The following is a 54345-nucleotide window of genomic DNA, read 5'->3' on the forward strand; positions in this document are numbered from 1 at the left end:
TCGCCGGATGCTCGATGCCAACCGCTCTGGCACCGCCACGGCCTCTCCCCGGGTCGCCGCCACGGAGCTCGCCGTCCCCGTGGCCGTATCCGTCTCTCCCCTGCCTCGCGCGGGGTTCGCCGCCCGTTGCACGCGTGCGGTGCTGTCGCCGTACGCGCGGCTGTCCCTGCTGCTCGCGCTGCTCGCGGGCGCCGCGGTGTGCGTGGTGCTGTTCGAGCCGCAGCGGCTGCTGACACACGGCCGGCCGCCGCAGCTCGGCGGGGCCGCGGCGGCCGTGGTGTTCGCGGTGGCGTACGGGCTGTGCACGGTGGCGTTCGTGCCGCGGCCGCTGCTGAACCTGGCGGCGGGGGCCCTGTTCGGCTCCCAGCTCGGCCTGGGGACGGCACTGGCGGGCACGGTGCTCGGGGCCGGGGTGGCCTTCGGTCTCGGCCGGATGCTCGGGCAGGACGCGCTGCGCCCGCTGCTGCGGGGCCGCTGGCTGAAGGCGGCCGACGGGCAGCTCAGCCGGCACGGGTTCCGTTCGATGCTGGCGGCCCGGCTCTTCCCGGGGGTGCCGTTCTGGGCGGCGAACTACTGTGCCGCCGTCTCCCGGATGGGCTGGCTGCCGTTTCTGCTGGCCACGGCGCTCGGCTCGATCCCGAACACGGCCGCCTACGCGGTCGCAGGCGCCCGCGCCTCGGCGCCGACCTCGCCCGCCTTCCTGATCGCGACGGCCGCCATCGCCGCACCGGCGCTGGCAGGCGTGGTGGTGGCCTGGCGCAAGCGCCACCACCTGCGTGCCCGGTGACCGGCCGTTGCCTGCCCGGTGACCGGCCGCTGAGCGGCCGGTGATCGGTCAGACGCCTTCCAGGATCATCGCGTTGGCGAGTCCGCCCGCCTCGCACATGGTCTGCAGGGCGTAGCGGGCGCCGCGCTCGCGCATCGCGTGGACCAGGGTCGTGGTCAGGCGGGTACCGCTGGCGCCGAGCGGATGGCCGAGGGCGATGGCGCCGCCGTGCACGTTGACCTTGGCGAGGTCGGCGCCGGTCTCCTGCTGCCAGGCCAGGACGACGCTGGAGAAGGCCTCGTTGATCTCGAAGAGGTCGATGTCGTCGAGGGTCAGGTCCGCCCGGCGCAGCACCTTCTCGGTGGCCGGGATCACGCCGGTGAGCATCAGCAGCGGGTCGGAGCCCGTGACGGCGAAGCTGTGCAGGCGGGCCAGGGGGCGCAGGCCGAGGCGGGCCGCGGTCTCGCTGGAGGTGATCAGGACGGCGGAGGCGCCGTCGTTGATGGGGCTGGCGTTGCCCGCGGTGACGTTCCACTCGATCTGCGGGAAGCGCTCGGCGAAGCCGGGGTCGTAGTACGCGGGCTTGAGGCCGGCGAGGATCTCCGGGGTGCTGCCGGGCCGGACGCACTCGTCCCGGGCGACGCCGTCCAGCGGCGCGACCTCGGCGTCGAAGAGGCCCGCCTGCCACGCGGCGGCGGCCTTGTGGTGCGAGGAGACGGCGAACTCGTCCATCCGCGCGCGCGTGAGGGACCACTTGGCGGCGATGAGTTCGGCGCTGACGCCCTGCGGGACCAGGCCCTCCGGGTAGCGCTCGGCGACGCCCGGGCCGAAGGGGTCCTTGCCGGCGGGCACGTTGGACCACATCGGCACCCGGCTCATGGACTCCACGCCGCAGGCGACGACGAGGTCGTAGGCGCCCGAGATCACGCCCTGCGCGGCGAAGTGCACGGCCTGCTGCGAGGAGCCGCACTGGCGGTCCACCGTGGTCGCGGGGACCGTCTCGGGCAGGCCCGCCGCGAGGACGGCGTAGCGGGTGGTGTTCATGGCCTGCTCGCCGACCTGGTCGACGGTGCCACCGATGACGTCGTCGATCAGCTCCGGGTCGACGCCGGAGCGCTCGACCAGGGTGCGCAGGGTGTGGGCGAGGAGCTGCACGGGGTGGACATGGGCGAGGGCGCCGTTGGGCTTGCCCTTGCCGATGGGGGTGCGTACGGCTTCGACGATGACTGCGTCTCGCATGGTGCGGGCCTCCCGCGGTGGTCGGATCGGGTACCGGTCGACTACTGGTGAGTAGGAAATCCAAACTCACCATAACTCCGTGAGTTGGAAAATCAAACCCTCCTCTAGACTGAACCGCATGGCCGCCACGAAAGACCCGCGCCCCTGCTCCATCGCCGACGCCCTCGCGCTGGTCGGCGAGAAGTACTCCCTGCTGGTCCTGCGGGAGGTGTGCCTGGGCAACGGCCGCTTCGACCAGCTGGTGCGCAACATCGGCGCCCCGCGCGACATCCTGGCCGCCCGGCTGCGCAGGCTCGTCGACGCCGGAATCCTCACCAAGCACGCCTACAGTGAGCGCCCGCAGCGCTTCGAGTACCGGCCCACACCGGCGGGGCTGGAGCTGGAACCGGTCCTGATGACCCTCAAGGAGTGGGGCGACCGCCACCTCCGCAAGGGTGCGGACCTCCCCATGGTCATCGAGCACGGCTGCGGCAACGAACTGGTCCCGCAGGTCACCTGCCGGGCCTGCGGCGAGCCCGTCCGCCACGAGGACCTGACGGCCCACCCGCAGGCCCCCGGCTGGACGGTCACCGGCCCGACGGCCGCCTAGGCCCCGCCCGTCTCGCCCCTGCGGCCGCTCACACCTGCGACGGGTACACGTCCAGCCGTCCGCACATCCCGAACTCACCGCGCCTCGAAGGCTGTTCGGCCCGCACCACGGCGTCAGCGAGGCGGGAGACATCGCCGCGTTCGAGACCGTCCAGATGGTCCCCGAGTGCTGGAGCAGCTGAACAGCGCGCTGAACCGGCGCGATGTGTTCGCCGCCCCGTCCAACCGGTGGGCCGACCCGCGCGCGAGCCCGCTGGACGCCGCGCGGTGGGAGGCGATGCGCGCGGACGTGCCGGCGGACCTGTCCCTGACCGAGGACGCGGCCGAGCACCTGGCCCGGCTCACCCGTGGGCTGGACACGGCGTGGCGGCAGATGGCCGACCTGCTAGGAGGCCGGCGACGACGCGAAGGTGGAGATCATCGTCCCCGAGGGCGGCGGCCGTGCCCGTCTGTCCGTGGAGAAGCTCGGTGCGGTGGGCGAGCCGGAGTCCCTGACCTGGCTGATGGCCACCACGGAGGCGATGCTCCCGAGGATCGACCTGCCGACCTGTTGTTCGAGGTGCACTCCTGGACCGGGTTCCCGGACTCCTTCGGGCACGTCTCAGACCGGCGCACCCGCATGGAGGGCCTGCTCGTCTCCCTGGTCGCGGCGCGATGGTCGTGCGACAGCCTCTACACCCTGGACACCCTGCCGAACCTGGAACCTGAAGCGGATCGCCATGCACTGGCCGGACATGCTTCGGCTGGCCGGGGCGCTCATTACCAACCAGGTCAGGGCGTACGACCTGCTGCGGATGTTCGGCCGCGAGGGCCACCCCACTCCGCTGGGGGCGGCGTTCGCCGAGTACGGGCGTATCGACAAGACCATGCACCTGCTTGCCCTGGCCGACCCGATGGACGACACCTACCGGCGGCTGATGAACCGGCAGCTGACCGTGCAGGAATCCCGTAACTTCCTGGGCCGCTACCTGTTCAACATCAAGGCCGGCGACCTCGGCCAGGCCCTGCGTCCGTTCCGAGACCCCGACGCTGCCGAGACGACGAAGAAGGAGACTGACCCCTATACCCTGGCCAGCGACAACCCGATGAAAAGCTGTCGCCGAGCTGAGGTCGGAAAACGCATCGGGATGCTCTCGAACGTGTGACGTCCCGGCCCGTCACCCGTTGGGTGCGTCCAGCCGGCCAGGCTCGGTGGTCGCGGCGGCGGCGTAGCGGCGGGCGAGTGTGGCGCAGGCTTCGTGGAGGGCTGGCGGGCCGATGACGTGCAGGTTCGCGTCGAAACGGCCAAGGCTGGCAGCAAGGGCGGTCCAGGACCAGGATCCCGTGATGACGCGGCATCGCGTGGGACCGAGCGGTTCCACGATGGCGTCGGCGGTGTGGGGCACGACTTCTGAGGCGGGGAGATCCAGGATGGCCTCGCCTTGGCAGGGCCAGGCGGCATCAGTGCCGTCGGAGCCCCGGAACCGGCTGGTGACGAACGTGGAGACGTCCCCGCCCGGCACCTGACGTACGGTGAAGCGCGGACCGGTCGGCGTGCGTGGGGTCATGCGGTCGGTGCGGAAGGTGCGCCAGTCGTCGCGGTCGAGGTCCCAGGCCAGCAGGTACCAGTGGGTGCGCCAGGCCACGAGGTGATGGGGCTCCACCCGGCGTCGCTGCGGTGCGGCCTCCTGGTGTGGGGTGTAGTCCAGGCGCAGTTCTTCGCGGCGCTGGATCGCGGTGCTCACGGTGGTGAGCAGGTCCAGGGCCTGGGCCGGTGGGGCGCCGGGATCGGGTGGGCGGACGGTGGTGACGTGGAGTGCGTCGATGCGCCGCCGCAGGCGCGGAGGGAGGACGTTCCGGATCGTCGCGAGCGCCCGGTCGGCGTCCTCCGCGATCGCGGGGTGGGCGGTGCTCTGCAGCGCGACGGCCAGAGCGATGACCTGCTCGTCGTCGAAGAGCAGCGGTGGCATGTGCGATCCGGGACGCAGACGGTATCCGCCGCCCGGGCCCTTGTTCGTGGCGACCGGGTAGCCCAGCGCGCGAAGGCGGTCGATGTCACGGCGCACGGTGCGCACGGTGACCTCCAGCCGCTCGGCCAGGTCGTCTCCGCTCCACTCCGGTCGTGCCTGGAGCAGGGAGAGCAGGGCCAGGAGCCGCGAGGACGTTTTCTGCATGCCTCCATGATGCGGCAAGTACAGGACACAACCTGTCCTGTACGGGTGCCATGCTCAATCACAGATTCCAGGTCAGGGCATTTCGCCCGTCATCCGCATGTGCCTCATCGGGCGCATTTCCAGGTAGGAGCAGACCATGTCCGTCACCACCACCACGCATCTGAATTTCCGCGGCTCGGCCCGTGAGGCGCTGGACTTCTACCAGTCCGTCTTCGGCGGGCACACCGTCGCGGTGACCTACAAGGACGCCGGCAACGTTCAGAACGAGAGCGAGGCGGACTGGGTGATGTGGGGCCAGGTCGTCGCCGACAACGGCTTCCACGTCATGGCCTACGACGTGCCCTCGGCGATGCCGTATGAGCAGGGCACCAACCCGTTCTTCGTGTCCGTGCGCGGCGAGGACGCCGACGAGATCAGCACCCTGTGGCAGCGGCTGGCCGACGGCTCGAACGTGCTGCGCCCGCTGGAGCCCGCGGCGTGGGCCCCGCTGTACGGCATGCTGACCGACCGCTTCGGCGTGACCTGGGTCCTGGACGTCACAGCCCCCTACAACGGCTGACCCACCCCGGGGGCGGGCACCCCGCAACGGCTGCCCGCCCCCGCTCATCTTCGCCATCAGCACGCCGACGGCAGTCGGCACACACGGGAAGTGGACCCTGTCATGCGCATGCGTCAGCTCGGCCGGACCGGCATCGAAGTCAGCGCCTACTGCCTGGGCACCATGATGTTCGGCCCGAACGGCAACCCGGATCATGACGCATGCACCCGCATCGTGCACCGGGCCCTGGACGGCGGAATCAACTTCATCGACACGGCCGACGTCTACGGATACAGCGAGACCGAGCAGATCCTCGGCCGCGCCCTCAAGAGCCGCCGCGAGGACGTGGTCCTGGCGACCAAGTTCAACGGCCCCATGGGCGAGGGCTCCCATCACAGCGGCAGCTCACGCCGCTGGATCATGAAAGCGGTCGAGGGCTCACTGCGCCGCCTGAACACCGACTACATCGACCTCTACCAGATCCACCACCCCGACCCTCACACCGACATCGAAGAGACGCTGTCCGCCCTCACCGATCTGGTCCGATCCGGCAAGGTCCGCGCGATCGGCTCCTCCAACCTCCCCGCGAGCGAAATCGTGGAGGCCCACTGGGTCAGCGAACGCCGCAGCCTGCACCGGCTGCGCACCGAGCAGCCCACCTACTCCATCCTCAACCGGGCGATCGAGCGCGAGATCCTCCCCGTCGCCCGCCGCTTCGGCATGGGCGTGCTCGTGTGGAGCCCGCTGGCCATGGGCCTGCTGACCGGCCGCTACCGCAAGAACGACGCCCCGAGCAGCAACGCCCGCATGCACTGGGTCCCCGGACACCTGACCGACCCCCGCAAGCTCGACGCCGTCGAGCAGCTGATCCCCCTCGCCGAACAGGCCGGCCTGCCGCTCACCCACCTGGCCATGGCCTTCGCCACCGCCCACCCGGACGTCACCTCGGCCATCATCGGCCCCCGCACCCCCGATCAGCTCGACGACCTGCTGGCAGGCGCCGCAACCGTGCTCGACGACGCCGTCCTGGACCGGATCGACGAAATCGTCCCGCCGGGCACCGACATCGGCCCGCTCGACGTCTGCTACCAGCCCCCCTCCCTCACCGTCACCGGCCTGCGGCGTCGCCCCAGCTCCGAGCGTGCCGCAGCCTGAGACCGTGAACGTCCTGACCCAGCGCGACCTCAACCGGGCCACCCTCGCCCGCCAGTACCTCCTTGAGCGCGAGGGCTGCACCGCCCTCGATGCCATGTCCCACCTGGCCGGACTGCAGGCCCAGGCCCCGCAGGAACCGTTCACCGGCCTGTGGTCGCGCGTCAGGGCGTTCACCCCCGCCGACCTGGACGACCTGGTCACCGGCCGCCAGGTCGTGCGCACCCACCTCATGCGCCGCACCGTCCACCTCGTCGCTGCCACCGACGCGCTCGCCTGGCGCGCCCGCCATGACGCCATGCTGCGCCAACGCGTCCTGTCCACCTACCGCAGCGAACTCGCCGGCATCGACCTGGACGAACTGAGCACAGCGGGCCGGGCCGTGATGGCCGACGACCAGCCACGCGCCATGGGCGAACTCGTCGGCGCTCTCCGCGACCGCTGGCCCACGCCGCCCCGCCGGGTGCTGGGCGAACTCCTCGTCGCCGCGCTCATCCCCATGGCCCAACTACCCCCCAGAGGACTGTGGAAGAGGACCGCAGGCGTCCGCAACCTCCCCCTGTCCACCTGGCTGCACCAGCCCATCCCCCCGCTGCCCGCGGACCCGGACGATCCGATCGGACAGCGACTCGTCCTGCGCTATCTGGCCGCCTACGGCCCCGCCACCACCGCGGACATCCGCGCCTGGAGCGGCCTAGCCGGGCTGCCCACCGCGGTCAAAGTGCTCCGCGGCGACCTCATCACCTTCCGCGACGAACGCGGCCGCCTACTCCTCGACGTACCCGACGCACCCCGCCCACACCCCGACACCCCCGCGCCCACCCGCTTCCTGCCCGCCTTCGACAACGCGATCCTCGGCTACCAAGACCGCAGCCGCATCATCGACGACCCACACCTCGGCCTCTCCGTCGCCGGGCAACGCGCCGTCCTCATCGACGGCCGCGTCGCCGCCACCTGGACCACCGGCGACCGCCGCCTCACCATCAGCCCCCTGCGCAGCCTCACCCGTACCGAAGAGCGAGAACTGGAGGCGGAGGGACAGAAGCTGGCCACCTTCATGGACCAGGGCATCGACACGATCCATATCGCCGAATCCACCTGAACCGCCTCACCCTGCCCGCAGGGGCGCCACGGCTGGACACTGCCTGATTCTCACAATCGACCAGTTGCGAGAGCTCTGCGAACACCCCGGAATCACTCACGAATCCGCAGGTCGCCATTAGCAGAACCCCTCTCGAAACCGGTGACCCGGCCCGAGCTGGAGAAGGCCCTCAAGCTCGCGTACGACATGCAACGCCGCCGAGCTGATGACGCTGTCCGGCCGTCTCCAGAACGCCGGTGTGCAGAAGACGCCGTGCCGGATGACGCCCAGGCCATCGGCCCCCGCCGCCCGGTCCGCGCCCACATCACCGGCCCCCACCTCAGCACGCCCAAGCCCCGTGAGGAGTAGGGGAACCCCAGCAAGATCAATCTCACATGGATCTCCTGTACCTCAACTACTCACACCCGGGGTCGGCCAGATGCTCCGGGGGCAGCGTGAGCACCGCGTCGCCGGCCTCCGGAAGGCCGCCGTTCCGCATCAGGACGGTGATGCGCAGGTGGTCCTCGTTGACCAGCCGGTGGACGGTACCCGGACGCCGTCAGGGTCTGGACGGCGCCGGATCCGCCCGTGACCACGTACCCCTCCGAGCAGGCCAGGTGCAGATGGGGGGTTCCGCCGCGCGAGCCGTCGGCGCCCGGCCGGTCGTGGACACAGAGGTGCGAGACGGCGCCCCCGCCGGGCAGCCCGCCGTACGCGCTCACCACGGGTGTGTCCGCAGGTACCCGGCGATCTCCTCCCGCTCCCAGGCGCCGTCGGCCACGACGACGCGGTAGCGGCGGGTGAGGGTGTCGCCGGGGGCCAGCTCCAGTTCGTCGTGGAAGGCCCAGGACGGGGCGATGCCCGCGAAGGGGTCGTTGCGGACGAACCAGTGGGCGGGGTGGGTGCCCCCGGCGCCCGCGTGGTCGTTCTCCGGGGCGTGCGCGACGACGACGGTCGCATGGCCGTCGGCGCCGTCGTGCTCGCCGGTGAGAGCGAGCCAGGGGCCCTGGGTGCCCATCAGCCGCCGCCCCTCCCCGTCGGGGCCGATGATCCGGCCGCCGCGGAACGCGCGCGGGCCGCGCCAGAACAGGCCCGTGTAGCCGGCCATCTCCCGTCCTGCGGTGGTCGGACTGCCGAAGCGAAGGGGCTCGTCGCGGCGGTTGGTCACCGCGGACGTCCAGGTCAGCGCCCAGGAGCCGGAGGCCGGGTCGACGTCGTGCGCCTCGATGCGGCGGGCCTCCCGGGCCCACAGCTCGCCGCCGTGCGGGTGCCAGGTCAGCCGCTCGGCGATGACCGCACGCTCTCCGTCGGTGCCGACCTCGTCGAAGCCGCTGTGCGCCATCGAGCCGACGCGCTCCGGGAGTTCGAGATATCCCTTTCCGCGGACGTATGTGTTGCCGCCCCACAGGTTCGCCCCGGAGAGATGCGAAGCCGTCAGCGACAGGCCCTTGTGCCAGCGGTGGTCGTCGGGCCGGTAGTCGGTGACGACGTCTCCGGCGAGGGTCCGGACCGGGTGCAGATACGGCTTGGGCGCCTCCCAGGCCGCCTCCGGGCGGTAGACGTAGGCGAACAGCTCGACCCCGGTGGCCGCTTCGGTCACCGTGATCCGCTCGCCGTGGGCGTGTACCAGGCGCAGACCACCGCTCATGCCGGTACCTCCTGGGCCGCGTGGGGCGCCCAGCCGGGCGCGTCGCCGTGCAGGGCCGTGCAGTACGGATCGCCCGGCCCGATCTCGCCCGCCCGGACGGTCGCGCCCGTGAACGCCGACTTGAACAGCGCGGTGATCAGCTCCAGGCCGGCGCGTCCGTCCGCCCCGCTGCTGCGCGGCCGCTCCCCCGCGCGCATGTACGCGATCAGCTCCCGCGGCTGAGCGAGGCGGGAACTCGGCACGTCGGGGCCGAAGTCGCGCCACAGGGCCGCTTGCCCGGCGGGCACGTCCGGAGCCGGGGTGATGCGCCAGTGGTCGTCGGCGTGGCCGTAGAGGTGGGTGAGTTCGACGGTGGCGCGCTCGCAGTCGATCCGGATGCGGCTGACCTCGCCGGGGCTGAGCACGCTGTTGACGACGGTCGCCGACGTGCCGTTCGCGAAGCGGACCAGCGCGGTGGAGACGCCCTCGGTCTCCACGTCGTGCACCAGCCGGCCCGCCATCACCCGCACCTCGCTCCACGGGCCGAGCAGGTCCAGGAGCAGATCCGTCCGATGGATGGCGTGCCCCATCGCGGGGCCGCCGCCCTCGGTGTGCCGGCGGCCCCGCCGGGGCACGGCGTAGTGGGCGCTGTCCCGGTACCAGGTGGTCCGGCAGTGGGCGACCAGCGATCGTCCCATCGCCCGCCCGGCGAACAGCCGCCGCACATGCCGGGATCCGGAGCCGAGGCGGTGCTGGAAGACGATCGCCGCGTACGGCCCGCCGTCCGCGCCCTCCTCCGCCTCGATCGCGTCGAAGTCGGCGAGCGAGGGCCCCGGCGGCTTCTCACGCCACACCCAGGCCCCGGCGCGCAGCGCGGCCACCGTCTGCGCGCGGTGCAGCGTCGGCGGGGTACAGACGGTGACCAGGTCGGTGCAGGCTTGCCGGATGCCGGCCCGGTCGCAGAACGTCCCGACGGCGTCCGCGCCGATGTCCACGGCCGCGACGATCTCCGTCTCGCCCTCCTCGGCGAGGCGCGCGAGTGCGGGCAGACGGGGTCCGCGCCCGATGGCACCGGTACCGATGACGGCGGCCCGGATGCGCCGGCCGGCGAAGGGGGACGTGGAGCGGGGCACGGGCGGGTTCAGCACTCCTCCGGGGACGGCGACGGGCGCGGCGCGGCGGACGCGGCAAGCGCTTTCCCCCTGCGCTGCAACGTAAGCGCTGCGCAGGGGCGGGTCAACACCCCGTGCCGGGGCGGGCGTCCGGCCCCTGTGCCCGGCCGGTCGCCGCAGCCCGATACGCTGCACTCGTCACATGATCACTACGTATCCCATCAGCACTTGGACGCCGTACCTCCATGTCTTGGTTTGAATCGCTCGTCCTCGGACTGGTCCAGGGGCTGACCGAGTTCCTCCCCGTCTCCTCCAGCGCCCATCTGCGGCTGACGGCCGCCTTCTCGGGCTGGGAGGACCCCGGGGCGGCCTTCACCGCGATCACCCAGATCGGCACGGAGACGGCGGTCCTGATCTACTTCCGCAAGGACATCGGACGGATCGTCTCGGCCTGGTTCCGGTCCCTGTCCGACAAGGCGATGCGGCGGGACCACGACGCCCGGACGGGCTGGCTGGTGATCGTCGGCTCGGTCCCGATCGGCGTGCTCGGCGTGACACTCAAGGACCAGATCGAGGGGCCGTTCCGCGATCTGCGGATCACCGCCACGATGCTCATCGTCGTCGGCCTGGTGATCGGCATCGCGGACCGGCTGGCGGCGCGTGACGAGACCGGCGGCAGGCACCGCGCGCCCAAGCAGCGCAAGACGCTCCAGGACCTCGGCGTGAAGGACGGCCTGATCTACGGCCTGTGCCAGGCCTGCGCCCTCGTCCCCGGCGTCTCCCGCTCCGGCGCCACCATCAGCGGCGGCCTGTTCATGGGCTACAGGCGCGAGGCGGCGGCCCGTTACTCCTTCCTGCTCGCCGTCCCGGCGGTCCTGGCATCCGGCGTGTTCGAGGTGAAGGACTCGGCGGGCAACGGTGATGTGGCCTGGGGGCCGACCCTGTTCGCGACCGTGATCGCGTTCGCGTCGGGATACGCGGTGATCGCGTGGTTCATGAAGTGGATCTCCAACAAGAGCTTCATGCCGTTCGTCTGGTACCGCGTCGCCCTCGGCGTCGTCATCATCGCGCTGGTCTCGGCGGACGTCCTGAGCCCGCACGCGGCGGAGCCGGCGGGCTGACCGGGGGCCGGGCGGTGGCCGAGCGGCCGGCCCGGGTTCCCGGCTGCCGGCCGCGCAGCCGTTTCGGACAACTCCCGTGCGCGGTCGGCGTGAACCTGGGGGTGTCCGCTCCACATGACCGAGGGAACCGGGCGAAGCGGCCATGGCCTGCGGATTCGGTGGCCTGCCGGGGGGCGTACAGCCTTATCAGGAACGGCACTTCACCACCGCCCGCGGCCTGTGCACCCGACAGCCCTCCAGGGCATATGCCTTCTGGTCTGGCCCGACCGGGGACGCGCCCGGCGTCGGCGGTGACCAACCCCATACGTTCTGCGTAGCCATGCGGTAGCGCACTGTCAGTGCTTGCGCCTAGGCTGGTCCGCATGTCCCCCGATTCCCTGCCCCCTGGTTCCGTGCGGTCTGCTGCCGAGGTAAACGAGCAGATCCGGGCGCTGTGGCTGCGTACGGGCGGCACCCTGTCGGCCCAGGAGCGCGCGGAGTACGAGCTGCTGGTGGTCGAGTGGGCCGCGGCCATCCGCGGGGAGATCATCGAGGCGGCCTGAGCCCGCGGTCGGGACCCGAGCAGACCCCGAGGAGCCCCCCGCCCCTACGCCCGCAGGTGCGCGAGCACCTCGTCGGCCCCGGGGTACGGCCGCTCCTCGGGCAGCAGCCCGGCCGCCCGGTCGAGGTCGCCGGCCCGCACCGACGCGTGGATCTCCGTCGCCAACGGCGTCACGTCCTCGATGCCGACGATCCACTCGTCGGCATACCGGGCGGCCGCCTCGCCCGCGAGGCCGAGCTGCAGCGAGCGGTGCGGCAGCGCGTTGAGGTGCAGATCCCGCTCGGGGTCCCACTGGACACGGGCCGGGGCCTGCCTCAACTCCCGCTTCCAGGCGGCCTGGTTCGCGTGCAGACCGGACACGTAGTGCGACAGACAGGCGTGCCGCAGGGCCCATTCGAAGCCGTCGCGGCCGATCTCGACGGCGAGGACCGTCTCCTGGCCCTCCTTGGTGCCCCAGCCGCAGCGGTACATCATCCACAGGAAGGACGGCTTGATCCAGGTCATCCGCTCCCGCTTCCAGGAGGCGGGGAAGCGGCCGGTGCGGGCCGCCGGGACGCCGATCTCCGGCCGGTAGGCCTGGTAGACGGTGACGGTGGACTCGGTGTGGCGGGCCCGGATGCGGAACTTCGGCTCGTCCGCGCCCGACGGTTCGACTGATTGATCGTTCACAAGGACAGGTTCGGCTGCCGGCCGGGTCGCGCACCAGCGAATATCCGGCGCGCCTCTTGGCACCTGGCCCCCGGTGTCCAACACTGTGCCGATGACGCAGCGTGTGGAGCTCGCGACCGTGATGGACCGGCTGGCCGTGGACGAGCTGGTCACCGAGTACGCCGGGGCGGTGGACGACGGTGACTGGGCGGCGTACCGGAGGCTGTTCACCGCGGACGGGCGGGCCGACTACCGTTCCGCGGGCGGCATCGAGGGCGAGGCCGGCCGGGTGGCCGGCTGGCTCGCCGAGAGCCTGGAGCTGTTCGCGATGCGACAGCATCTGATCGTCAACCGCCGGGTGCGTTTCGGGATCCTGGAGCACGACACCGGGGACACCGCCCGGGTGCGGGCCGACTACATGAACCCGATGCGGTTCGCGGGCGCCGGTCGCCCGGGCGCCCCGGACCTGGTGTGCGGCGGCCGGTACGACTTCGGGGTGCTGCGCACGCCGGAGGGCTGGCGGCTGCGCGAGGTCGTCGTGCACGAGCTGTGGCGCCGGATGCCGGACCACGGCCCGGCGGCCGCACCCGAGTGAGCCGCCGGGCCGCCCCACGGCCCTCTGTCGGAGATCGCTTCCGGCGCGCACACTGGAAGTCAGCCCTGGGTAGGGAGACTCCGTATGAGGACGATCGACCGCTGGCTGACCTCCCCTTGGCGGCGCTCCTGCGTCGTCGCCGTCGCGGGCGCCCTGCCCGTGTTCGCGTTCCCGGCGCCTTCGCTGTGGTGGTTCGCGTACATCGCGCTGGTGCCGTGGATCCTGCTGGCCCGCTCGGCGCCGACCGGCCGCCGGGCCGCGTACGACGGCTGGTTGGGCGGCTTCGGGTTCATGGTGGCCGTGCACCACTGGCTGCTGCCGAGCCTGCACGTGTTCATCTTCCTGATAGCCGGGCTGCTGAGCCTGCTCTGGGCGCCCTGGGGCTGGCTGGTGCGCCGGTTCCTCGGCGGGGTGCCCTCGGCGGGGCGGGTCCTGGCCGGGCTGCTGGTGCTGCCGTCGGCATGGCTGGCGGTGGAGCTGGTCCGCTCCTGGCAGGGCCTCGGCGGGCCCTGGGGCATGCTCGGCTCCAGCCAGTGGCAGGTGGGCCCGGCGCTGCGGCTGGCGTCGGTGGGCGGGGTCTGGCTGCTCAGCTTCCTGGTGGTGGCCGTCAATGTGGCGGCGGCGGTGCTGATATCCGTGCGCCGGGCCCGGACACCGGCCGTGGCCTCACTGCTCGCCACGGCCGCGGCGACCTCGGCGGCCTGGGCCTGGGCGCCCCGCCCGGACGTCGACGGCCGGGTGCGGATCGCCGTCGTCCAGCCGGGCATCGTGGACGGACACGACAGCCCCGACCGGCGTTTCGACCGCGAGGAACAGCTGACCCGCCGGCTCGCCGGGCAGGACGTCGACCTGGTCGTGTGGGGCGAGTCCAGCGTCGGCTTCGATCTCGGCGACCGGCCCGACCTGGCCCGGCGCATCGCCGCCCTCTCCCGGCAGACCGGCGCCGATGTGCTGGTCAACGTGGACGCCCACCGCTCCGACCGGCCCGGCATCTACAAGAGTTCGGTGCTCATGGGCCCGAACGGCCCGACCGGCGACCGCTACGACAAGATGCGGCTCATCCCGTTCGGCGAGTACGTCCCGGCCCGCTCGCTGCTGGGCTGGGCCACCTCGGTCGGCAAGGCGGCCGGCGAGGACCGGCGGCGCGGCACCGAGCAGGTCGTGATGAACGTGGGGCACGGGCTGCGGGTCGGCCCGCTGGTGTGCTTCGAGACCGCGTTCCCCGACATGAGCCGCCACCTGGCCGCGGACGGCGCCGACATGCTCCTCGGCCAGTCGTCCACCTCGACGTTCCAGGGCAGCTGGGCCCCGGAGCAGCATGCCTCGCTGGCCGCGCTGCGCGCCGCCGAGACCGGCCGCCCGATGGTGCACGCGACCCTGACCGGCGTCTCCGCCGTCTACGGCCCGAGCGGGCAGCGCCTCGGTCCGTGGCTCGGCACCGACGCGAGCACCGCCCGCGTGTACGAGGTACCGCTGGCGCACGGTGTCACCCCGTACGTCCGCTACGGCGACTGGCCGGTGCACGGCGCGCTGCTGGTGCTGGCCGCCGCGTGCGTGACCGAAGGGGCGCGGGCGCTCAGGCTTCGCCGGACACCGCTCGTACCACCCGTTCGCACAGTTCATGGGTCGCCAGTGCGTCACGCGCGCTGAGCACCGTGCCCGTGCGCACGGCGTCGAGGAAGGCGAGGACCGCCTGCTCGATGCCGCGCTGCCGGGCCACCGGCACCCAGTCGCCGCGCCGGCGCACCGTCGGCTGTCCCTTGTGGTCGATCACCTCGGCCATGTTCAGCACCTGACGCTTGGTGTCCTGGCCCGAGACCTCCAGGATCTCCTCGGCCGAGCCGCTGAGCCGGTTCATCACGCCGAGCGCGGTGAAGCCGTCCCCGGCCAGCTGGAGCACCACGTGGTGGAGCAGCCCGGCCTCGCAGCGCGCACGCACGGTCACGTCGTCGACCGGGCCCGGGACCAGGAACCGCAGCGTGTCGACGACGTGGATGAAGTCGTCGAGGATCATCGAGCGCGGTTCCTCGGGCAGCCCGATCCGGTTCTTCTGCATGAGGATCAGCTCGCGCGGATGGTCCAGGCACTGCGTGTAGGAGGGGGCGTGGCGCCGGTTGAAGCCGACGAGGAGACCGACGCCGCGCCGCTCGGCCAGGGCCACGAGCCGTTCGGAGTCGGCGAGCTCGTAGGCGAGGGGCTTGTCGACGTACGTGGGTACGCCCGCCTCCAGCAGCCGGGTGACGATCTCCGGGTGGACGGTGGTGGGCGCGTGCACGAAGGCCGCGTCGAGTCCCGCGGCGAGCAGGGAGTCCAGGGTCGTGTGCCGCCGGTCCGCCGGCAGGTGGAGCGAGTCCGCGACCCGGGCGAGGGTCTCGGGCGTGCGGGTCTGGAGGTGGAGCTCGATCTCCGGCTGCGTGCTCAGCACCGGCAGGTACGCCTTCTGCGCGATGTCCCCGAGTCCGATGCAGCCGACCTTCAACGTGCTCTCCCCTGCCGGTTTCCTGCGGGTTCCTTCCCGGAAGCATAAGGGGGCCGCCAGTCGGCGATGCCGTCGAAGCTCCGCAGGAACAGTGCCGGTCCGGCCTTGGAGAGCGCGGCGACCGCGGTGTCGCGTACGGCGACGGCGGTGCGGCTTCGCGCCATGTTGAGGCGGGCCACCTTGACGGCCTGGCGGGCGATCGCGGTCGTACGGGGAAGCCGGGCGGCCGTGTAGGCGGTGAGGTCGTGGGCGTGGTGGGCGAGGACGACTGCGTCCTCGACGGCCTGGTTGCCGCCCTGGCCCAGGGTCGGCGGCATGGCGTGGGCCGCGTCGCCGAGGAGGGCGACCCGGCCGGCGTGGAAAGCGGGCAGCGGCCGGGCGATGTGGTGGACGTCGTGGCGCAGCACGTCCTCGGGGCGGGCGGCGGCGATGACGGCGGGGACCGGATCGTGCCAGTTCCCGAAGCGGCGCCGCAGTTCGGCCTTCTCGTCGTCGGGGGCGCGCTCCCCGGCCGGGGTCATGGCGGCCGCGTAGGCGTAGACCCGGCCGTCCTTGAGCGGGTGCGTGCCCCAGATGCGGCCCCGGCCCCAGGTCTCGTGCGAGGCGAAATCCGCACCGGGCACCGGGATCAGGACCCGCCAGGTCGTGAACCCGGCGTAGACGGGCCCCGGGTGGGCGGGGAACAGCACGCCGCGGACGCGGGAGTTGACGCCGTCCGCGCCGACCACCAGATCGGCTTCGCGTTCCTCGGCTTCCCCGGCGCCGCAGATCACCCGGGCCGGGCGGGTGCCGTCCCCGGGGTCGGCGAGGCTCGCGGCGGCACCTGTGCGCACAGTGCCGGGCGGGAGCAGGGCGGCGAGGCGGTCGACGAGGGTGGTCCGGGCCAGCAGCACCAGGGGGCCGCCGAAGCGGGCGGCCGCGGCCTCGGCGTTCGAGCGGGACAGCCAGCGCCCGCCGGGGGTGCGCAGGCCCCCGTCGCCCTGCCAGGCGGCCAGGTCGCGGATCTCGTCACCGATGCCGAGGACGTCCAGGGCACGCAGGGCGTTCGGGGCGAGCGAGATGGCCGCGCCCACCGGCTCAAGCGAGGGGGCCCGCTCGAACACGGTGACGTCCCAGCCGCGCTGGTGCAGGGCCGCGGCCGCGGCCAGGCCTCCGATTCCGCCGCCGATGACGATCGCGCGCGCCGACTGTGCCATGACCCCTCCCGGAGACTACACCTGTAGTACCCATGACCTTACTACAGCCGTAGTGAGACGGGTAGGGTCGGCCCATGCCCGTACGCACCCCCAGCACGTCCCGCGCCGATCTCGTGGCCGACACCGCCCTCGCCCTGCTCGCCGGGCGCGGGATGCGCGGGTTGACCCACCGGGCGGTGGACGAGGCGGCCGGACTGCCCCAGGGCTCCACGTCGAACCTGGCACGCACCCGGCAGGCACTGCTGGAACTCGCGGTACGGCGGCACGCCGACCGGGAGGCGCGTCTGCTCGCGCCGGCGGAGGCGACGGATCCGCACGGCGGGCCGGACGCACTGGCCGAGGTGCTGGCCCTGGCGGTCCACCGCTCCCTGACCCAGGGGCGCGACCTGCTCATCGCCCGCTACGAACTGGCCCTGGAGGCGACCCGCCGCCCCGAACTGCGGGCCTACTACGACGCGGCCGGAGCCGTCTTCAAGGACCGGCTGGCCGCGATGCTCACCGCCGTCGGCTCCACGGACCCGGCCCGGCATGTGCTGTCTCTGGTCGCCTGGGCGGACGGGCTGATGTTCTCCTGCGCGGCCGGTTCCTTCAGTGCCGAGGTGCCGAGCCTGGAGGAGGTGCGCAGGGGGCTGCGGGAGCTGCTGGCGGGGATGCTGGGCACCTGAACACCGCCGACGCCCCGCTGTGCGTCACCCTCGACACCCGAGATGCACCCGCGGGGGGCACGGGATCACCCCTGCGGGTGAGACGGCCTCCGGTGCACGGTGCCAAGGCGGCCGCCGACCCAGCAGAGTTGCCCGGGTGCATCGAACGACGACCATCGCAGCGCTTGTGGCCACCGTGGCCGTCTCGGCCCTCGCCGGCTGTGTGACGGTGCACCGCCCGCCGGCTCCCGGTCGCCCGGCGGACAGCCAGACCTCGCGGCCGGCGGCACCCCGGCCGGACGGCAGTGCCTGGCCGCGCGTGGTGCAGGCCCCGGCCCGGGAGGCGCTGGAGCTGGTCGGCCCGTCCCGGCGTCCCGGACACACCGCGCCGGCCACGCCGCGCCGGGCGGTCCCGGCTCCGGCGGCACCACCGGCCCCGCATCGCCCGCCGTCCCCGCCCGCTGCCGCCCGTCACCACCACCAGCCGCGGCCGGTCCGCCCCCGGCGGCCGCGGGCCGACGTTCCGCAGGTGGCGCCGCCGGCCGCGAAGGCCCCGGGCGTGTGCGCGCTCGGCAGGCAGTACGGCGGCTGGCGGAAGGACAGCCCCGAGGCGGTGATCTGCGAGGGGACGTACGGGCATTGACCCGGCCTCCTCGGGGCGATACGCCCGCTACGGGGTGGGCCGCTGCCGCGGCGGTGCCCACCCGTCGCCGTCCGCGGCGCCGTCCTCCCCGAGTCGCAGCTCCAGGCGGCTGATCGCCGCCCGTACCCCGGCGCCGTAGGCGTCGTCGGCGAGGGCTCCGGCCGCGCGGCGGGCCCGGGTCAGATGGATGCGGGCGGCCTCGGAGCGGCCCAGCTTCAGATAGTCGGCGGCGAGGTTGAGATGCAGCGAGGGGTAGAAGCCGCGGACGGCGGACGGGTCCGACCCGGACCGCCCGGCCGCCAGTTCCTCCGCCGCCGACAAGGCCCTGAGGTCCCACGCCAGTTCGTCGGCCGGGTCGTCCTGGGTGTCGGCCAGGTAGTGCGCCAGCGTGCAGCGGTGCAGCGGGTCTCCGGCCTCGCCCATCTCGGCCCACAGTTCCAGGAAGCGGCGCCGGGCCTCCTCACGGTCACCGCCGTGATGCAGCATCACGACCTGCCCGATCCGCGTCAGCACGGCATCCGGCACCGCCTGCTCCTGTCGCTCCGCCACGGTGCCCTCCGGGGTTTGCCGGGTTGTCCGATCCCGACGGTAATCGGCGGCGTCGGGATTTCTGGTCAGGCTGCGCCGTTGCGCGAGGGGCCGATGGCCGGGTGCGGGTCCGTCGCGGCCGGTCGCGCCCGCGCGGCGGAGCCGCATATCGATGCGGCCCCGCGTACCTCATGAAGCTGCGAGACCCCCCGGCCCCGCCGCCCCTGTCGCCCGTCAGCCCAGGTTCGTGATGCGCCAGTCGATCGGCTCGTGCCCCTGCGCGGCGATCGCCTCGTCGATCTGCGTGAACGGGCGGGATCCGAAGAACTTCTTCGCGGACAGCGGCGAGGGGTGCGCGCCCTTGACCACGACGTGCCGGGTCTCGTCGATCAGCGGGAGCTTCTTCTGCGCGTAGTTGCCCCACAGCACGAAGACGGCCGGGTCGGGCCGGTCGGCGACCGCTCGGATGACGGCGTCGGTGAACTTCTCCCAGCCCTTGCCCTTGTGCGAGTTGGCCTCGCCGGCCCGGACGGTGAGCACCGCGTTGAGCAGCAGCACGCCCTGCTCGGCCCACGGCATCAGATAGCCGTTGTCCGGGACGGGCAGGCCCAGCTCCTCCTGCATCTCCTTGTAGATGTTCCGCAGGGAGGGCGGGGTCTTCACGCCCGGGCGGACGGAGAAGCACAGGCCGTGGCCCTGGCCCTCGCCGTGGTACGGGTCCTGGCCGAGGACGAGGACCTTGACCTTCTCGTACGGCGTCGCCTCCAGCGCGGCGAAGACCTCCTCGCGCGGCGGATAGACGGGGCCCTTCGCCCGCTCCTCCTCGACGAACTCGGTCAGCTCCTTGAAGTAGGGCTGCTCCAGCTCGTCGCCCAGAACCCCGCGCCAGGACTCGGGCAGCATGGCGATGTCGGTCACGTCAACGTCCTCACGATGTGCGGTCACTTGCAGATCTCAGAACCTACAGGCGACCACTGACAACCGGTGCCGGCCGGCGGAATCACCAACTGGTCTTGCGGTGCAGCTCCCACATCATCATGATCGTCGACGGGTCGAGGGCCTGCTCGCCGCCCGAGATGTCCTCGCTGGCCGCCACGTACTGCCGGCCCTGCCACAGCGGGAGCAGCCGGGCGTCGTTCACCATGATCTGCTGGGCCGCCTCCAGGTCCTTGACCACCTTGGCCCGGTCGCTCTGGCCTCGCGAGCGGGGCAGCAGCACCGAGGTGATCTCCTTGGACGGATACGGCGTGCCGAGCGCGTTGTGGTCGCCGACGAACGGGGCGATGAAGTTGTCCGCGTCGGGGAAGTCCGGGAACCAGCCGCGGCCGAACACCGGGTACTCGCCGTTCTGGTAGCCGACCACGTAGCTCTTCCAGGGGCGGCTCTTGAGGGTGATCGTGAACAGGCCGGAGTCCTCCAGCTCCTTCTTCAGCTCCTGGAACATCAGGGCCGTCTCGGAGCCGTAGCGGTCGGTGGTGTACCAGAAGGTGAGCGGGACCCGCTTGGTGATGCCCGCGTCCGCGAGGATCTTGTGAGCCTTGGAGATGTTCGGGTCGCCGAAGTCGTCGAAGAACGCGGTGGTGTGGCCGGTGAGGCCCTTGGGGACCATGGAGTACAGCGGGTCGACGGTGTCCTTGTAGACCTTGTGCGCGATCGCGCCCCGGTCCACGATCTGGGCGACGGCCTTGCGGACGGCGGGCTGCTTGGCCCAGGGGTCCTTCGGGTTGAACACCAGGTAGCTGATGTCCGTGCCCACGCCGTCCACCAGCTGCAGGTCGGAGTTGCCGTGCCGCTGCAGGGCGATGATGTCGTCGGCGGCCAGACCGCGGTAGGTGACGTCGATCTCCTTGTCGCGCAGCGCCTTGACCATGCTGGACGAATCCTGGAAGTAGCGGATGGTCACCGCGTCGTTCTGCCGCTGGGCGAAGCCGTCGTAGTGGTCGTTGCGGACCAGGACGGCCTTTTTGTCCTCTTCGTAGGACTGCAGCGTGTACGGTCCCGAGCCGAAGACCCCGTCGTCCTTGCGCAGCGACTTCGCCGGGTAGTCGTCGGGGTCGACGATCGACATGGCCGGGGTGGCCAGCACGAACGGGAAGGTGGCGTCGGACTGGTTGAGGTGGAAGATCACCTCGCGGTCGCCCTGCGCCTCCACCCGGTCCAGACTGCCGAGCAGCCCGGCGGGGCCGCTGGGGGCGTTGATCGCGCGGATGCGGTCGATGGAGTACTTGACCGCCTGGGCGTTCAGCGCGTCACCGTCGGCGAACTTCATGCCGGGGCGCAGCGTGCAGCGGTAGGTGCGGCTGGCGGAGTCGGTGAAGGAGCAGCTCTTGGCGGCGTCGGGCTGCGGGGTGGTGGCACCGCTCGGGTAGGCGAGGAGCGTCTGGTAGATGTTGCGGAACAGCTCCCAGGACCCGTCCCAGGCCCCGGCCGGGTCCAGCGTGCTGGGGGCGCTGGTGGTGCCCACGACGATCGGCCCTTTGCTGCCGGAATCGCCGCCGGACAGCAGACCGCAGCCGGCCACCAGGGAAATGGACGCGATCGCCGCGACTCTCCGCAGGAATCGGTTCCGGTTGAACACGCGCACGCTCCTCGATCTGCCATACCAAGGGTCGGCAGACCATACCGCCCTGAAGCCGCCCCGGGACAGGCCTTCTTGATCGAATGTGCTATGACGACGTTGTCATTCCACTCTGCGGACCGTGAAACGCGTTTCGGGCGCCGTTCCGCTGGGAAACGGCGCCCGAAAGAGACGACCGGGCCGAGCGGGTCAGGCGCCCACGCCGGCGTTCAGGAAGATGCCGCCGTCCACGACGAGCGTCTGACCGGTGACCCAGTCGGACTGCTCGGAGGTGAGGAACGCGGCCGCCCCGCCGATGTCGGCGGGCACTCCGAGCCGCCCGAGCGGGTAGGCGGCGGCCGCCTCCTCCTCCCGGCCCTCGTACAGGGCCTGGGCGAACTTGGTCTTCACGACGGCCGGGGCGATCGCGTTGACCCGCACCTTCGGCGCGAACTCGTGCGCCAGCTGCTGCGTGAGGTTGATCATCGCGGCCTTGCTGACGCCGTAGGCGCCGATGAACGGCGAGGGCGCGAGGCCCGCGATGGAGGCGATGTTGACGATCGCGCCGCCGTTGTCCTTCTGCCAGGCGTGCCAGGTCTTCTGGGCGAAGCCGAGCGCCGAGATGACGTTGGTCTCGAACACCTTGCGCGCGACGTCCAGGTCGAGGTCGGCGATGGGCCCGAAGACCGGGTTGGTGCCGGCGTTGTTGATCAGGAAGTCGATGCGGCCGAAGGCCTCCATGGCCCGCTCGACGACTTCGGTCTGGTGGGCGAGGTCGTGGGCCTTGCCGGCGACGGCGACGACCCGCTCGGAGCCGAGCTTCTCGACGGCCTCCTTCAGGGCGTCCTCGCCCCGGCCGGTGATGCACACGCGGTCGCCGCGGGCGACCAGCGCCTCGGCGACGCCGTAGCCGATGCCGCGGCTCGCGCCCGTGACGAGCGCGACCTTGCCGGAAAGCTCCGGAAGTTCAGTCATGTCCGTATTCCCCAGGATCTTTAGTTCAGCGGCCCGCCGGCGACGTACAGCACCTGGCCGGAGACGAAGCCGGCCGCCTCGCCGGTGAAGAAGGCGATGGCGTTCGCGATGTCCTCGGGCTCGCCGACGCGCTGCACCGGGATCTGGGTGGCGGCGGCCTTCTTGAAGTCGTCGAAACCCATGCCGACGCGGTCGGCGGTGGCCTTGGTCATCTCGGTGGCGATGAAGCCGGGGGCGACGGCGTTGGCGGTGACGCCGAACTTGCCCAGCTCGATGGCGAGGGTCTTGGTGAAGCCCTGCAGGCCCGCCTTCGCGGCGGAGTAGTTGACCTGGCCGCGGTTGCCGAGGGCCGAGGAGGAGGAGAGGTTGACGATCCGGCCGAAGCCCGCGTCGACCATGTGCTTCTGGACGGCCTTGGTCATCAGGAACGAGCCGCGCAGGTGCACGTTCATGACGGTGTCCCAGTCGGAGACGCTCATCTTGAACAGCAGGTTGTCGCGCAGCACGCCCGCGTTGTTGACCAGGATCGTCGGGGCGCCCAGCTCCGCCACGATCCGGGCGACGGCCGCCTCGACCTGCGCCTCGTCGCAGACGTCCGCGCCGACCGCGATGGCCTTGCCGCCGGCCGCGGTGATCTTCTCGACGGTTTCCTTGCAGGCGGCCTCGTCCAGGTCGATCACGGCGACCGCGCGACCCTCGGCGGCCAGTCGTACGGCGGTGGCGGCGCCGATGCCGCGCGCCGCGCCGGTGACGATCGCGACCCGCTGTTCAGTGGTGGACATTCCTGCTTCTCCTCGCCCTTGAGAGAACCTGTCTGGCTCTTGAGGGAGCCTGTGTGGTGCGGTGAGCGACCGCTTAGTACCTTCAGCACACGTGACGCTAGAAGCCCTGGCACCCGGTGTCAACGGGACACCGGGCGGGTGTGATCCATTACCTCACCAGAAGGTCCAGCAGGCGGTCCGTTTCGGCCGCCGGATCGATGGTCAGACCGGTGTGCACCGGTCCGGGCTGCACGACGGTGGAGCGGGGCGCGATCAGCCAGCGGAAGCGCCGGCCCGCGTCGTCCCGGGCGGCCTGTCCGGCCTGCTCCCCGCCCGCGCAGTGGCGCTCGATCGCCCCGAGCGCGGCCCGCACCCCGGCGGCGTCGGCCTCCGGGTCGAGCGCGAGCAGCCGGGCCTCGTCGAGGTGGGTGCGGGCGCCGACGTAGCCCTGGGCGCGGCAGTAGAGGACCACGCCCGCGTTGATGCACTCGCCGCGCTCGACGCGGGGTACGACCCGCAGCAGGGCGTACTCGAACACGTCCCGGTCGCCGCCCTGGCCCGTCCGGGTGATATGGCGCTCGGTCACATGGCCGGCCATGTGGATGTGGGTCTCGCTCACTTGCCCTCCTCGATGCCGGTGATGCGCTCGGCGATGACGGCCGCCCGGGCGAGCAGCGGCCGCGCGTAGGCCCGGCGCAGCTCGTCCGGGGTGTCGAAGCCGGGCTCGTCGGCCAGCCAGGTGTCGGGGATCTCGGCGGTGACCTCGGCGAGCAGGTCCTCGGTGACCCGGGGGGCCAGCTCCGCGGCGGCCGCGGTCACGTCCGGGGCGAAACGGGCGAGGGCGTGGTCACCGGCGTCGTAGGGGCGGGCCGCGGAGGCCTCGGCGGAGGGCCAGTTGTGGTGCCAGATCATCGAGGCGCCGTGGTCGATGAGCCACAGCGCGCCGCGGTGCAGGAGAAGGTTGGGGTTGCGCCAGGAGCGGTCCACGTTGTTGATCAGCGCGTCGAACCAGACGATCCGGCCGGCCTCCTCGGGACTCACCGGGAAGGCGAGCGGGTCGTAGCCGAGGGCGCCGGAGAGGAAGTCCATCCCGAGGTTGGTGCCGCCGCTGGAGCGCAGCAGATCCTGCACCTGCTGCTCGGGCTCGCCGAGTCCGAGGACGGAGTCCAGCCGCAGGGTGACCAGGCGGGGCATCCGGAATCCGAGCCGGCGGGCGAGTTCGCCGCAGACGACCTCGGCGACGAGGGTCTTGCGGCCCTGTCCGGCGCCGGTGAACTTCATGACGTAGGTCCCGAAGTCGTCGGCCTCGACGAGCCCCGGCAGCGAGCCGCCCTCACGCAGCGGCGTGATGTACCGGGTCGCGGTGACTTCCTTGAGCATCGCCCCAGGCTACTGGGCGGCGGCCGGGAGATCGGCGGGCGGCGGGCGGGTCCGGCCGCCAGCTTCTCGGCAGACGTGGCTCACGGCCCCCTCGTGCCCGCCCGGCAAGGATCTGGGTGCCCGTCTGAACAGGTGGTGCCCCAGGACCGTACCCCTGGACAGATCACGAACAGCTCCGCGGAAGGGAACGCTCACATGACCAGCGCATCGCACCAGCCCGAAGCGGGTCCGGCACGTCGTACCGTCATGGCGACGGCCGGAGCGGCCGGGCTCGCCGCCGCGCTGACCGCCTGCGGTTCCGGGGACGACTCGTCCAACACCGTGAACACCGGCTCCGGTTCGTCCGGCTCGACCGGCTCCTCCGGCTCGACCGGCTCCTCCGGCTCGACCGGCTCCTCCCAGGACCAGGGCTCGTCGGCCTCGGGAGGCTCGGCCGGCGGCACGGCCCTCGCCAAGACCGCGGACATCCCGCAGGGCGGCGGCAAGATCTTCAAGGACCAGGGCGTGGTGGTGACGCAGCCGACGGCGGGCACCTACAAGGCGTTCTCCTCGAAGTGCACCCACCAGGGCTGCGCGGTGGGCAGTGTGGCCAATGGCGTGATCGTCTGCCCGTGCCACAACAGCCACTTCTCCGTCGAGGACGGCAGCGTGAAGCAGGGCCCGGCGACCAAGGCGCTGCCCGCCGCGAAGATCAGCGTCTCCGGCGACGAGATCAAGCTGGCCTGAGCCGCGTCACGTCCGCCGGCGCGGCCGCCGGAGTCGGCCGACCACCTCGTCCGTGGTCATGACGGTCGCGACCAGCGCGAGGGTGTTGCGGATCATCGCGGGCGTGTAGTCGGCGGGCACGCCCGCGATGGCGTCGGCCGGGACCACCGCGGTGTAGCCGCGGTTGACGGCGTCGAACACCGCGTTGGGAACGGCCACGTTGGCGGAGACACCGGAGACGATCAGGGTGCGGCAGCCGAGGTTGCGCAGCAGGGCGTCGACCTCGGTCCCCTGGATCGGGGACAGCCCGTGCAGCCGCCGTACGACGAGGTCCTCCTCGGTGACCTCTATCGGGGGCGCGATGCGCACCGCGGTGGTGCCGCTCAGCTGCTGGACGGGGAGCCGTTCGGCGGCGCGGAACAGGCGGGCGTTGCGGTTCGCGCCCCTGCCGTCCGGGCGGCGTTCGGCGACGGCGTGGATCACCTGCACCCCCGTCTCGTGCGCGGCGCCGACCAGCCGGGCCACATTGCGCAGGGCACCGGAGGCGCGGGCCTCGCGGGCGAGTTCGGGCAGCGCGCTGTCCGGGCCGACCACCCCCTGCTGGCACTCCACGGTCAGCAGGACCGTGCTCACCGGATCGAGCAGCTCGCCGCGCTCGTCGTACGACGGCATCACGCCCCCTTTCGCCGAGGTGCGGGGCGGTGAGAGTAACCACAACAAGGCGACAGCGGAAGTCGACCCATTCCCTTTTCTGACGTGATGTCAGAGGATCAACAGCACTCGGAAGTCCTCTGGCACGACGTGGGAGAAGAGGGGACCGTATGACCGTCACTCAGCAGCGCCGGGGCCGGAAGATCATGATGACGCCCGGCGAGCTGGACGAGTTCCTGACCGGCCAGCGCACCTGCCGGGTCGCCACCGTCTCGGCGAACGGCACACCGCATGTGAGCGCGCTGTGGTTCGCCTGGGACGGCACCTCGCTGTGGCTGTACTCCGTGGTGCGCAGCAGGCGCTGGACCCAGCTGAGCCGCGACCCGCGGGTCGCGGTCGTCGTCGACTCGGGCGAGGAGTACGACGAGTTGCGTGGTGTCGAGCTGTCCGGGCGGGTGGAGTTCGTGGGCGAGGTGCCGCGGACCGGGGAGCTGTGCGCCGAACTCGACACGGCCGAAACGCTGTTCGCGCGCAAGAACTTCGGTCTGGACGAGATGCCGCACGACGGCCGGCACGCCTGGGCCCGGCTGACCCCGGAGAAGATCGTCTCCTGGGACTTCCGCAAGCTCGGGGCATAGCGCCCGGCGCACTCAGCCGAGCTGCCGGGCGGCGCCCCTCAGCGCCTCGACCGCCGCGCGGATCGAGGGCCTGCGGTCGGCGTCCGCCCGCCAGACGACATACACATGCCGGCGCACCCGCTGCTTGAGCGGGATCATGACGATGCCCGGCGGCACCGGGTGGCGGCCCAGCAGCGGCGCGATGCACACGCCGAGCCCGGCCGCGACCAGGCCGAGTTGGGTGTGGGTCTCGCCCGCGCGGTGGCCGACGATGGGCTCGATGCCCTTCGAGCGCAGCGTGAACATCAGCCACTCGTGGCAGAACTCGCCCTCGCCCCAGGTGATCCACTCGTCCTCCGCGAACTCGGCGAGGTCCACCTCGTCCCGGTGGGCGAGCCGGTGCCCGACGGGCAGCGCGACATCGGCCGGATCGTCCAGCAGCGGGGCCTTGACCAGGCCGTCGGGCACGGGCATCGGCTTGTTGTACCAGTCGAGGACGACCGCGAGGTCGAGGTCGCCGCGGACGACCGAGGCGATGCCCTGCTCCGGCTCCAGTTCGCTGGAGCGCACCCGCAGCCCCTGGTGCCGGGCGCGCAGCGCGGCGAGCGCCGTCGGGAACAGACCGCGGGCGGCGGTCGGGAACGCCGACAGCCTCAGCTCGCCGACGACCTGCCCGCGGTGCGCCTCCAGGTCCGACTGGGCGAGTTCGACCTGCGAGAGGATCCGGGCCGCGTGCTCGGACAGCAACCGCCCCGCGTCCGTGAGGCGTACCCCCCGCCCGTTCTTGGCCAGCAGCTGCTGGCCGACCTCCCGCTCCAGCTTGCCCAGCTGCTGGGAGACCGCCGACGTGGTGACGTGCAGGGCGTCGGCGGCGGCGCTGACCGAGCCGTGCCGGGCGAGGGCATCCAGGGTGCGCAGGCGCTCCAGGTTCAACATGTAAGTGATTCTAAGAGGTATTGAGCTGGAAATCTCGATTGTGCTACGAAGTTGCCTCCAGCATCGTTGATGTCATGCGTATGGTCGCCACACCCCGAGCCCGGTCCTCCGCTTCCCACGTCCCCGCCCCCGCCCCTCCCCGCCCCCGCCTCGACTGGCGGCTGCGCTTCGGCGCGCTCTCATTGATCTGGGGCTTCAGCTTCCTGTTGATCAAGATCGGCACGGAGGGCTACGCGCCCTTCCAGATCACCCTGGGCCGACTGGTCTTCGGTACGGCGGTGCTGGCGGCGGCGATGGCCGTCAAGCGTGAGCGGCTGCCGCGCGGCGCGCGCGTGTGGGGTCATATGGCGGTCGCCGCGTTCTTCCTGAACGCCCTGCCGTTCTCCCTCTTCGCCTACGCGGAGCTGACCATCCCGTCCACGCTGGCCGGCATCTGCAACGCCACCTCGCCGCTGTGGGGCATGGCGCTGTCCCTGGTCGCGCTCTCCGAGGACCGGCCGACGCGGGTTCGCTTCGCCGGACTCGGCCTGGGGTTCCTCGGGGTGCTGACGGTGCTCGGTGTGTGGCAGGGGTTCCACGGGCTGGACGCCACGGGTACGGCCATGGCGTTGCTGGCCTCGCTGAGCTATCCGATCGGGTGGATCCATGTGCGCAGGACGCTGGCGGGCACGGGGAACTCGCATCTGGCGATGACCGGCGCGCAGTTGCTGCTGGCCACGGCCCAACTGGCGGTTGTGACACCGCTGTTCAGCGGATTCCCCGCGCATGTGTCGTGGGTGCCGCTGCTGGCCGTCGCCGCGCTGGGGGCTCTGGGGACGGGGCTGGCCGTTCTCCTTCAGTACGGGTTGGTCGCCGAAGTGGGGCCCACGACCGCTCAGATGGTCACGTACTTCATTCCGGTGATCGCCACGGCTGCGGGGGTGGCGATCCTCGGGGAGTCGCTTCGGTGGAACACGCCGGTGGGGGCGGTGATCGTCCTGGCCGGGGCCGCGCTGACTCAGGTTCGGCGGAGCGGCTAGTGGAGTGGGGCGCAGGGAGCGTACGCGAGTGCGGCCGCGCCGTTCCCCGCGCCCCTTGAGGTCGGCCGGGCTGCCCTACACATAGGTTCTGGACGGTGCCGGGCCCACCGCCTTCGCCACCGCCTCCGCCAGGGGGCCGGTCTCTTGCGCCGTCAGCGTCGATACCGTGATGCGGATCCCGGGCGGAGTGTTCAGACGGAAGCGGGCCCCCGGAGCGACCGCCCAGCCCGCGTGCAGCAGGCGGGCCACCGCGCCCGTCTCGTCGGGGACCGGCACCCAGACGTTCATGCCGCTGCGTCCGTGCGCCGCCACCCCGTGCTCGGCGAGCGCCCTGACCAGGGCGTCCCGGCGGGCGCCGTACGAGGCCGCCACCTCGCGGGTGTCCACGGCACCGTCACGCCACAGCCGTACGGCGGCCCGCTGGACGAGCCGGCTCACCCACCCGGGGCCCAGGCGCTGGCGCCCCCGCACCCGGTCGACGGTGACGGCGTCCCCGGTGAACACCGACAGCCGCAGGTCGGGGCCCCAGGCCTTGGCGACCGAGCGCACGAAGACCCAGTGGCGGGTGGCACCGGCGAGGGGGTGCAGCGGCACATCGACGATGCCGTGGCCGTGGTCGTCCTCGATCAGCAGCGTCTCGGGATGCTCCCGGAGCACGGACCGCAGCGCACGTGCGCGCGCGGCGCCGACCGCGGCACCGGTCGGGTTCTGCGCCCGGTCCGTGACGATCACGGCACGCGCCCCGGACTCCAGCGCGCGGCGGACGTCGTCGGTGCGCGGCCCTTCGTCGTCGACGCCGACGGGAACCGTGCGCAGCCCGAGCGCCGGGACAAGGTCCAGCAGGCTGCCCCAGCCCGGGTCCTCCACCGCCACCTGGTCGCCCGGCTTGAGATGGGCCATGAGGACCCGCTCGACGGCGTCCAGGGAGCCCGAGGCCACGGCGATGGGGCCGTCCGGTACTCCGTCGGCGTCCAGGGCGGCGCGGACGAGACGGGCCAGCTCCGGTTCCACGGGGTCGTGCCCGTACAGCACCGGTTCCCGGTCGCTCTGCGCGGCGGCCGCCGCGAACGCCTCGGCCAGGCGCGGCAGCAGCGCGGGGTCCGGGTTGCCGTCGGCCACGTCCCGCACGCCCTCCGGCACGTCCACCCGGATCTCCTCGCGGCCCGTCGTGGCCGGCTTGGGCCGCACCCGGCTGCCCCGGCGTCCGGCCGTCTCGATCACCCCGCGCTCGCGCAGGGTGCGATAGGCGGCCGCGACCGTGTTCGCGTTCACCCCGAGCCGGACCGCCAACTCCCGCATGGGAGGCAGCGGTTGGCCGGGAGCCAGCTCCCCGGCACCGACGGCTCGCTCGACGCTGGCCGCAATCTCCGCTGCGCCACTTCCCTGGATCGGATACTCTCCTAGCACAAAATCAATTATGCACTAGTGCAATGGAGAGCGCCATGCAGGGAACCCAGGAGACACCGCCGCGGCCCGACGCTTACGCCCCGACCGACCGCACCGTGCCCACCCGGTCCGCCGACCGGGCCTCCTACGACCGGGAGCTGGTGCACGCGATACTCGACGAGGGCTACGTCTGTCACCTCGGCTTCGTCCGCGACGGCGCCCCGGTGGTGCTGCCGACGCTGTACGGCCGGGTCGGCGAGCGGCTGTACGTCCACGGGTCCACCGGTTCGCGCCCGCTGCGGATGACCGGCGAGGCGGACCCGGGCCTCGCGGTGTGCCTGACGGTCACCCATGTCGACGGGCTGGTGCTGGCCCGCTCCGCCTTCCACCACTCGATCAACTACCGCTCCGTGGTGGTGCACGGCATCGCCCACCAGGTCACCGACCCCGAGGAGCGGCGGCTGGCCCTGGACGCGCTGGTGGACCATGTCGTACCGGGCCGGGCCGCCGACTCCCGGCCCGCGAACAAGAAGGAGCTGGCCGCCACCGCCGTCATCCGCCTCGACCTGGACGAGGTCTCCGCCAAGGTGCGCACCGGCGGCGCGAGCGACGAGCCCGAGGACCTGTCCCTGCCGCACTGGGCCGGGGTCGTCCCGCTCCGCAAGGGCTACGACGCCCCCGTCGCCAACGCGGACCTGGCGCCCGGCATCGGACTCCCGGACTACCTGGCAGCCCGGTGACATGGAGCGTGCGGCGGCACCGTCGGCGCCTCAGGCAGGTGTGCTCCGGGCGGACGGCTCCCTCTCCGTGCCGCCCGCGGCCACCGGCTCGGCGGAGCCCTTGGCGGGTGCCGAGGACTGGGCGATGAAGGCGCCGACGAGGACGACCGCGCCGCCGAGGATCTGCGGCGCGGACAGGTGCTCGCCGAGCAACACCCAGGCCAGGACGGTCGCTATGACCGCCTCCAGACAGGCGACGACGCCCGCGACCTGGGGAGACAGCCGCCGCACGGATGTCACACCGGTGATGTAGGCGATCACCGTGGCGACGAGCACGATCCAGGCCAGCAGTGCGACGGCCGGTACGGCGGTGCCGTTCAGGTGCGCCGAGCCGGCCAGCACCGACCAGCGCATGGTCCAGGGGCGGGCCACGACGGTGAGCACGGCTGCGCCGACGAGCAGGCCGTAGGCGATGACACCGAGCGGATCCGGCGCCTGTTCGCCCGCCTCGCCGCCCTGGTCGGACAGGACGAAGTAACCGACCTGGCAGACGGCGGCGCCGAGCGCGCACAGCAGGCCGAGCGCGTCGAAGCTCAGCCCCGACCACACCTGCACCACGCAGGCGAGCCCCCCGGCCGCCAGCACCACGCCCAGCGCGGCCGCACGCGTCACCGGCCGCCGCTGCACGAACCGCACCCAGCCGAGCACGAGCGCGGGCGCGAGGTACTCGACGAGCAGCGCCACGCCGACCGGGATGCGCGAGAGCGCGGCGAAGTAGCAGGCCTGGACGCCCGCGACGGCCAGCAGTCCGAACCCGGCGAGCAGCGCGGGGCGGCGGCGCAGCAGGGCGCGGTGGCGCACGGCGAGCGGCAACATGACCACGGCGGCGCCCGCGACCCGGAGCCACACCACGTGGAGCGGGGCGAGTCCGGCTTCGATCAGCGGCTTGGCGGCCACTCCGGACCCGCCGAAGGCCAGCGCCGAGGCGAGCGCGAGACCGAGCCCGACGCCCTTGCCGTGGCTGCCCTGACTGCGTTCAGACATATGCACCGGCACATGATGACAGCGCACGACAGGAGCGTCACCCCTGTTGACACCTGTCTCAGAGGATGGACGGGCACGGGCGTTCGGCGCCCGGCCTCAGCAGGCCGCCCCGTCGTCGGCGTGCTCCCCCGCGCCGGCCTCGATCCGGGTACGCAGAACGTGGGCGGGGACACCGGCGCGTTCGAGAACCTCGACCGCCCGGGACCCCGGGTCCACGACCAGCGCGGCGAGCAGGTCGGTGCCGCGGGCAAGGGTCTCGCCACGCTCCTGGGCGCGCCGGCGGGCGTCCTCCATGGCGGCGGCCGCGGCCGGCGACCAGGCCCCGGCGTCCTTGGGCTCACCGCCGTACAGGGCGGGGTCGGGTACGACGGCGATCGCGCCGGAGTCCTCCACCGTGCTCTGCCAGCGCAGCCCGTAGCCGATGCTGCGCTGCACGAGGTAGCCGAGCAGCCGGGCGAGCTGCGCGGTGTCGCCGACGGCGGCACGGACCTCGGGATCGGACTCCAGGAGCGAGTGGAGCAGATGGGCGGTGTCGATCTGCCGGTCACCGTCCCGCACCGCCCTGCGGCGGGCACCGGCGACCACCGCCGCCAGCTCGGCACCGAGCCCGGCAGCGTCGTACGGGCGCGGACCGCCCTGGTCATGGGCGGGCTGGCGGGTCATACGGTGTTGCACATCCCCTACCCCATCAGCCTCAGAGCGCCGAGTCATCCGCGAGGGGAACCATGTGTGCATCCCGCGGAAAGTGGACATCGGCGACCGGGATCTCATCCTTACGGAGGAGATCAGACGAATTCCGGCCACAGGCCCCATGGACCGCGCCGGCACTCCTCACATCTTCTGACGGTTCATCAGTATTGAATGTTCGAGGCCCTGCGGCTACGTTCCGCGACACCGTAGCCCGACACGAAGGGGTGGTCGCATGGCCGAAGTCAGCGCGGAGGCACGCATCCAGGCGCCGGCCGAGAAGGTGTGGACCCAGCTCACGGACTGGCCGGCCTACGGCGAGTGGAACGCGACCCACACCAGCTTTCCCGGGGGCGGCCCCGAGACCCTGGCGGTGGGCGGGACGTTCCAGGAGAACATGAAGCTGATGGGCTTCCCGGCGGAGGTCGACTGGACCATCGAGGAGCTGGAACCGGCCCGGGTGTTCGCCATCCGCGGCAAGGGTCCGATGGCGGTGACCGTGGCCACCCGCTACACGCTCACCCCCGACGGCGACGCCACGACGGTCCGCATCGACGGCGAGTTCACCGGGGCCGCGGTGTCACTGATGGCGGGCAAGCTCAAGGACTCGGCGACGGCCGCCCTGAACGAATCTCTGCGCAAGCTGGGCGGCCTGGTCGGCTGAACCCGAGGACGGGAAGGCGCCCCGCGAAGGACTCCACGGGGCACCTTCGTCGCCGTACGGCTCAGTGCTCGTCGGCCAGGATGAGGTACAGCTTCTTGCGGGCCTCGTTGATGACGGCCAGCGCCTTCTCACGCTGCTCCTTCGTACCGGTCTTCCAGACCTGTCCGAAGGCCTCCATCAGACCGAAGCCGGCCTGGCGGATCTCGCCCAGCGCCTCCCAGTCGACACCGCGCGTCGCCTCCTCCCAAGGAGCGTCCGGCCCTTCCTCGGCGGCGCTGCGGCCGCTCCCGGTAAGGGAGAACAGCTTCTTGCCGCCCTCGCTCTCACTGGTGATCAGGCCCTCGTCCTCCAGTAGCTGCAGGGTGGGGTAGACGGAGCCCGGGCTGGGCTTCCACGCGCCACCGCTGCGCTCGGCGATCTCCTGGATCATCTCGTAACCGTGCATCGGCCGGTCCTTGAGCAGGGCCAGGATCGAGGCGCGTACATCACCGCGCCGCGCCCGCCCCCTCGGACCTCCACGCCCTCGGGGCCCCCAGGGTCCGGGGCCGAAACCGGGGCCGCCGGGCCCGAATCCGGGGCCGCCCGGGCCGAAGGGCCCGAAGGCGGCCCGCCGCCCCTCGAAACCGCCGAAACCACCGAAGCCGCCCCCGCCGCGCCGGCCCGGGCCGTCCTCACGATGTCCACGCTCGAATCCGTGGGCGCGCATCGCGATCACTCCATTCCATCGTTGATCTGTCACGTATCACTCGCGTTCTTTACGCGATGCCTCAACGATATATCGGAACCGATCGCAGAACAAGCCCCGTCACGGCCGGGGGCGGCACCGACCTCCGGCGCCGGGGCGACGTCGGCCGACTGCGAGCCCAGCCCGCATGTGCGCGCCTTATCTCCATCCACGCGGCCGATGTGCCGAATTTGCCATATATGGCAATATGGGGTACGCGGCATTTGGTGCTGACGGAACCTTCTTTGCTGAACCCTCCGTTGGGTGGGTTCAGACGACCGAGAGGAGTGCATCATGATCGCCAAGCTGCTCGGCAGGCTGTCCTTCACGCGCCACTACGGTGCGTACGGGGCCCACGAATGGGATGCGTACGCCGGCGACGACTGAGTCTGACCGCACTGCCGGCGGGCGCCCCCGGCCGCCCACCGGCTCCCGGTCACGCTGCCGACGGCATCGGGCTGGACAGGTACGAGAGCCAGGGACGATCTCATGGGCCGTATGAATGAGCCGCCGCGGTTGCCCGGAGGCGGCTTCGCGGCCTGGAGCCGCGACCGGCTGGGAGTGGCGCGCCGTGGCGCTGACGAGTGTGGGGACGTCTGGCAGCTGGAATCGGGTGTCTACGTAGCCGCGACGGCCGAGCCGTGTGAAGCGGTCCTGCGCCGCGCGCAGGACTTCCCCAAGGCACCCTCGCCTCTCTTCCCGCCGTTGAAGCGGTCGAGCGGAGCGCCGACGCCCGAGGAGCGTGCGCACGCTCACGCCGCCCGCATGCGCGGACTGCGCGCGCAGGCGGTCGCAGCCCGGATCGGTGAGATCGCGCCCAGGACCGCTCGATGTGCCGACCAGTGGCCCACGGGCCAGGACGTCGAGATTCTGCCCCTGGTCCGGCACGCCCTGGCAGAGATCGGCGTGCACTACCTCTTCTCCGAGGACGCTCCCGCCCTGCTGCCCTTTGCCTCACAGCTCTTCCTGGCCCGGGAGGTGCTCGTACGCCCCTCGCGCTGGGCATGGCCGCGCTGGATCCCCACACCGGCACGGCGGTTCCGCACACGGCAGCAAGCGGCCTTCACCGACGCTCTGCGGCCCGTCGTCCGCCGACGCCGTTCATCGGGCCGGCTCGGTGACGACGTGCTGGGACAGATGCTCCGGCCCTCCTCCCACTACGGCCCGCTGCCGGAAGAGGCCGTCCTCGACACTCTGCCCGGAATCACCGTCGCGACCTTCGAGACACCTTCCCGGGCAGCCGGATGGATCCTGCTCGCCCTGGCCCGGTACCCCCAGGCAGCGGACCGGGTCGCGGCCGAAGCCGCCTTGCTGCCCGCGGACCCGGCCGCGACGACCAGCGCCCACCTCGACAGCCTGCAATACACCCAGGCACTGGTACGCGAGGTGCTCCGACTGCACCCCCCGAGCTGGCTGCTGACCCGGCGCGTCGCGCGACGGACTCAGCTCGCCGGCTACACCGTCGACGCCGGGTCCACCGTTCTCGTCTGCCCCTACACCGCCCACCGCGACGCACGGGAACACTCCGACCCGGACCAGTTCCGGCCCGAGCGCTGGCTCGGTGATGCGGACTCGCCTGCGAAACCCGGGGTCTTCCTCTCCTTCGGTACCGGGCCGCACGGCTGCGAGGGAGCCGCTCTGGCCATGGCGATGCTGACGCTCCTGACTGCGCAGACCGCCCGTCGCTACCACTTGAGCGAGCCGCCCGGACCGGAACCCAGCTACCAGGTCGCCACCTTCGAAGGTCTCGCGACGGTCGGCTTGCGCCTGCGTGCCACCTTGCGCAGCCGAGAGCAGTCCCGCTTCCAGTGACAGGCCGCCTCCACCCGCGAACAGCGAACGTCGATCAAGTTCGAGTGCCGTTGCGCACCCGTTCGGGCAACCGGCTCATGGTGCGCTGATCGTGTGTCGCCGGTCGAACTCGTCGGCCAGCATGCCCATCATGACGAGGTCGTGGTGCCGGCCGGCGAGGAAAACGTGTTCCCGAAGGCGCCCCTCCTCGGTGAAGCCGAGCCGGCCGAAGAGTGCCAGCGATGCCTCGTTGTGGGCGAGGACCACTGCCAGGCATTTGTGATAGCGCCGCTCGGCGAACATGAAGCGCAGCAGCAGCACCACGGCTTCTGTCGCGTAGCCCTTGCGCCGATGGTCGGCGCCGATCGTGACATCGAACTCGAACCAGCCCGAACGAGAGCCGGTGCGATGTGAGCCGACTGTGCCCACCAGCTCTCCCCTGGCCGTCGTTTCGACTGCCAACCGGAAGCGGTCGCCATCGCCCTTGGCAACGGCTTGCTCCTTCGCCCAGGCACGGTAGCTCTCGGCGGACCGCGGCAGAGCCGGCCGGCTCCCCGGCCGCCCGTCATCGTCGGCGAAGTGCGTGAACGCTGCCCAGTCGTCGGGCTCGATTGCGCGTAGGCGTACGCGTTCACCAGTCCAGGACGATGCCATGCCCTATTTGAGCACGCTGCAGTGCGGGCGAGGCCGAGAGGCACGCCGAGGCAGGTATGGCCCGCCGTGTGCTGCCGCGCCTTCGCCAGGACCAGGCTCCCGGTATACGAAAGCGCTCCCGACAGATCCGCTTCCGACTTCCCCGACCACAGCGGACGGAAGAGCACCGGCAGGATCGGGATCCGGTCGCCGACCAGGACAGGACCGCCGTGTCCCGCTCAGCCGGCCGTGTCGGCCGGCCGCAGGGGGCAGCCGGTGCCGACGCGGGCGGCGAGGTCGGCCCGCAGGCGCGCCAGTTCTGCCATGCGCTCGTCGATGATCCGGATCTTGTCCGCGAGCAACGCGGACAGCGCCCCGGCGTTGTCGGGGGCGTCGCGCAGGTCGGCGCCGTGCCGGGCGATCTCGGCGAGCGTGAAGCCGAGGGTCTGCGCCGTGCGGACGTAGTGCAGCCAGGTCACCGTCTCGGGCGGGAAGTCACGGTAGCCGTTGGCCAGACGCCGGCCCTCGATCAGCCCGATCCGCTCGTAGAAGCGAACGGTGTCCTTGGACAGTCCCGCTCGCGCGGCCAGCTCTCCGATGCGCATGACTCCCCCGTCACTGCCTGGACTTGACCTTGGAGCGTACTCCGCTGTCTAGCGTGAGCCGCGCCGGATTCGAACCCACCCCAGGAGCCTTCGGTGCAGCTGTCCTCCGCCCCTTCCCACCCCGCCTATCTGCGTCTTGTGCGGGCCAGCGCCTGGTACGACCTCGTCGTCACGGCCGGCTTCGCGACCCCGTGGACGTACTCGCTGGCGCATCGCGCGCTGTCGGCGGCGGGGGATGCGACCGGGCTCGGCACGATGCCCGCGCTCGACGCGATGCAGACCTTGTACGCCAACCTGCTGGGCTCGGTCGTGGTCGTCTGGGCCGTGCTGCGCATCGTCCGGCCGCTGCCCCTGCACGGCCTGCTCGACGCGGCGGCACGCACGCTCTTCGCCCTGTGGCAGACGTACGCGCTGACCCACGGCGGCCCCCGGGTGCTGTGGCCGTTCCTCGTCGTGGAGGCGGGGTTCGGTGCGGTCCAGTTCGTCCCGTGGGTCACGGCGCGCCGGGCCACCGCGCGGAAAACGATCCAGGACTCGTGAATTGGCCTTGGTCCGGGGCTCGTCGCCGCCCTAGCGTCGGCATCATGCGCATCCGAATCGTCGACGCCTTCACCGACCGCCCCTTCGCCGGCAACCCGGCCGGAGTCCTGCTCCTGGACGACGGTTTCCCGGACGACGACTGGCTCCAGAACGTCGCCCTGGAGGTCAACCACGCCGAGACGGCGTTCGCGCACCGGCTGCCCGAGGGCGGTGAGGCGGACTGGGCGCTGCGCTGGTTCACGCCCGTCGCCGAGGTCGCGATGTGCGGGCACGCCACGCTCGCCACGGCCCATGTCCTGCACACCACGGGCGCTCATGAGGGGACGGTGCGGTTCGCCACCCGCAGCGGTGTGCTCGTCGCGACTCCGGGTGCCGACGGCTGGATCACCCTGGACTTCCCGACCGCGCCGCTCACCGAGTCCGAGGTCCCGGCCGGCCTCGCCAAGGCCCTGGGCGCCGAACCGGTCGTCGCGTACGACACGGGCCCCCAGGTCGGCGACCTGCTGGTGGAGCTGGCCGACGAGCGGACGGTGCTCGGGCTCGCCCCCGACCACAAGTCGCTCGGCACCCACTCCGCACGCGGCATCATCGCCACGGCCCGCGCCGACGACCCGTCCCTCGGCTACGACTTCGTCTCCCGCTGTTTCTTCCCGAACGTCGGTATCGACGAGGACCCGGTCACCGGCAGCGCCCACACCGCGCTCGCCCCGCACTGGTCCCCGCGCCTGGGCCGGGACGACCTCACCGGTCTGCAGGCCTCCCGCCGCAGCGGGCTGGTCCGCACCGGACTGCGCGGCGACCGCACCCTGCTCACCGGCCGCGCGGTCACCGTGATCGAGGGCGAACTGCTCGCCTGAACGGGCGGGCCGGCCCTCAGGCCGTCGGCAGCCAGCCCACCTTGCCCGCGAGCAGCGCGTAGCCCACGAACGCGCCGATGTCGAGCAGGGAGTGCGCGACGACCAGGGGCCCCACCCGGCCCCAGCGGCGGTAGAGCCAGACGAAGACCACACCCATGACCATGTTGCCGAGGAAGCCGCCGACGCCCTGGTAGAGGTGGTACGAACCGCGCAGGACCGCGCTGGCCACCAGTGCGGTCCCCGGGGTCCAGCCCAACTGCCCCAGCCTGCGCAGCAGATAGCCGACGACGATGACCTCTTCGAGGATCGCGTTCTGCAGCGCGGACAGGATCAGCACGGGGTACTTCCACCACACGCCGGGCAGCGCCTCGGGCACCACGGTGAGGTTGAAGCCGAGGCCGCGGGCGGCCAGGTAGAAGGCGATGCCGGTGCTGCCGATCACGGCCGCGATCCCCGCGCCCCGGCCGAGGTCGGGCCAGGGACGGGTGCGGTCGAAGCCCAGCGTCCGCAGGCCCTCGCCCTCGCGCAGCAGCAGGTGGGCCACCAGGGCCACGGGGACCAGCGCGGAGGCGATGCCGAAGAGCTGCCAGGCGAGGTCGAGCCAGGGGCGGCCGGGCGCGGCCGAGGCGTTGAGAGTGGCCGCCTGGTCCTTGAGCCCGCCGGGCTTGGTGACCGACCCGACAAAGCTGATCAGCGCGGACACGCCGCTCGCCCCGAGCGAGAGCCCCAGGACGAGCAGTGTCTCGTCCCGGAAGATCCGTCGCGAGAACCGCTCCCTGGGGTACGACTCGGCCACCGGCTCCGCCTCCACGTGCACTCCTGCCTTCGGTCCGGTCATGGGAGGTCACAGCATGCCGGATCACTCTGCGGAGTGCTTGCCCGGGCCGGGCTCGCCGCGTGGGCCGGTGGCCCTCAGCCGAGCGGCACCGGTTCGGGCAGCCCCACCGGCCAGGTGTGCACCGGCTCACCCCCGTGCATCAGCTCGGCATAGCGCCGGGTCGTCGCCGCCAGCGCCGCCTCGCGGCCGAGGCCCTGCTCCAGGGCCCTGTGGAAGGTGGCCGCCTGCCAGGACGCGCCGTTGACCCGTCGTCGGCACCGCTCCTCGATGACGCCCAGGTACAGGTCCCGGTCGGCGGCCTCCACGCCCCACGCGTCCAGGCCCGCCGAGGCCAGTGGCAGCAGCTCGTCGCGGACCAGGATGACCGCGTCGACCTCGCCGGTGCCGCCGTAGCGTCCGCGCCGCGGCCAGACGAACCGCGCGTCGATGCCGTGGCGGCAGGCCGCGTCGAAGTTGGCCTCGGCCGCCTGGAAGGGCAGCCGGGTCCACACCGGGCGCGCCTCCTCGGCCAGCGCACGCACCAGGCCGTAGTAGAAGGCCGCGTTGGCGATCACGTCGGTGACGGTCGGCCCGGCCGGCAGCACCCGGTTCTCCACGCGCAGGTGCGCAACGCCGTCCGCGATGTCGTAGACGGGCCGGTTCCAGCGGTACACCGTGCCGTTGTGCAGGACGAGTTCGGCGAGCCTGGGCACACCGCCGGCATCGAGGACCTCCAGCGGATCCTCCTCGTCGCAGATCGGCAGCAGGGGCGGGAAGAAGCGCAGGTTCTCCTCGAACAGGTCGTACGCGGAGGAGATCCAGCGCTCGCCGAACCAGATGCGCGGCCGCACCCCCTGGGCCTGGAGCTCCGGCGGGCGGGTGTCGGTGGCCTGCAGGAACAGCGGAGGACGGGATTCGCGCCACAGCTCGTGACCGAACAGGAAGGGCGAGTTGGCGCCGACGGCGATCTGGGCGGCGGACGCCACCTGTGCCGCGTTCCACACGTCGGCGAAGCGGGCCGGGGTCACCTGGAGGTGCAGCTGTACGGAGGTGCACGCGGCCTCGGGGGCGATCGACTTCGAGGTGCGGACCAGATGCTCCACCCCCTCGATGTCGAGGCGGAAGTCCTCGCCGCGGGCCGCCACGATCTGATCGTTGAGCAGGGTGTAGCGGTCCGCCTCGGAGAGGTTGGCGGAGACCAGGTCATCGGGGTCGAGCGTGGGAAGAATACCGATCATCACGATCCCGGCGTCCACCTCGCCGGCTTTCCGGTCGGCATACGCCAGCGAGGTGCGCAGCTCCTCGGCGAGCCGGTCGAATACCCGGCCGCCCAGCCGGTGTGGGGCTATGTTCACCTCCAGATTGAACATGGCGAGTTCTGTTTGGAAATCGCGGCTCGCGATGCGCTCGAGAACCTGCCCGTTCAACATTTTCGGCATGCCGTCGGGGCCGGCCAGATTCAATTCGATCTCCACCCCCATGAGGTTCTTCGGGCGATCGAAGCGCTTCTCGACCAGCAGCCGCTCCAGTCCCGCCAGGCACTTCCGGAGCTTTTCGCGGTAGTGCTGGCGATCGGACAGATCGAACCGCCCTGCCACGACCTTCTCCCCCATCGAAGTGTCCCTCCTCGGATGGGCGGGCCGCAGAACCGGCCGCCGGGGTCCCGGGTCAGGTGGGATGATGCCCAATGAAAGCGATCGATAACGTCCCGCGCGGGCCCGGCACCCGCTAGTCTGTCGAAATGTTCCCCGCGGCACATTCACGGGGCATGCCGCATCACGCACGTTCGTATGCCCCGGGCGCCTCGTGAAAAACGCCGACGACATTCGGCCGACCGCGACGGCGGTGTATTACGAGGTCAGCGGCGTTCACCCGGCCGGGAAATCGGGATTTTTACCGCGTATCAGCGACTGAATGACACCTTGACCGGGTCACCGGAATCCGATAGATGAAACACCGTCTGAACACGTGTCGTATAAACTTCGCGTACAAGGCAGAAGGTTGGCGCCCGCGGTCCTGGTTCTTGCCATGTTCCTGCCGTCAAGGTGACGGACGGCAGGCCGCAGTCGCACCCTCGTTCACCGACCCGGGCCCCCACCTCTCTGGCCACCCCGTGAGCAGACAGCGCCGTCCGCCCCACCCTCCTCGCGCCGCCGCGCCTGTCGAACGAGAGGCGACCCACCATGCCGCTGCACGTGCCCCCTGCCCCCGCGCCCGCACTGCGCTCCGTCCTCACGGCCCTCGGTTCCCCCACCGCGGTGCGCGAGGCCCGAACCCCGTCCCTGCGCGTCGCCCAGGGACCCGTGACGCCCGAACTGCCACTTCCCGTGCACGTGTTGGACCGGATCACCGCGCAGGGCCTGTCCGCGACACGGCTGGCCGGCTGGCGCTTCCTGATCCGCTGCGGGGACCGCGCGGTGGCCGCCGCCGACACCATGCTGACCCCGGACGGATGGGCCTTCTCGCACTTCTTCGAGGGCCCCTACATCGGCTCGACGGAGCGCGCCCTGCAGCAGGCCGAGGCCCTGCAGCAGCCGTACCAGCCACGACTGCTGTCCGTGCCCGGGCTGTACATGCTCACCCTGTGGCTGCACGGCGACACCGCCGCCGACGGCACCGAGGGCCATCCGGCCGCCACCGACCTGCTCGTCCCGCTGGCCCCGGCCCCGCCCGGCATATCGGCCCACCGGCCGCACCGGGTCGCCGAGTTGCTTCCGGTGCTGACCCACCGGGCGACGCCCGTCCCACTGCTCGGCTCGCCCGCCTGACCGCCGGCGCCCGTGTGCCCCGCCGCCCGGAAGGGAAGCGGGGCACACCTATTTTCCCGTACGACCGTTTATTCCGTGCGATCCTTTCCCGTGCAACCACTTTCCCGGCAGCCTGCGCTCGTACGAGCAATTACCCGCTCTTACGAGCCAGATAAAGGATCTCTTCCACTCGGACTAGCCCTATCCGGCCACCCAGAACCACCCAAAGGGACAGTGCAGTTGGAATGAACCGTCCGCCCGGGTGACGCGTCATGAACCTGTGAGAACCGGTGCGGCGAAATCCCTGCGGAATGACGCCCAGAGGACAACACTGGTTCCGACCGACCAATCACCACGGGGGGACACATGACCACGACAGAGCGAAAGATCCCACCCATGTGCCAGCACCAGCCGCCGTGTCCGCCAGCCGAGTCCGCCGACCGGGAGTCCGCCCGCCTCGTGGCGCACCATCCGGAGCAGGGCTGGAGTCTGCTGTGCAACGGCGTCCTGCTCTTCGAGGACACCGGTGAGCTTCTGCCCGACGGCCGCGTCATCGCCCCGCACCGCCCGCCCGGTGCGGACCACGTGATGACCGCAGCCTGAGCCGTCACACCCCGGGCGGTCCGCCGCTCCGTCCGGTGATCCGAGGGGCCGGCCGCACACCCATGGTGCGCACCGGCCCCGACGCGTGTCCGGGGTCGGTCACGGCCCGTAACCAAGCGCTGCCACATCCGACCCGCGACGCCATGAAGGCATACGAGGAGCGTCCAAGGTGTCGCGCAGCCTCCGTAGCGCCGAAGCAGCCTCGCATGGCCCCGAAAGTCTCGAACCTGGCGGCGAACCTTCCTGGCGCCTTGTCGCGGACTCGGCGGAGCGGGCGGAGCAAAGATCGAGCCCGGGCGGGCCGGTCGGCGGGGGAGGGAAGACCGGCCCGCCCGGGAGTCGGGGACGCGACGGAGCGTCAGACGCCCACGTCCCGGCTGCTCAGGTCGGCCAGGCACTCCCGGCGGACCAGCAGCCGGGCCCGGCCCGCGTGCACGGCGACCACGGGCGGGCGGCCGACCAGGTTGTAGGCGGAGGCCATGGAGAGGTGATAGGCCCCGGCCACGGGGACGGCGAGCAGGTCACCCGGGCGTACGTCGGAGGGGAGTTCGGCCTCGGCGAGCACGTCACCGGCCTCGCAGTGCCGGCCGACGACGGTCACCGGGGTCAGGGGCTCGGTGGCGGGCCGGCCGACGAGACGCGGCGCGTACCGGACGCCGTACAGGGCGGGTCGCGGGTTGTCGCTCATGCCGCCGTCGACGGCCACAAAGGTGCGGGCGCCGGTGCGTTTGACGGACAGCACGTGGTAGACGGCGACGCCCGCCGGTCCGGCGATCGCCCGGCCGGGTTCGATGATCAGGCGGGGTACCGGGAGTTCGGCGGCCGCACAGGCCGCGCCGAGTTCGGCGCGCACCCTGCGGGCCAGCACGGCCGGGTCGAGGGCCGGTTCGCCGGGACGGTAGGCGATGCCGTGGCCGCCTCCGAGGTCGAGTTCGGGCAGCGTGATGCCGTGCTGGTCCCGCAGCCGGGCCATGAGGCCGACCATGCGGCGCACGGCGGTGACGTAAGGCTTCACGCTGGTGATCTGCGAGCCCAAGTGGCAGTGCAGTCCGGTCAGCTGGAGCTGCGGCTGGTCCAGTATCCGGGCGATGACGTGCTGGGCGTGGCCGTCGGAGAGGGAGAGGCCGAACTTCTGGTCCTCGGTGCCGGTCCGGATCTTGTCGTGCGCGCCCGCGCCGATACCGGGCACCACCCGGACCAGCACCCGCTGTCGGCCGTCGGGCCCGAGGGCGGCGGCCAGCGGGGCGATCTCTGTGGGACCGTCGATCACGATCCGGCCCACCCCGAGGCGCAGCGCGGTCTCCAGGTCGTGCGGCGACTTGGCGTTGCCGTGCAGCACGATCCGCTCGGGCGGGAACCCGGCGGTGACCGCCAGTTCCAGCTCTCCGGCCGAGCAGACGTCCAGGCCCAGGCCCTCCTCGTCCATCCAGCGGATCATGGACCGGCACAGGAACGCCTTGGCCGCGTACAGGACTTCGGCCTCGGGGAAGGCCCGCAGGTAGGCGCGGCAGCGCTCGCGCACCTCGCCCTCGTCGAGGACGTAGACGGGGGTGCCGAAACGGTCCGCGATCTCTGCCAGCGGCACACCGCCGACGGCCGGATCGCCCGGGCGGGGCTCGGTGGTGGAGGCGGGCCAGACGGACAGGTCGGCGGGGGTGGTGGCCGCGACGGGTACGGCGGCTTCGTGCACGGCGGTCATCGGGTGCTCCCCTCGGTGACCCGGAAGGGCTGGAGCGGGATCGCCGGTGCGGCGGGTTCGGGTGCGGGCGCCGAGAACGAGGGGTCGACGGTGAGGGTGGTGACGCCGAGCGGCGCCGTGAGCGCGCGCAGTGCGGGCTCGGCCAGCCGGATCCAGGGCTGATCGGGGCCGAGCGTGCCGGCCAGGCGTCGTACGGAGGTGAAGGCGACGGCCGTACGGCCGCCCAGGGGAGTGCGGAACAAGCGGGTCGCGCACCCGGCGGGTCCCGGCCGGACGGGCACGAACAGGGGTCCGGCCGGGGTGCGTTCGGAAGGCTCCGGGTCGTCGTCGCAGAGCAGCTCGGGCATGGGTCGCCTCCTGGGCGGATGGGTGGGCCGCTTGGTGCCCCGGACGCGGGGAGGCGGACCGGGGCTGTCTCGACGCTATGCCCGTCCTGGCAGGTCCACCGACGCCTCATGACGCGATGCTGACGGGGATGGGGGCGACGCTGACGCGATGCTGACGGGGGGGCCGTGGCCGTGGTGCCCGGGCGCGTCGGGGTTCTGCCGTGAACAGCGTCCCCCGGCTGGTCGAATCGCCCGCGCGGGAGTGGGATGAGAGGGAGGCCCCACGAACGGGTCCGTCCGGGGGAAGGGCCCGTTGACACCCGTGAGGAACGGTGAAGTCATGTCCGGTTACGACGCCTCGGCGGCCGCCCGGGTGGTGGTCGGCGTGAGCGGGTCCCTGGGCAGCGTCACAGCCCTGCGCCGGGCCACCGCGCTGGCCCGGAGTCTGGGAGCCGTGCTGTGGCCGGTGCTGGCCTGGGAGCCGCCCGGCGGGGATGCCACCGCCCGCCGCTCGCCCACGGCCGGGCCGCTCATCGAGGAGTGGCAGCGGCTCGCCAAGCAGCGGCTGGCGTCCGTGCTCGACGAGATCTTCGGCGAGCACGGCCCGGGCGTGCCGATGCACGCCGTCATCGTGCGCGGCACTCCGGGCAGGGCGCTGGTGGCGATCGCGGACCGCGAGGACGACCTCCTGGTGGTGGGCGCCGGCCGGCGCGGACTGCAACGCGCCTTCTCCGGCCGGGTCGCCCGGCACTGCCTCACCCACGCCGTCTGCCCGGTGCTCGCCGTACCGCCGTCGCCGCTGGAGTCCGACCTCGTGGCGGTCCACCGGCGCAACGCCTGGCATCTGCGCATGGACACCCGGGGCCTGTGACGGCCTCGCGGCCGAGATGATCAGCCCTGGTGCCGCACGAGCGTCAAGAAGGCGCAGTGCGCCGTCAGGGTCCCGTCAGGGTGCGGCACGGCCGCGTCTCATCGCTCCCCCGTCCCCCACCGTCGGCGCCGCGGGACGCATCGACCGCGAGACGGCATGGACGGTGTTCAGGACATCGGGTCCGGAACAGTGGGCTTCAGGGCCTCCCGCCGCAACTGCGGATCCTCTTCGGCCGGTGCAGCATGGAGACGTCGCACCGGATGACGCACGGTGTCCGGTCCCCGAGACCGCGGCCGCCACTCCCCCGTACGGTCCAAAGCGCCCCGCCGACTTCCGGGCCTCCGCTTCTTGATGCGTCACCTCCTCCTGCGGGGTCATTCTTAACGCAAGATTGACGCCCACGGACCACCGATCCGTGGGCCTGGGCGTCACTCTCTGCTTACGCTGGTGCCGCCGTCCGTGTGATGGCCGGAAACAGCTGAGCCGCACACCAGGAGCACGCCGATGGTCACGACCGAGCACCCCCCCAGTCGCCTGCGGTCCTGGATGCTGGAGGGGCTGTCCGACATGGGCAAGCACGGTGGCCAGGTCGGACCCCAGGCCGCACCGGAGCCCGCTCACAAGGGCCAGCGCTGGTGGCGCGTGATGTGCCTGACGGGTGTCGACTACTTCTCGACCCTCGGTTACCAGCCGGGCATCGCGGCCCTGGCGGCCGGCCTGCTGTCGCCGATCGCGACCATCGTGCTCGTCATAGTCACCCTGGCGGGCGCGCTTCCGGTGTACCGCCGGGTCGCCGAGGAGAGCCCGCACGGCGAGGGTTCCATCGCCATGCTGGAGCGGCTGCTGTCCTTCTGGCAGGGCAAGCTGTTCGTGCTGACGCTGCTGGGCTTCGCGGCCACCGACTTCCTGATCACCATCACCCTCTCCGCCGCCGACGCCTCCACCCACCTGGTGGAGAACCCGCACCTCACCAGCACGCTCCACGACCACCAGATGGTGATCACCCTGTTCCTGGTGGCGCTGCTCGGCGCGGTGTTTCTCAAGGGCTTCCTGGAGGCCATCGGTGTCGCCGTCGCCCTGGTCGGCATCTATCTCGCGCTCAACGTCGTCGTCGTGATCGTCGGCCTGTACCACGTCATCACCGCCGGACATGTGATCACCGACTGGACCAGCGCCCTGACCACGGAACACGGCAACGTCTTCGTCATGATCGGCGTGGCGCTGATCGTCTTCCCGAAACTCGCCCTGGGCCTGTCCGGCTTCGAGACCGGCGTCGCCGTCATGCCGCACGTCGAGGGCGACGCGGGTGACACCGAGGAGCTTCCGACCGGCCGGATCCGGGACACCAAGAAGCTGCTGACCACCGCCGCCCTGATCATGAGCGCCTTCCTGATCACCACCAGCTTCATCACCACGCTGCTGATCCCGGCGGACGAGTTCAAGACCGGCGGCCAGGCCAACGGCCGCGCGCTCGCCTACCTCGCGCACGAGTACCTCGGCAACGCCTTCGGCACCGTCTACGACGTCTCGACCATCGCCATCCTGTGGTTCGCCGGTGCCTCCGCCATGGCCGGCCTGCTCAACCTGATGCCGCGCTATCTGCCCCGTTACGGCATGGCCCCGCACTGGGCACGCGCCGTCCGCCCGATGGTCATCGTCTTCACGCTGGTCGCCTTCCTGGTCACCTGGATCTTCGACGCCGACGTCGACGCGCAGGGCGGCGCCTACGCCACCGGTGTGCTGGTGCTGATCAGCTCCGCGGCGATCGCCGTGACCATCGCCGCCCACAAGGCGGGGCAGCGCGGCTGGACCATCACGTTCGCGATCATCTCGGTGGTGTTCCTCTACACGACCGTCGTGAACGTCATCGAGCGCCCGGACGGTGTGAAGATCGGTGCCTGCTTCATCGCGGGCATCATTCTGGTCTCGCTGATGTCCCGGCTGGCCCGCGCCTTCGAGCTGCGTGTGACGCACGTGACGATGGATCCGATGGCGGAGCGATTCGTCCGGGACATGGCCAGCCGCAAGATGCGGTTCATCGCCAACGAGCCCGACCGGCGCGACAAGGCCGAGTACCGCGACAAGATCGAGCAGATCCGGGCCGACAACGAGATGCCCGAGCAGGAGGACTTCGTCTTCGTCGAGGTCACGGTGACCGACCCCTCGGAGTTCGAGGCGGGCCTGACCGTGCAGGGCGAGGTGCTGCACAACCGCTACCGCGTCCTGACCGTGGAGTCCGCCTCCATCCCCAACGCCCTCGCCGCGCTCCTCCTGCACGTCCGGGACATGACGGGCTGCACCCCGCACATCTACTTCGAGTGGACCGAGGGCAATCCGTTCGCCAACTTCCTGCGCTTCTTCCTCTTCGGGCAGGGCGAGGTCGCCCCGGTCACCCGCGAGGTCCTGCGCGAGGCGGAGCCGGACCGCGACCGGCGCCCGCGCGTGCACACCGGCTGAGACGGACACATCCGGTCCGGGGACGACAGGAGCCCCCGGACCCGGCGACGGCACGCGCCTCAGGCCCTCGCCGCCCTCCCGCCGAACAGCCGCCGAGACGGCCGCACGTCCAGCCGGCCCATGCTCAGCCGCCCGTGTATCTCCACCCGCAGCACCACAGGCGTCCCGGGCTCCCGGGCCGGCCGCACCTTCGTCGTGCCGTAGTCGATCACCAGGGAGTCACTGTCCACGACCACGCCGGGACGGGTGATCAGCCGCAGGGTGCCGCCCGCCAGGTCCAGGTCGATGCGGAGGCTGTCGTGGCCTATCTCCGCCCGGCTGAAGTCCAGGGTCACATCGCCCCAGGTCGACCGGATCTCCATCCGGCGGGGCACCGACCACCCTTCGCCGCGCGTGGTCGAGGAGGACTGCTGCTCGATACGGACGACGTCCTTCACCGGGGCGAGCCCGGCAGCTTCACTCGGCAGGTCGGCCGTCAGCGGGGCCAGATCGCCGAGCGTGCGCGCGGACAGGGCAGCCGCCATCCGCTCCTCGTGCTCCTCCGTGGTGAGCCGGCCGTCTCCCACGGCGGCGGTCAGCACGTCCACCACGCGGTCCCGGTCCGCGTCCGAGGCCCGCAGCGCGGACGGCTCCTCCGTACGCATCAGCTCGGCCGACATACCCTCACCCCGATCAAGACGCCCCCGCAGGGATCCACCATCGCGCACTAAAGCTATATCGCGATATACACAACGGCCAACCCCGTGTCCGCGGTTCCCGCGCCGTGGCCCTATCGTGACCGGCATGCAGTCCTACACGATCGGCCAGGCGGCGCGGCTTCTCGGCGTGAGCCCGGACACCGCCCGGCGCTGGGCCGACGCCGGCCGGATGGCCACCCATCGCGACGAGGCCGGGCGGCGGCTCATCGACGGCAAGGACCTCGCCGCGTTCTCGGTCGAACTGGCCAAGGGGGGCAGCGGCGAGGAGGACGCCTCCTACACCTCGGTCCGCAATGCCTTCCCGGGGATCGTCACCGCGATCAAGCTCGGTGACGTCGCCGCCCAGGTGGAGATCCAGGCGGGCCCGCACCGGCTGGTCTCGTTGCTGACCCGGGAGGCCGTGGAGGAACTGGGCCTGGAGGTCGGCATGGAGGCCACCGCGCGCGTGAAGTCCACCAACGTGCACATCGACCGCGTCTGACCCGGCGCCCTCATCGGCACAGCAGCGCGGCCCACAGGTCGAGCCGGTCGCTCAGCCGGGACAGGTCGCGCCCGGTGAAGTGCTCGATGCGCTGGATCCGGTAGTGCACGGTGTTGACGTGCAGGTGCAGGGCCTGTGCGGTACGCGCCCACGACCCGTCGCAGGCGAGGAACGTCTCCAGGGTGCTCAGCAGTACGGCGGTGGCGGCGCGGTCGCTCTCCAGCAGCGGGCCGAGGACGGTACGGCTGTAGGCGGCGCGGACATCGGCCGGCACACCGGTGAGCAGGGCGTCGAGACCGGTGAGGGCGGTGGCGTCGACGAGGCGGGAGGCGTCCGGCGCGGTGGTACGGGCCGAGGTGAGCGCGTAGCGGGCCTGGGCCAGCGCTCCGCCGAGCCCCTCGGGACCGGTCGCGTGTGCCCCGGTGCCGCCGTGCAGGGCCACATCCGGCGCGCAGGCGGCGACCAGGGGCCAGACCTCGCCCAGGAGGCCGTCGGGACCACCGGCCAGCACCGCGAACGCGCACCCGTCGGGCAGCAGCCCCACGGCCGCCGCCCCCGCCACGCAGTGCACGGCATCCCCCACGCCGCTCGCCGCGGCCCGTGCGGCCTCGCTCCCGTTCGAACCCGTCCCGGCCGTCTCCGCGCTTCCCGCCGTGCCGCTCCCGGCGGCCCCGGCCGCCACATGCCCGGCCAGCTCCGCCAGCGCCGTCTCGGAAACCCCCGGCCGCCGCGGCCCGGCATCGGCGACGACCACCCGGTACGGCCCGGTCTCCGGCATCCCGCACCGCCGTAGCGCGGCCTCCACCGCCCCGGCCCCCGGATGCGGCGTGGCGAGCAGTGTGCCCAGCTGGTCCCCCGCCCGGCGCTCGGCCGGCCTGCGCCGGGCCGCAGCCTCCTGGCACTGGCTCAGGACCGCGGCGACCTCGTGCAGCATGCGCGGCGGCGCGCTGTCGGGGTCGCGCAGATGGAGCAGCCAGCGCGCGTAGGGAGAGGCGCTGTCGGACTCGACGGGCACGGTCACCCCGGTGCCGTCCGCCATGAGCGCGACCGCGTCCCGCGCCGCGACACCCGGCGCGCCCGGGGTGGCCGCCACGGTCCGGCCCGAGGGCGTGAACACATGGGCGACGACGCGGTCGAGGTGGGCGAAGGCAGCGGTGAGGAGAGCGTCGGGCCCGGCCTCCTGGGAGAGGAGCCGGCTCAGCCGTACCCGCACGTGCTCCGGCAGCGCGTGCTGAAGCAGCGCGGGCCGACGGCTCAACTCGCCCCACTGGCGCAGGTACACCGTGTCGGTGATCGCCCGGAACATGACGTGCGCCGGCACCCCCGCCACCGGCACCCCGTGCCGGACACAGGCCTCGACCAGGTCGTCCGGCACGCTCCCGTGCGTCTCCTCCCCCGCGAGCAGCGCCGCGGCCCCCGCTCCCTTGAGCGCGGCGACGAACCGTTCCGCTTTGCCCGGGCCGCCGTCCGGCGACCACCACACCAGCCCGCTGAGCACGACCTCGCCGGACCGTACGAACCGGGCCGGGTCCTCCAGGTCCGTCACGGTCACACCGCTGATCTCGCGCCTGAGGAGGACGTCCTCCGCCCACAGCAGGCGCAGGCCCAAAGAGGCGTCTCCCAGGAGGTGTTCGACGTGCATGTGCTGGCTCCTCGTACGGCCGCCAGGTGCTGGACAGAACACCTGGCATCTCGCATTCACAAGGTGAGCGCGAGATGAAGCATCGTAAATGCAAGCTCAGAGGAGTGGAATGCCTCTTGGTTGATCATCCAGAACCGGAGCCGGGGAGTCGGAGTTTCCACATACGCGAGGGCCGGTGAGGCGGAGGGGAGACGGCCGTCTTGCGCCGTCACCGGCCGCGCCGGAGCGAGGTGCGGTTCAGGTGGCCGCCGCCGACGCCCGACCGGGTGCGGCCGGTGCCGGAGCGCCGAAGCCGTAGCCTCCGTCCACCCGGATCGCCGTGATCCCGCTGATGTGCCGGGCCCCGCAGCGGTCCTGCGGAAGCACCAGCTGGGGGCCCGCCGCATCCAGGGGGGTGCCGTCGATCGTGACGGCGAGCAGCACGGGAGCGTGCGCGAAGTCGGGGTCGATCTCGGCCCAGGACAACAGGGCGTGATGGCCGTCGGTGCCGGTGACGGCGATCAGGAAGCGCAGCCGGTCCTTGCGCCGGACCGGGTCGAAGCCGGGTCCCGCGGCGGCGAGCACGTCGTACAGGCGCGGACCGGCGAACCTGTGGTGCTGGACGCCGCTGGTGGCGCACTCGAAGCTGACGTCCGCCCGGTGCTGCGGCCAGCCGAGCAGATCCGGCACGGTCAGCCGGGCCGGTCGTACGAGATCCCCGGTCAGGGCCAGTTCCGCGAGCGTCACCGCGACCACCTCCCGCAGGACCGTACCCCTGCCAGAGCACCGTACAAACGCACATGCGAGCTACAAGTCACAAGTTCGCAGCTCATGCGATGTGACAGGAGACTTACACCTGGCAGATGCGGCAGTATCATCGCCGCACGGCCGATGCCCGGCCGTGCCAGGGCGCGACAGTTGTTCCACAGAACCCGAGGAGTCGATCCGTGATGACCCGTTCCGTGCGCCGGACCCGGATGCTGCAGCTGGCCGGTGCGGGAGCCGCCGCCCTGATGGCACTCAGCGCCTGCTCCTCCTCCGACGACTCGTCGACGACCAAGGCGGACAAGTCCGGCTCGGCCTCCCCGAAGCTGTCCGGCACGGTCACCGTGTTCGCGGCCGCCTCCCTCAAGGAGAGCTTCACGACCCTCGGCCAGGAGTTCGAGAAGCAGCACCCGGGCACCAAGGTGAGCTTCAACTTCGGGGGCAGCGACACCCTCGCCGCGAACATCACCGGCGGCGCCCCGGCGGACGTCTTCGCCGCCGCCAGCCCCAAGACGATGAAGATCGTCACGGACAAGAGCGACGCGGTCGGCACTCCGGCCACCTTCGTCCGCAACCAGCTGGAGATCGCCACCCTGCCGGGCAACCCCGACAAGGTGGCCTCCCTGAAGGACCTCACCAAGTCCGGTCTGAAGGTCGTCCTGTGCGACAAGACCGTGCCCTGCGGTGCGGCCGCCCAGAAGGCCCTGGACGCCAGCAAGCTCAAGCTCACCCCGGTCTCCTACGAGCAGGACGTCAAGGGTGCCCTGACGAAGGTGGAGCTGAAGGAGGCCGACGCCGCGGTGGTCTACAAGACCGATGTGAAGGCGGCGGGTGACAAGGTGGAGGGCGTGGAATTCCCCGAGTCGGCCAAGGCCGTCAACGCCTACCCGATCGCCCTGTTGAAGAGCGCCCGGAACGCCGAGGCCGCCAAGGCGTTCATCGCCCTGGTCCAGTCCGCCGAGGGCCAGAAGGTTCTGACCGAGGCCGGGTTCCTCAAGCCGTGACCTCGCTCCACGAGCCCGGCGCCGCGGCCGGCCCCCGCACGGGTGGGCCGCGGCGCCGCCGCGTCCGGGTGGGGGCACCGCTGCCGCTGCTGCTGCCCGGAGTGCTCGCCCTGGCGTTCCTGCTGCTGCCGCTGCTCGCCCTGCTCGTCCGCGCCCCCTGGCGCAGTCTGCCGGCGCAGCTGACCAGTACCGAGGTGTGGCAGGCGCTGCAGCTGTCCCTGGTCAGCGCAACGGCGGCGACCGCCGTGAGCCTCGTGCTCGGCGTGCCGCTGGCCTGGCTGCTGGCCCGCACGGACTTCCCCGGCCGGGGGCTGGTCCGCGCCCTGGTGACCCTGCCCCTGGTGCTCCCGCCGGTGGTCGGCGGTGTGGCCCTGCTGCTCGCCCTGGGCCGCAACGGGATCATCGGCAAGTGGCTCGACTCCTGGTTCGGAATCACCCTCCCCTTCACCACCACCGGAGTCATCATCGCGGAGGCGTTCGTCGCGATGCCGTTCCTGGTCATCAGTGTCGAGGGCACCCTGCGTGCCGCCGACCCGCGCTTCGAGGAGGCTGCCACCACGCTCGGCGCCTCCCGCTTCACCGCGTTCCGCCGGGTCACCCTGCCGCTGATCGCGCCGGGCATCGCCGCGGGCTCCGTGCTGGCCTGGGCCCGCGCGCTCGGCGAGTTCGGCGCGACGATCACCTTCGCGGGCAACTTCCCCGGCCGTACCCAGACCATGCCCCTCGCGGTCTACCTCGCCCTGCAGAACGACCCCGAGGCCGCCGTCTCCCTCAGCCTGGTCCTGCTGGCCGTGTCCATCGCCGTGCTGGCGGGGCTGCGGGACCAGTGGCTGACGGGAAGCTGAGGTGACGCCAGGATGGAAGACGACCCTGTGCGCGTGCCCACGAAGGACACCCTCTCCATGACCGACATCGACGCCCCCAAGGCCCACCTCGCCCCCGCGGACGTGCGCGAGCAGGGCCTGGACGCCCGGCTCGTCGTCGAACGCGGCTCCTTCCGGCTGGACGTGGCCCTGGCCGCCGCGCCGGGAGACGTCATCGCGCTGCTCGGCCCCAACGGCGCCGGCAAGACCACCGCCCTGCGCGCCCTCGCCGGCCTGGTCCCCCTCACCGACGGACATCTGCGGCTGGACGGCGCCTCCCTGGAAGACACCCCGCCCGAGTCCCGCCCGGTCGGTGTGGTCTTCCAGGACTACCTGCTCTTCCCGCACCTGTCCGCCCTGGACAACGTGGCCTTCGGGCCGCGCTGCCAGGGCTCCTCCAAGGCCGAGGCCCGCGCGCAGGCCGCCGCCTGGCTGGACCGGATGGGCCTGGCCGACCACGCCGGCGCCAAGCCACGGCGCCTCTCGGGCGGCCAGGCCCAGCGCGTCGCGCTCGCCCGGGCGCTCGCCACCCGGCCCCGGCTGCTGCTCCTGGACGAACCCCTCGCGGCCCTTGACGCCCGCACCCGGCTGGAGGTGCGCGCCCAGCTCCGCCGCCACCTGGCCGAGTTCGAAGCCGTCGCCGTACTGGTCACGCACGACCCGCTCGACGCCATGGTGCTCGCCGACCGGCTGGTGGTCGTCGAACAGGGCCGGGTCGTCCAGGAGGGCGTTCCGTCCGACATCGCCCGCCATCCGCGCACGGACTACATAGCCCAGCTGGTCGGCCTCAATCTGTACCGGGGCGTGGCCGAGGGGCACACGGTACGGCTCGAGGCAGGGCCCTCGATCACGACCACGGAGGACCTGTCCGGCCCGGTCTTCGTGGCGTTCCCGCCGGCCTCCGTCACCCTCTTCCGGGACCGGCCCACCGGCGCCAGCGCACGCAACCTGTGGCGCTGCGAGGTCGCGGGTCTGGAGACCCACGGGGACCAGATCCGCGCCGACCTCGCCGGCGAGCTGCCCCTGGCCGCCGACCTCACCACGGTCGCCGCGGCCGAGCTGGACCTGCACCCGGGCGCAGCTGTCTGGGCGACGGTGAAGGCGACCCAAACGCATGCATACCCTGCCTGAACGGATACGCGCTCTACCGTGGGTGCCCATGACACTGAGCATCCGCAACCAGCTCCCGGGCACCGTCACCGAGGTCCACCCGGGCGAGGTCATGGCCACGGTCAGGATCCGCCTGGACGGCGGGCAGGACCTCATGGCGGCCATCACCCTGGAGGCCGTCGAGCAGCTCGGCCTCGCCCCGGATTCCCGCGTGCGCGCGCTGGTGAAGTCGACGGAGATCGCGCTCGCCTCAAGGGGCGTCGAGGGTCTGTCCATCCGCAACCAGCTGCCCGGCGCGATCGTCCAGCTCGTCCAGGGCGGAGCCATGGCCTCCGTGAAGATCTCCGTGCCCGGCGGCGAACTCACGGCGGTGATCACCAG

Annotated in this window: 58 protein-coding genes and 2 pseudogenes (1 of these 60 running past the window's edge); 29 read left to right on the plus strand and 31 right to left on the minus strand. The window is 71.9% G+C overall.

Annotated elements, in window-relative coordinates:
• Positions 1-7: 7 nt before the first annotated feature.
• Positions 8-787, plus strand: a complete 780-nt coding sequence (locus AVL59_RS32985) for a TVP38/TMEM64 family protein (RefSeq protein WP_067312000.1) — start codon at positions 8-10, stop codon at positions 785-787.
• A 48-nt stretch (positions 788-835) separates the two neighbouring features.
• On the opposite strand, the gene AVL59_RS32990 is transcribed toward AVL59_RS32985, so the two are convergent.
• Positions 836-2005 (minus strand): thiolase family protein, encoded by a 1170-nt coding sequence (locus tag AVL59_RS32990; RefSeq protein WP_067312003.1) that lies wholly within the window; start codon positions 2003-2005, stop codon positions 836-838.
• 118 nt (positions 2006-2123) lie between these two features.
• Between AVL59_RS32990 and AVL59_RS32995 the strand changes: the two genes are divergently transcribed.
• Positions 2124-2594 (plus strand): winged helix-turn-helix transcriptional regulator, encoded by a 471-nt coding sequence (locus AVL59_RS32995; protein ID WP_067312004.1) that lies wholly within the window; start codon positions 2124-2126, stop codon positions 2592-2594.
• Positions 2595-2978: 384 nt separating this feature from the next.
• Here AVL59_RS32995 and AVL59_RS53740 read toward each other — a convergent pair whose 3' ends face one another.
• Complete coding sequence (locus tag AVL59_RS53740; protein ID WP_067312007.1) at positions 2979-3158, minus strand: hypothetical protein; 180 nt, start codon at positions 3156-3158, stop codon at positions 2979-2981.
• Positions 3159-3294: 136 nt separating this feature from the next.
• Between AVL59_RS53740 and AVL59_RS53745 the strand changes: the two are divergent.
• A pseudogene (locus AVL59_RS53745) lies at positions 3295-3603 on the plus strand (Tn3 family transposase); the annotation flags it as partial.
• Positions 3604-3750: 147 nt separating this feature from the next.
• Here the strand turns inward: AVL59_RS53745 and AVL59_RS33010 are convergent.
• Positions 3751-4746: a helix-turn-helix transcriptional regulator gene (locus AVL59_RS33010; protein WP_067312011.1), complete on the minus strand. Its 996-nt coding sequence runs from the start codon at positions 4744-4746 to the stop codon at positions 3751-3753.
• Positions 4747-4882: 136 nt separating this feature from the next.
• Between AVL59_RS33010 and AVL59_RS33015 the strand changes: the two genes are divergently transcribed.
• The 3 genes from AVL59_RS33015 (at position 4883) to AVL59_RS33025 (ending at position 7538) form a co-directional block, all read left to right on the plus strand.
• The gene (locus tag AVL59_RS33015) at positions 4883-5305 is read left to right on the plus strand and encodes a VOC family protein (RefSeq protein ID WP_067312014.1); all 423 of its coding nucleotides are present in this window, start codon (positions 4883-4885) and stop codon (positions 5303-5305) included.
• Positions 5306-5407: 102 nt separating this feature from the next.
• Entirely contained in the window at positions 5408-6439 is a 1032-nt protein-coding gene (locus AVL59_RS33020; RefSeq protein ID WP_067312017.1) for an aldo/keto reductase, read from the plus strand.
• Between the two features lie 4 nt (positions 6440-6443).
• The gene (locus tag AVL59_RS33025; RefSeq protein WP_067318047.1) at positions 6444-7538 is read left to right on the plus strand and encodes a winged helix DNA-binding domain-containing protein; all 1095 of its coding nucleotides are present in this window, start codon (positions 6444-6446) and stop codon (positions 7536-7538) included.
• Positions 7539-7944: 406 nt separating this feature from the next.
• On the opposite strand, the pseudogene AVL59_RS55225 reads toward AVL59_RS33025, so the two are convergent.
• From AVL59_RS55225 to AVL59_RS33040, 3 genes and pseudogenes are all read right to left on the minus strand, one after another.
• Positions 7945-8239 (minus strand): annotated as a pseudogene (locus tag AVL59_RS55225) (cupin); the annotation flags it as partial.
• On the minus strand, positions 8236-9165 hold the full coding sequence (locus AVL59_RS33035; protein ID WP_067312023.1) for a DUF6807 domain-containing protein: 930 nt from the start codon (positions 9163-9165) through the stop codon (positions 8236-8238). The gene AVL59_RS33035 and the pseudogene AVL59_RS55225, both read right to left, overlap by 4 nt.
• Positions 9162-10277: a Gfo/Idh/MocA family protein gene (locus AVL59_RS33040; RefSeq protein WP_079147478.1), complete on the minus strand. Its 1116-nt coding sequence runs from the start codon at positions 10275-10277 to the stop codon at positions 9162-9164. Before AVL59_RS33040 ends, AVL59_RS33035 begins: the two co-directional genes overlap by 4 nt.
• 224 nt (positions 10278-10501) lie before the next feature.
• On the opposite strand from AVL59_RS33040, the gene AVL59_RS33045 reads away from it, so the two are divergent.
• Positions 10502-11377: an undecaprenyl-diphosphate phosphatase gene (locus AVL59_RS33045; RefSeq protein ID WP_067312030.1), complete on the plus strand. Its 876-nt coding sequence runs from the start codon at positions 10502-10504 to the stop codon at positions 11375-11377.
• A gap of 362 nt (positions 11378-11739) precedes the next feature.
• Positions 11740-11919 (plus strand): hypothetical protein, encoded by a 180-nt coding sequence (locus AVL59_RS49735; RefSeq protein WP_079147479.1) that lies wholly within the window; start codon positions 11740-11742, stop codon positions 11917-11919.
• A gap of 44 nt (positions 11920-11963) precedes the next feature.
• On the opposite strand, the gene AVL59_RS33050 is transcribed toward AVL59_RS49735, so the two are convergent.
• Positions 11964-12587, minus strand: coding sequence for a DUF4291 domain-containing protein (locus AVL59_RS33050; protein ID WP_067312033.1), 624 nt, complete (start codon positions 12585-12587; stop codon positions 11964-11966).
• Between the two features lie 91 nt (positions 12588-12678).
• On the opposite strand from AVL59_RS33050, the gene AVL59_RS33055 reads away from it, so the two are divergent.
• Both AVL59_RS33055 and lnt read left to right on the plus strand, forming a co-directional pair.
• Entirely contained in the window at positions 12679-13161 is a 483-nt protein-coding gene (locus AVL59_RS33055; RefSeq protein WP_079147480.1) for a nuclear transport factor 2 family protein, read from the plus strand.
• A gap of 84 nt (positions 13162-13245) precedes the next feature.
• Complete coding sequence (gene lnt / locus AVL59_RS33060) at positions 13246-14811, plus strand: apolipoprotein N-acyltransferase (RefSeq protein WP_067312036.1); 1566 nt, start codon at positions 13246-13248, stop codon at positions 14809-14811.
• On the opposite strand, the gene AVL59_RS33065 is transcribed toward lnt, so the two are convergent.
• Positions 14738-15640 (minus strand): Gfo/Idh/MocA family protein, encoded by a 903-nt coding sequence (locus tag AVL59_RS33065; RefSeq protein ID WP_067312039.1) that lies wholly within the window; start codon positions 15638-15640, stop codon positions 14738-14740. The genes lnt and AVL59_RS33065 overlap by 74 nt on opposite strands.
• On the minus strand, positions 15637-16836 hold the full coding sequence (locus tag AVL59_RS33070; RefSeq protein WP_067312042.1) for an FAD-dependent oxidoreductase: 1200 nt from the start codon (positions 16834-16836) through the stop codon (positions 15637-15639). The genes AVL59_RS33065 and AVL59_RS33070 overlap by 4 nt, the downstream gene beginning before the upstream one ends.
• Positions 16837-16910: 74 nt before the next feature.
• Between AVL59_RS33070 and AVL59_RS33075 the strand changes: the two genes are divergently transcribed.
• Both AVL59_RS33075 and AVL59_RS50980 read left to right on the plus strand, forming a co-directional pair.
• Positions 16911-17501 (plus strand): TetR/AcrR family transcriptional regulator, encoded by a 591-nt coding sequence (locus AVL59_RS33075; protein WP_067312045.1) that lies wholly within the window; start codon positions 16911-16913, stop codon positions 17499-17501.
• Positions 17502-17637: 136 nt separating this feature from the next.
• A complete protein-coding gene (locus AVL59_RS50980; protein ID WP_067312048.1) occupies positions 17638-18123 on the plus strand; it encodes a hypothetical protein in 486 nt (161 codons plus the stop codon).
• A 27-nt stretch (positions 18124-18150) separates the two neighbouring features.
• Here the strand turns inward: AVL59_RS50980 and AVL59_RS33085 are convergent, their stop codons facing one another.
• The 7 genes from AVL59_RS33085 to AVL59_RS33115 all read right to left on the minus strand — a co-directional run bounded on the left by AVL59_RS33085 (position 18151) and on the right by AVL59_RS33115 (position 24324).
• Positions 18151-18672: a hypothetical protein gene (locus AVL59_RS33085; protein ID WP_067312051.1), complete on the minus strand. Its 522-nt coding sequence runs from the start codon at positions 18670-18672 to the stop codon at positions 18151-18153.
• A 213-nt stretch (positions 18673-18885) separates the two neighbouring features.
• A complete protein-coding gene (gene ung / locus AVL59_RS33090) occupies positions 18886-19569 on the minus strand; it encodes a uracil-DNA glycosylase (protein ID WP_067312054.1) in 684 nt (227 codons plus the stop codon).
• 82 nt (positions 19570-19651) lie between these two features.
• The gene (locus AVL59_RS33095) at positions 19652-21229 is read right to left on the minus strand and encodes an ABC transporter substrate-binding protein (protein ID WP_067312056.1); all 1578 of its coding nucleotides are present in this window, start codon (positions 21227-21229) and stop codon (positions 19652-19654) included.
• 189 nt (positions 21230-21418) lie between these two features.
• Entirely contained in the window at positions 21419-22183 is a 765-nt protein-coding gene (locus AVL59_RS33100) for an SDR family oxidoreductase (RefSeq protein ID WP_067312058.1), read from the minus strand.
• A 20-nt stretch (positions 22184-22203) separates the two neighbouring features.
• Entirely contained in the window at positions 22204-22965 is a 762-nt protein-coding gene (gene fabG / locus AVL59_RS33105) for a 3-oxoacyl-ACP reductase FabG (protein WP_067312061.1), read from the minus strand.
• A gap of 148 nt (positions 22966-23113) precedes the next feature.
• On the minus strand, positions 23114-23563 hold the full coding sequence (locus AVL59_RS33110; protein ID WP_067312064.1) for a DUF3037 domain-containing protein: 450 nt from the start codon (positions 23561-23563) through the stop codon (positions 23114-23116).
• On the minus strand, positions 23560-24324 hold the full coding sequence (locus tag AVL59_RS33115) for a HipA family kinase (RefSeq protein WP_067312066.1): 765 nt from the start codon (positions 24322-24324) through the stop codon (positions 23560-23562). The genes AVL59_RS33110 and AVL59_RS33115 overlap by 4 nt, the downstream gene beginning before the upstream one ends.
• Positions 24325-24519: 195 nt before the next feature.
• Here AVL59_RS33115 and AVL59_RS33120 point away from each other — a divergent pair, with 195 nt between their 5' ends.
• Positions 24520-25050, plus strand: a complete 531-nt coding sequence (locus tag AVL59_RS33120; protein ID WP_067312069.1) for a Rieske (2Fe-2S) protein — start codon at positions 24520-24522, stop codon at positions 25048-25050.
• Positions 25051-25056: 6 nt separating this feature from the next.
• On the opposite strand, the gene AVL59_RS33125 is transcribed toward AVL59_RS33120, so the two are convergent.
• Complete coding sequence (locus AVL59_RS33125; protein ID WP_067312071.1) at positions 25057-25701, minus strand: cysteine hydrolase family protein; 645 nt, start codon at positions 25699-25701, stop codon at positions 25057-25059.
• A 149-nt stretch (positions 25702-25850) separates the two neighbouring features.
• On the opposite strand from AVL59_RS33125, the gene AVL59_RS33130 reads away from it, so the two are divergent.
• Entirely contained in the window at positions 25851-26318 is a 468-nt protein-coding gene (locus AVL59_RS33130; RefSeq protein WP_067312074.1) for a pyridoxamine 5'-phosphate oxidase family protein, read from the plus strand.
• A gap of 12 nt (positions 26319-26330) precedes the next feature.
• Here the strand turns inward: AVL59_RS33130 and AVL59_RS33135 are convergent, their stop codons facing one another.
• Positions 26331-27233, minus strand: coding sequence for a LysR family transcriptional regulator (locus tag AVL59_RS33135; protein WP_067312076.1), 903 nt, complete (start codon positions 27231-27233; stop codon positions 26331-26333).
• A gap of 74 nt (positions 27234-27307) precedes the next feature.
• Between AVL59_RS33135 and AVL59_RS33140 the strand changes: the two genes are divergently transcribed.
• A complete protein-coding gene (locus AVL59_RS33140) occupies positions 27308-28252 on the plus strand; it encodes a DMT family transporter (protein WP_208870481.1) in 945 nt (314 codons plus the stop codon).
• 75 nt (positions 28253-28327) lie between these two features.
• On the opposite strand, the gene AVL59_RS33145 is transcribed toward AVL59_RS33140, so the two are convergent.
• A complete protein-coding gene (locus AVL59_RS33145) occupies positions 28328-29659 on the minus strand; it encodes an aminotransferase class I/II-fold pyridoxal phosphate-dependent enzyme (protein WP_067312081.1) in 1332 nt (443 codons plus the stop codon).
• 35 nt (positions 29660-29694) lie between these two features.
• On the opposite strand from AVL59_RS33145, the gene AVL59_RS33150 reads away from it, so the two are divergent.
• Positions 29695-30378: a pyridoxamine 5'-phosphate oxidase family protein gene (locus AVL59_RS33150; protein ID WP_067312083.1), complete on the plus strand. Its 684-nt coding sequence runs from the start codon at positions 29695-29697 to the stop codon at positions 30376-30378.
• 30 nt (positions 30379-30408) lie between these two features.
• Here the strand turns inward: AVL59_RS33150 and AVL59_RS33155 are convergent, their stop codons facing one another.
• Both AVL59_RS33155 and AVL59_RS33160 read right to left on the minus strand, forming a co-directional pair.
• Positions 30409-31401, minus strand: coding sequence for an EamA family transporter (locus tag AVL59_RS33155; protein WP_162494779.1), 993 nt, complete (start codon positions 31399-31401; stop codon positions 30409-30411).
• Between the two features lie 96 nt (positions 31402-31497).
• The gene (locus AVL59_RS33160) at positions 31498-32064 is read right to left on the minus strand and encodes a Clp protease N-terminal domain-containing protein (RefSeq protein ID WP_237281759.1); all 567 of its coding nucleotides are present in this window, start codon (positions 32062-32064) and stop codon (positions 31498-31500) included.
• A 259-nt stretch (positions 32065-32323) separates the two neighbouring features.
• Between AVL59_RS33160 and AVL59_RS33165 the strand changes: the two genes are divergently transcribed.
• Positions 32324-32752, plus strand: coding sequence for a type II toxin-antitoxin system Rv0910 family toxin (locus AVL59_RS33165; RefSeq protein ID WP_067312087.1), 429 nt, complete (start codon positions 32324-32326; stop codon positions 32750-32752).
• A gap of 61 nt (positions 32753-32813) precedes the next feature.
• Here AVL59_RS33165 and AVL59_RS33170 read toward each other — a convergent pair whose 3' ends face one another.
• Complete coding sequence (locus AVL59_RS33170; RefSeq protein WP_067318053.1) at positions 32814-33458, minus strand: PadR family transcriptional regulator; 645 nt, start codon at positions 33456-33458, stop codon at positions 32814-32816.
• A gap of 516 nt (positions 33459-33974) precedes the next feature.
• Between AVL59_RS33170 and AVL59_RS33175 the strand changes: the two genes are divergently transcribed.
• Complete coding sequence (locus AVL59_RS33175; protein WP_079147481.1) at positions 33975-35288, plus strand: cytochrome P450; 1314 nt, start codon at positions 33975-33977, stop codon at positions 35286-35288.
• Between the two features lie 75 nt (positions 35289-35363).
• Here the strand turns inward: AVL59_RS33175 and AVL59_RS33180 are convergent, their stop codons facing one another.
• Positions 35364-35921, minus strand: coding sequence for a GNAT family N-acetyltransferase (locus tag AVL59_RS33180; RefSeq protein ID WP_067312090.1), 558 nt, complete (start codon positions 35919-35921; stop codon positions 35364-35366).
• 218 nt (positions 35922-36139) lie between these two features.
• The gene (locus AVL59_RS33185) at positions 36140-36505 is read right to left on the minus strand and encodes a MerR family transcriptional regulator (RefSeq protein WP_067312093.1); all 366 of its coding nucleotides are present in this window, start codon (positions 36503-36505) and stop codon (positions 36140-36142) included.
• A gap of 93 nt (positions 36506-36598) precedes the next feature.
• Here AVL59_RS33185 and AVL59_RS33190 point away from each other — a divergent pair, with 93 nt between their 5' ends.
• Together AVL59_RS33190 and AVL59_RS33195 are read left to right on the plus strand one after the other, a co-directional pair.
• Positions 36599-37045: a hypothetical protein gene (locus AVL59_RS33190; RefSeq protein WP_067312095.1), complete on the plus strand. Its 447-nt coding sequence runs from the start codon at positions 36599-36601 to the stop codon at positions 37043-37045.
• Positions 37046-37089: 44 nt separating this feature from the next.
• Positions 37090-37902: a PhzF family phenazine biosynthesis protein gene (locus AVL59_RS33195; protein WP_067312098.1), complete on the plus strand. Its 813-nt coding sequence runs from the start codon at positions 37090-37092 to the stop codon at positions 37900-37902.
• A gap of 16 nt (positions 37903-37918) precedes the next feature.
• On the opposite strand, the gene AVL59_RS33200 is transcribed toward AVL59_RS33195, so the two are convergent.
• On the minus strand, positions 37919-38719 hold the full coding sequence (locus tag AVL59_RS33200; RefSeq protein WP_067318057.1) for a CPBP family intramembrane glutamic endopeptidase: 801 nt from the start codon (positions 38717-38719) through the stop codon (positions 37919-37921).
• A 95-nt stretch (positions 38720-38814) separates the two neighbouring features.
• The gene (locus AVL59_RS33205) at positions 38815-40332 is read right to left on the minus strand and encodes a glutamate-cysteine ligase family protein (RefSeq protein ID WP_067312101.1); all 1518 of its coding nucleotides are present in this window, start codon (positions 40330-40332) and stop codon (positions 38815-38817) included.
• Between the two features lie 570 nt (positions 40333-40902).
• Between AVL59_RS33205 and AVL59_RS33210 the strand changes: the two genes are divergently transcribed.
• Both AVL59_RS33210 and AVL59_RS33215 read left to right on the plus strand, forming a co-directional pair.
• Positions 40903-41487, plus strand: coding sequence for a hypothetical protein (locus tag AVL59_RS33210; RefSeq protein WP_067312103.1), 585 nt, complete (start codon positions 40903-40905; stop codon positions 41485-41487).
• Between the two features lie 375 nt (positions 41488-41862).
• Positions 41863-42069, plus strand: coding sequence for a DUF5999 family protein (locus AVL59_RS33215; protein WP_067005653.1), 207 nt, complete (start codon positions 41863-41865; stop codon positions 42067-42069).
• 358 nt (positions 42070-42427) lie between these two features.
• Here the strand turns inward: AVL59_RS33215 and lysA are convergent, their stop codons facing one another.
• Positions 42428-43768: a diaminopimelate decarboxylase gene (lysA, locus tag AVL59_RS33220; protein ID WP_067312105.1), complete on the minus strand. Its 1341-nt coding sequence runs from the start codon at positions 43766-43768 to the stop codon at positions 42428-42430.
• Positions 43765-44115, minus strand: coding sequence for an SAV_915 family protein (locus tag AVL59_RS33225; RefSeq protein ID WP_067312108.1), 351 nt, complete (start codon positions 44113-44115; stop codon positions 43765-43767). Before AVL59_RS33225 ends, lysA begins: the two co-directional genes overlap by 4 nt.
• Positions 44116-44434: 319 nt before the next feature.
• Here AVL59_RS33225 and AVL59_RS33230 point away from each other — a divergent pair, with 319 nt between their 5' ends.
• A complete protein-coding gene (locus tag AVL59_RS33230; RefSeq protein ID WP_067312111.1) occupies positions 44435-44965 on the plus strand; it encodes a universal stress protein in 531 nt (176 codons plus the stop codon).
• A gap of 504 nt (positions 44966-45469) precedes the next feature.
• Positions 45470-47422, plus strand: a complete 1953-nt coding sequence (locus tag AVL59_RS33235) for an APC family permease (RefSeq protein ID WP_067312114.1) — start codon at positions 45470-45472, stop codon at positions 47420-47422.
• Between the two features lie 59 nt (positions 47423-47481).
• On the opposite strand, the gene AVL59_RS33240 is transcribed toward AVL59_RS33235, so the two are convergent.
• A complete protein-coding gene (locus AVL59_RS33240) occupies positions 47482-48081 on the minus strand; it encodes a DUF1707 SHOCT-like domain-containing protein (RefSeq protein WP_067312117.1) in 600 nt (199 codons plus the stop codon).
• A 124-nt stretch (positions 48082-48205) separates the two neighbouring features.
• On the opposite strand from AVL59_RS33240, the gene AVL59_RS33245 reads away from it, so the two are divergent.
• Complete coding sequence (locus tag AVL59_RS33245; RefSeq protein WP_067312120.1) at positions 48206-48601, plus strand: TOBE domain-containing protein; 396 nt, start codon at positions 48206-48208, stop codon at positions 48599-48601.
• Positions 48602-48611: 10 nt separating this feature from the next.
• Here AVL59_RS33245 and AVL59_RS33250 read toward each other — a convergent pair whose 3' ends face one another.
• Positions 48612-50243 (minus strand): helix-turn-helix domain-containing protein, encoded by a 1632-nt coding sequence (locus AVL59_RS33250; RefSeq protein WP_067312124.1) that lies wholly within the window; start codon positions 50241-50243, stop codon positions 48612-48614.
• 237 nt (positions 50244-50480) lie between these two features.
• Positions 50481-50978 (minus strand): molybdopterin-dependent oxidoreductase, encoded by a 498-nt coding sequence (locus AVL59_RS33255; RefSeq protein WP_067312126.1) that lies wholly within the window; start codon positions 50976-50978, stop codon positions 50481-50483.
• 194 nt (positions 50979-51172) lie between these two features.
• Between AVL59_RS33255 and modA the strand changes: the two genes are divergently transcribed.
• The 4 genes in view from modA to AVL59_RS33275 are tightly spaced (at most 57 nt apart) and all read left to right on the plus strand, a layout consistent with a single transcriptional unit that may run on beyond the window.
• Complete coding sequence (gene modA, locus AVL59_RS33260) at positions 51173-51991, plus strand: molybdate ABC transporter substrate-binding protein (RefSeq protein ID WP_067312128.1); 819 nt, start codon at positions 51173-51175, stop codon at positions 51989-51991.
• Positions 51988-52836 (plus strand): molybdate ABC transporter permease subunit, encoded by an 849-nt coding sequence (gene modB, locus AVL59_RS33265; RefSeq protein WP_067312130.1) that lies wholly within the window; start codon positions 51988-51990, stop codon positions 52834-52836. Before modA ends, modB begins: the two co-directional genes overlap by 4 nt.
• 57 nt (positions 52837-52893) lie before the next feature.
• Positions 52894-53985, plus strand: coding sequence for an ABC transporter ATP-binding protein (locus tag AVL59_RS33270; protein ID WP_067318059.1), 1092 nt, complete (start codon positions 52894-52896; stop codon positions 53983-53985).
• A gap of 28 nt (positions 53986-54013) precedes the next feature.
• Positions 54014-54345, plus strand: partial view of a TOBE domain-containing protein gene (locus tag AVL59_RS33275; protein WP_067312133.1) — the 5' portion only. Its footprint extends 88 nt past the window's final position; 332 of the gene's 420 nt are visible here — the first part of the coding sequence; it begins with the start codon at positions 54014-54016; the stop codon falls past the right edge of the window.

It is taken from the genome of Streptomyces griseochromogenes, from assembly GCF_001542625.1.
Lineage (GTDB): Bacteria > Actinomycetota > Actinomycetes > Streptomycetales > Streptomycetaceae > Streptomyces > Streptomyces griseochromogenes.

Excerpts from the sequence above, each read along its gene's own strand:
- modA (WP_067312128.1), top strand. The coding sequence starts at position 51,173 with ATGACCCGTTCCGTGCGCCGGACCCGGATGCTGCAGCTGGCCGGTGCG.
- AVL59_RS32995 (WP_067312004.1), top strand. The coding sequence starts at position 2,124 with ATGGCCGCCACGAAAGACCCGCGCCCCTGCTCCATCGCCGACGCCCTC.
- AVL59_RS49735 (WP_079147479.1), top strand. The coding sequence starts at position 11,740 with ATGTCCCCCGATTCCCTGCCCCCTGGTTCCGTGCGGTCTGCTGCCGAG.
- AVL59_RS33235 (WP_067312114.1), top strand. The coding sequence starts at position 45,470 with ATGGTCACGACCGAGCACCCCCCCAGTCGCCTGCGGTCCTGGATGCTG.
- AVL59_RS32985 (WP_067312000.1), top strand. The coding sequence starts at position 8 with ATGCTCGATGCCAACCGCTCTGGCACCGCCACGGCCTCTCCCCGGGTC.
- AVL59_RS33170 (WP_067318053.1), bottom strand. The coding sequence starts at position 33,458 with ATGCGCGCCCACGGATTCGAGCGTGGACATCGTGAGGACGGCCCGGGC.
- AVL59_RS33165 (WP_067312087.1), top strand. The coding sequence starts at position 32,324 with ATGGCCGAAGTCAGCGCGGAGGCACGCATCCAGGCGCCGGCCGAGAAG.
- AVL59_RS33035 (WP_067312023.1), bottom strand. The coding sequence starts at position 9,165 with ATGAGCGGTGGTCTGCGCCTGGTACACGCCCACGGCGAGCGGATCACG.
- AVL59_RS33215 (WP_067005653.1), top strand. The coding sequence starts at position 41,863 with ATGTGCCAGCACCAGCCGCCGTGTCCGCCAGCCGAGTCCGCCGACCGG.
- AVL59_RS33245 (WP_067312120.1), top strand. The coding sequence starts at position 48,206 with ATGCAGTCCTACACGATCGGCCAGGCGGCGCGGCTTCTCGGCGTGAGC.
- AVL59_RS33180 (WP_067312090.1), bottom strand. The coding sequence starts at position 35,921 with ATGGCATCGTCCTGGACTGGTGAACGCGTACGCCTACGCGCAATCGAG.
- AVL59_RS33100 (WP_067312058.1), bottom strand. The coding sequence starts at position 22,183 with ATGACTGAACTTCCGGAGCTTTCCGGCAAGGTCGCGCTCGTCACGGGC.
- fabG (WP_067312061.1), bottom strand. The coding sequence starts at position 22,965 with ATGTCCACCACTGAACAGCGGGTCGCGATCGTCACCGGCGCGGCGCGC.
- AVL59_RS33210 (WP_067312103.1), top strand. The coding sequence starts at position 40,903 with ATGCCGCTGCACGTGCCCCCTGCCCCCGCGCCCGCACTGCGCTCCGTC.
- AVL59_RS33150 (WP_067312083.1), top strand. The coding sequence starts at position 29,695 with ATGCAGGGAACCCAGGAGACACCGCCGCGGCCCGACGCTTACGCCCCG.
- AVL59_RS33240 (WP_067312117.1), bottom strand. The coding sequence starts at position 48,081 with ATGTCGGCCGAGCTGATGCGTACGGAGGAGCCGTCCGCGCTGCGGGCC.
- lnt (WP_067312036.1), top strand. The coding sequence starts at position 13,246 with ATGAGGACGATCGACCGCTGGCTGACCTCCCCTTGGCGGCGCTCCTGC.
- AVL59_RS33135 (WP_067312076.1), bottom strand. The coding sequence starts at position 27,233 with ATGTTGAACCTGGAGCGCCTGCGCACCCTGGATGCCCTCGCCCGGCAC.
- AVL59_RS33155 (WP_162494779.1), bottom strand. The coding sequence starts at position 31,401 with ATGTCTGAACGCAGTCAGGGCAGCCACGGCAAGGGCGTCGGGCTCGGT.
- AVL59_RS33270 (WP_067318059.1), top strand. The coding sequence starts at position 52,894 with ATGACCGACATCGACGCCCCCAAGGCCCACCTCGCCCCCGCGGACGTG.
- AVL59_RS33205 (WP_067312101.1), bottom strand. The coding sequence starts at position 40,332 with ATGGGGGAGAAGGTCGTGGCAGGGCGGTTCGATCTGTCCGATCGCCAG.
- AVL59_RS33120 (WP_067312069.1), top strand. The coding sequence starts at position 24,520 with ATGACCAGCGCATCGCACCAGCCCGAAGCGGGTCCGGCACGTCGTACC.
- AVL59_RS33055 (WP_079147480.1), top strand. The coding sequence starts at position 12,679 with ATGACGCAGCGTGTGGAGCTCGCGACCGTGATGGACCGGCTGGCCGTG.
- AVL59_RS33010 (WP_067312011.1), bottom strand. The coding sequence starts at position 4,746 with ATGCAGAAAACGTCCTCGCGGCTCCTGGCCCTGCTCTCCCTGCTCCAG.
- AVL59_RS33160 (WP_237281759.1), bottom strand. The coding sequence starts at position 32,064 with ATGACCCGCCAGCCCGCCCATGACCAGGGCGGTCCGCGCCCGTACGAC.
- AVL59_RS33015 (WP_067312014.1), top strand. The coding sequence starts at position 4,883 with ATGTCCGTCACCACCACCACGCATCTGAATTTCCGCGGCTCGGCCCGT.
- AVL59_RS33140 (WP_208870481.1), top strand. The coding sequence starts at position 27,308 with ATGCGTATGGTCGCCACACCCCGAGCCCGGTCCTCCGCTTCCCACGTC.
- lysA (WP_067312105.1), bottom strand. The coding sequence starts at position 43,768 with ATGACCGCCGTGCACGAAGCCGCCGTACCCGTCGCGGCCACCACCCCC.
- AVL59_RS32990 (WP_067312003.1), bottom strand. The coding sequence starts at position 2,005 with ATGCGAGACGCAGTCATCGTCGAAGCCGTACGCACCCCCATCGGCAAG.
- AVL59_RS33195 (WP_067312098.1), top strand. The coding sequence starts at position 37,090 with ATGCGCATCCGAATCGTCGACGCCTTCACCGACCGCCCCTTCGCCGGC.
- AVL59_RS33020 (WP_067312017.1), top strand. The coding sequence starts at position 5,408 with ATGCGCATGCGTCAGCTCGGCCGGACCGGCATCGAAGTCAGCGCCTAC.
- AVL59_RS33250 (WP_067312124.1), bottom strand. The coding sequence starts at position 50,243 with ATGCACGTCGAACACCTCCTGGGAGACGCCTCTTTGGGCCTGCGCCTG.
- AVL59_RS33185 (WP_067312093.1), bottom strand. The coding sequence starts at position 36,505 with ATGCGCATCGGAGAGCTGGCCGCGCGAGCGGGACTGTCCAAGGACACC.
- AVL59_RS33230 (WP_067312111.1), top strand. The coding sequence starts at position 44,435 with ATGTCCGGTTACGACGCCTCGGCGGCCGCCCGGGTGGTGGTCGGCGTG.
- AVL59_RS33045 (WP_067312030.1), top strand. The coding sequence starts at position 10,502 with ATGTCTTGGTTTGAATCGCTCGTCCTCGGACTGGTCCAGGGGCTGACC.
- AVL59_RS33075 (WP_067312045.1), top strand. The coding sequence starts at position 16,911 with ATGCCCGTACGCACCCCCAGCACGTCCCGCGCCGATCTCGTGGCCGAC.
- AVL59_RS33130 (WP_067312074.1), top strand. The coding sequence starts at position 25,851 with ATGACCGTCACTCAGCAGCGCCGGGGCCGGAAGATCATGATGACGCCC.
- AVL59_RS33225 (WP_067312108.1), bottom strand. The coding sequence starts at position 44,115 with ATGCCCGAGCTGCTCTGCGACGACGACCCGGAGCCTTCCGAACGCACC.
- AVL59_RS33125 (WP_067312071.1), bottom strand. The coding sequence starts at position 25,701 with ATGCCGTCGTACGACGAGCGCGGCGAGCTGCTCGATCCGGTGAGCACG.
- AVL59_RS33175 (WP_079147481.1), top strand. The coding sequence starts at position 33,975 with ATGAATGAGCCGCCGCGGTTGCCCGGAGGCGGCTTCGCGGCCTGGAGC.
- AVL59_RS33070 (WP_067312042.1), bottom strand. The coding sequence starts at position 16,836 with ATGGCACAGTCGGCGCGCGCGATCGTCATCGGCGGCGGAATCGGAGGC.
- AVL59_RS33115 (WP_067312066.1), bottom strand. The coding sequence starts at position 24,324 with ATGCTCAAGGAAGTCACCGCGACCCGGTACATCACGCCGCTGCGTGAG.